45 protein-coding genes are annotated in these 41,034 nt (G+C 68.2%); 20 read left to right on the plus strand and 25 right to left on the minus strand.

Going from position 1 to position 41,034, the window contains the following annotated elements:
* Positions 1 to 866, minus strand: an 866-nt coding sequence (locus tag ACXJKJ_RS23680; protein ID WP_457392985.1) for a sensor histidine kinase, incomplete at its 3' end; no start/stop codon positions are given.
* Between the two features lie 87 nt (positions 867 to 953).
* Here ACXJKJ_RS23680 and argH point away from each other — a divergent pair.
* Together argH and ACXJKJ_RS23690 are read left to right on the plus strand one after the other, a co-directional pair.
* Positions 954 to 2,351, plus strand: a complete 1,398-nt coding sequence (gene argH, locus ACXJKJ_RS23685; protein ID WP_457392987.1) for an argininosuccinate lyase — start codon at positions 954 to 956, stop codon at positions 2,349 to 2,351.
* Positions 2,348 to 2,833, plus strand: coding sequence for a hemerythrin domain-containing protein (locus tag ACXJKJ_RS23690; protein WP_457392989.1), 486 nt, complete (start codon positions 2,348 to 2,350; stop codon positions 2,831 to 2,833). The genes argH and ACXJKJ_RS23690 overlap by 4 nt, the downstream gene beginning before the upstream one ends.
* Here the strand turns inward: ACXJKJ_RS23690 and ACXJKJ_RS23695 are convergent, their stop codons facing one another.
* Together ACXJKJ_RS23695 and ACXJKJ_RS23700 are read right to left on the minus strand one after the other, a co-directional pair.
* A complete protein-coding gene (locus tag ACXJKJ_RS23695; protein WP_457392991.1) occupies positions 2,834 to 4,804 on the minus strand; it encodes a M3 family metallopeptidase in 1,971 nt (656 codons plus the stop codon).
* A gap of 65 nt (positions 4,805 to 4,869) precedes the next feature.
* Positions 4,870 to 6,762 carry a propionate--CoA ligase gene (locus tag ACXJKJ_RS23700; RefSeq protein ID WP_457392994.1) on the minus strand — a complete coding sequence of 631 codons (1,893 nt, stop codon included), beginning with the start codon at positions 6,760 to 6,762 and terminating at the stop codon, positions 4,870 to 4,872.
* 243 nt (positions 6,763 to 7,005) lie between these two features.
* On the opposite strand from ACXJKJ_RS23700, the gene ACXJKJ_RS23705 reads away from it, so the two are divergent.
* Positions 7,006 to 7,719 (plus strand): C40 family peptidase, encoded by a 714-nt coding sequence (locus tag ACXJKJ_RS23705; RefSeq protein WP_457355891.1) that lies wholly within the window; start codon positions 7,006 to 7,008, stop codon positions 7,717 to 7,719.
* Here the strand turns inward: ACXJKJ_RS23705 and ACXJKJ_RS23710 are convergent.
* The 13 genes from ACXJKJ_RS23710 to ACXJKJ_RS23770 all read right to left on the minus strand — a co-directional run bounded on the left by ACXJKJ_RS23710 (position 7,709) and on the right by ACXJKJ_RS23770 (position 19,189).
* Entirely contained in the window at positions 7,709 to 8,005 is a 297-nt protein-coding gene (locus tag ACXJKJ_RS23710) for an MmcQ/YjbR family DNA-binding protein (protein ID WP_457355892.1), read from the minus strand. The genes ACXJKJ_RS23705 and ACXJKJ_RS23710 overlap by 11 nt on opposite strands.
* A gap of 26 nt (positions 8,006 to 8,031) precedes the next feature.
* Complete coding sequence (gene paaZ / locus ACXJKJ_RS23715; protein WP_457392997.1) at positions 8,032 to 10,074, minus strand: phenylacetic acid degradation bifunctional protein PaaZ; 2,043 nt, start codon at positions 10,072 to 10,074, stop codon at positions 8,032 to 8,034.
* On the minus strand, positions 10,071 to 11,216 hold the full coding sequence (locus tag ACXJKJ_RS23720) for an ABC transporter substrate-binding protein (RefSeq protein ID WP_056195248.1): 1,146 nt from the start codon (positions 11,214 to 11,216) through the stop codon (positions 10,071 to 10,073). The genes paaZ and ACXJKJ_RS23720 overlap by 4 nt, the downstream gene beginning before the upstream one ends.
* A gap of 29 nt (positions 11,217 to 11,245) precedes the next feature.
* A complete protein-coding gene (locus ACXJKJ_RS23725; protein WP_056195246.1) occupies positions 11,246 to 11,863 on the minus strand; it encodes a TetR/AcrR family transcriptional regulator in 618 nt (205 codons plus the stop codon).
* Positions 11,863 to 12,924 (minus strand): 1,2-phenylacetyl-CoA epoxidase subunit PaaE, encoded by a 1,062-nt coding sequence (paaE, locus tag ACXJKJ_RS23730; protein WP_457393001.1) that lies wholly within the window; start codon positions 12,922 to 12,924, stop codon positions 11,863 to 11,865. The genes ACXJKJ_RS23725 and paaE overlap by 1 nt, the downstream gene beginning before the upstream one ends.
* A 1-nt stretch (position 12,925) precedes the next feature.
* Positions 12,926 to 13,576, minus strand: a complete 651-nt coding sequence (gene paaD, locus ACXJKJ_RS23735; RefSeq protein WP_457355897.1) for a 1,2-phenylacetyl-CoA epoxidase subunit PaaD — start codon at positions 13,574 to 13,576, stop codon at positions 12,926 to 12,928.
* On the minus strand, positions 13,573 to 14,337 hold the full coding sequence (gene paaC / locus ACXJKJ_RS23740) for a 1,2-phenylacetyl-CoA epoxidase subunit PaaC (RefSeq protein ID WP_457393004.1): 765 nt from the start codon (positions 14,335 to 14,337) through the stop codon (positions 13,573 to 13,575). Before paaC ends, paaD begins: the two co-directional genes overlap by 4 nt.
* The gene (gene paaB, locus ACXJKJ_RS23745; protein ID WP_457393006.1) at positions 14,337 to 14,630 is read right to left on the minus strand and encodes a 1,2-phenylacetyl-CoA epoxidase subunit PaaB; all 294 of its coding nucleotides are present in this window, start codon (positions 14,628 to 14,630) and stop codon (positions 14,337 to 14,339) included. Before paaB ends, paaC begins: the two co-directional genes overlap by 1 nt.
* The gene (paaA, locus tag ACXJKJ_RS23750) at positions 14,630 to 15,634 is read right to left on the minus strand and encodes a 1,2-phenylacetyl-CoA epoxidase subunit PaaA (RefSeq protein WP_457393008.1); all 1,005 of its coding nucleotides are present in this window, start codon (positions 15,632 to 15,634) and stop codon (positions 14,630 to 14,632) included. Before paaA ends, paaB begins: the two co-directional genes overlap by 1 nt.
* 12 nt (positions 15,635 to 15,646) lie before the next feature.
* Positions 15,647 to 16,945, minus strand: a complete 1,299-nt coding sequence (paaK, locus tag ACXJKJ_RS23755; RefSeq protein WP_457393010.1) for a phenylacetate--CoA ligase PaaK — start codon at positions 16,943 to 16,945, stop codon at positions 15,647 to 15,649.
* Entirely contained in the window at positions 16,942 to 17,370 is a 429-nt protein-coding gene (gene paaI / locus ACXJKJ_RS23760; RefSeq protein WP_457393012.1) for a hydroxyphenylacetyl-CoA thioesterase PaaI, read from the minus strand. The genes paaK and paaI overlap by 4 nt, the downstream gene beginning before the upstream one ends.
* A complete protein-coding gene (locus tag ACXJKJ_RS23765) occupies positions 17,370 to 18,173 on the minus strand; it encodes an enoyl-CoA hydratase-related protein (protein WP_457393014.1) in 804 nt (267 codons plus the stop codon). Before ACXJKJ_RS23765 ends, paaI begins: the two co-directional genes overlap by 1 nt.
* Before the next feature lie 74 nt (positions 18,174 to 18,247).
* Positions 18,248 to 19,189, minus strand: coding sequence for a carbohydrate kinase family protein (locus tag ACXJKJ_RS23770; protein WP_457355903.1), 942 nt, complete (start codon positions 19,187 to 19,189; stop codon positions 18,248 to 18,250).
* Between the two features lie 72 nt (positions 19,190 to 19,261).
* Between ACXJKJ_RS23770 and moaA the strand changes: the two genes are divergently transcribed.
* From moaA to ACXJKJ_RS23785, 3 genes are read left to right on the plus strand one after another with little or no spacing between them, the layout of a single operon-like run.
* Positions 19,262 to 20,371: a GTP 3',8-cyclase MoaA gene (moaA, locus tag ACXJKJ_RS23775; protein ID WP_457355904.1), complete on the plus strand. Its 1,110-nt coding sequence runs from the start codon at positions 19,262 to 19,264 to the stop codon at positions 20,369 to 20,371.
* Positions 20,364 to 20,924: a molybdenum cofactor guanylyltransferase MobA gene (gene mobA, locus ACXJKJ_RS23780; protein ID WP_235531910.1), complete on the plus strand. Its 561-nt coding sequence runs from the start codon at positions 20,364 to 20,366 to the stop codon at positions 20,922 to 20,924. Before moaA ends, mobA begins: the two co-directional genes overlap by 8 nt.
* Before the next feature lie 16 nt (positions 20,925 to 20,940).
* Positions 20,941 to 21,441 (plus strand): GNAT family N-acetyltransferase, encoded by a 501-nt coding sequence (locus ACXJKJ_RS23785; RefSeq protein WP_056195214.1) that lies wholly within the window; start codon positions 20,941 to 20,943, stop codon positions 21,439 to 21,441.
* On the opposite strand, the gene ACXJKJ_RS23790 is transcribed toward ACXJKJ_RS23785, so the two are convergent.
* On the minus strand, positions 21,427 to 21,999 hold the full coding sequence (locus ACXJKJ_RS23790; protein WP_457393016.1) for a YceI family protein: 573 nt from the start codon (positions 21,997 to 21,999) through the stop codon (positions 21,427 to 21,429). The genes ACXJKJ_RS23785 and ACXJKJ_RS23790 overlap by 15 nt on opposite strands.
* Positions 22,000 to 22,135: 136 nt before the next feature.
* Between ACXJKJ_RS23790 and ACXJKJ_RS23795 the strand changes: the two genes are divergently transcribed.
* From ACXJKJ_RS23795 to ACXJKJ_RS23815, 5 genes are all read left to right on the plus strand, one after another.
* A complete protein-coding gene (locus tag ACXJKJ_RS23795) occupies positions 22,136 to 22,675 on the plus strand; it encodes an Mpo1 family 2-hydroxy fatty acid dioxygenase (RefSeq protein WP_056195208.1) in 540 nt (179 codons plus the stop codon).
* A gap of 12 nt (positions 22,676 to 22,687) precedes the next feature.
* Positions 22,688 to 23,701: a 2-dehydropantoate 2-reductase gene (locus ACXJKJ_RS23800; protein ID WP_457393019.1), complete on the plus strand. Its 1,014-nt coding sequence runs from the start codon at positions 22,688 to 22,690 to the stop codon at positions 23,699 to 23,701.
* Between the two features lie 85 nt (positions 23,702 to 23,786).
* On the plus strand, positions 23,787 to 24,365 hold the full coding sequence (locus ACXJKJ_RS23805) for a cysteine hydrolase family protein (protein ID WP_457393022.1): 579 nt from the start codon (positions 23,787 to 23,789) through the stop codon (positions 24,363 to 24,365).
* On the plus strand, positions 24,358 to 25,335 hold the full coding sequence (locus ACXJKJ_RS23810; protein WP_457393024.1) for a GlxA family transcriptional regulator: 978 nt from the start codon (positions 24,358 to 24,360) through the stop codon (positions 25,333 to 25,335). Before ACXJKJ_RS23805 ends, ACXJKJ_RS23810 begins: the two co-directional genes overlap by 8 nt.
* A 142-nt stretch (positions 25,336 to 25,477) precedes the next feature.
* Positions 25,478 to 25,723 (plus strand): hypothetical protein, encoded by a 246-nt coding sequence (locus tag ACXJKJ_RS23815; RefSeq protein WP_457355909.1) that lies wholly within the window; start codon positions 25,478 to 25,480, stop codon positions 25,721 to 25,723.
* Between the two features lie 52 nt (positions 25,724 to 25,775).
* Here ACXJKJ_RS23815 and ACXJKJ_RS23820 read toward each other — a convergent pair whose 3' ends face one another.
* The 3 genes from ACXJKJ_RS23820 to ACXJKJ_RS23830 all read right to left on the minus strand — a co-directional run bounded on the left by ACXJKJ_RS23820 (position 25,776) and on the right by ACXJKJ_RS23830 (position 30,199).
* Positions 25,776 to 26,915, minus strand: coding sequence for a serine hydrolase domain-containing protein (locus ACXJKJ_RS23820; RefSeq protein WP_457393026.1), 1,140 nt, complete (start codon positions 26,913 to 26,915; stop codon positions 25,776 to 25,778).
* A gap of 10 nt (positions 26,916 to 26,925) precedes the next feature.
* Positions 26,926 to 29,082: a TonB-dependent receptor gene (locus ACXJKJ_RS23825; RefSeq protein ID WP_457393029.1), complete on the minus strand. Its 2,157-nt coding sequence runs from the start codon at positions 29,080 to 29,082 to the stop codon at positions 26,926 to 26,928.
* 109 nt (positions 29,083 to 29,191) lie between these two features.
* Positions 29,192 to 30,199: an AraC family transcriptional regulator gene (locus tag ACXJKJ_RS23830; RefSeq protein ID WP_457355912.1), complete on the minus strand. Its 1,008-nt coding sequence runs from the start codon at positions 30,197 to 30,199 to the stop codon at positions 29,192 to 29,194.
* A gap of 262 nt (positions 30,200 to 30,461) precedes the next feature.
* Here ACXJKJ_RS23830 and ACXJKJ_RS23835 point away from each other — a divergent pair, with 262 nt between their 5' ends.
* From ACXJKJ_RS23835 to ACXJKJ_RS23850, 4 genes are all read left to right on the plus strand, one after another.
* A complete protein-coding gene (locus ACXJKJ_RS23835) occupies positions 30,462 to 30,905 on the plus strand; it encodes a hypothetical protein (RefSeq protein ID WP_457393031.1) in 444 nt (147 codons plus the stop codon).
* Positions 30,906 to 31,012: 107 nt separating this feature from the next.
* Positions 31,013 to 31,780: a TerC family protein gene (locus tag ACXJKJ_RS23840; RefSeq protein WP_056195180.1), complete on the plus strand. Its 768-nt coding sequence runs from the start codon at positions 31,013 to 31,015 to the stop codon at positions 31,778 to 31,780.
* A 29-nt stretch (positions 31,781 to 31,809) separates the two neighbouring features.
* Entirely contained in the window at positions 31,810 to 32,187 is a 378-nt protein-coding gene (locus ACXJKJ_RS23845) for a DUF1801 domain-containing protein (RefSeq protein ID WP_457393033.1), read from the plus strand.
* Positions 32,187 to 32,585 (plus strand): hypothetical protein, encoded by a 399-nt coding sequence (locus ACXJKJ_RS23850; RefSeq protein ID WP_457393035.1) that lies wholly within the window; start codon positions 32,187 to 32,189, stop codon positions 32,583 to 32,585. Before ACXJKJ_RS23845 ends, ACXJKJ_RS23850 begins: the two co-directional genes overlap by 1 nt.
* Here the strand turns inward: ACXJKJ_RS23850 and ACXJKJ_RS23855 are convergent, their stop codons facing one another.
* The 3 genes from ACXJKJ_RS23855 to ACXJKJ_RS23865 form a co-directional block, all read right to left on the minus strand.
* Positions 32,586 to 33,428 carry an urease accessory protein UreD gene (locus ACXJKJ_RS23855; protein ID WP_457355916.1) on the minus strand — a complete coding sequence of 281 codons (843 nt, stop codon included), beginning with the start codon at positions 33,426 to 33,428 and terminating at the stop codon, positions 32,586 to 32,588.
* On the minus strand, positions 33,418 to 34,062 hold the full coding sequence (ureG, locus tag ACXJKJ_RS23860; RefSeq protein WP_056195175.1) for an urease accessory protein UreG: 645 nt from the start codon (positions 34,060 to 34,062) through the stop codon (positions 33,418 to 33,420). The genes ACXJKJ_RS23855 and ureG overlap by 11 nt, the downstream gene beginning before the upstream one ends.
* A 79-nt stretch (positions 34,063 to 34,141) precedes the next feature.
* The gene (locus ACXJKJ_RS23865; RefSeq protein ID WP_457393039.1) at positions 34,142 to 34,828 is read right to left on the minus strand and encodes an urease accessory protein UreF; all 687 of its coding nucleotides are present in this window, start codon (positions 34,826 to 34,828) and stop codon (positions 34,142 to 34,144) included.
* 332 nt (positions 34,829 to 35,160) lie between these two features.
* Between ACXJKJ_RS23865 and ACXJKJ_RS23870 the strand changes: the two genes are divergently transcribed.
* The gene (locus ACXJKJ_RS23870; RefSeq protein ID WP_457393042.1) at positions 35,161 to 35,988 is read left to right on the plus strand and encodes a hypothetical protein; all 828 of its coding nucleotides are present in this window, start codon (positions 35,161 to 35,163) and stop codon (positions 35,986 to 35,988) included.
* Positions 35,989 to 36,000: 12 nt separating this feature from the next.
* On the opposite strand, the gene ureE is transcribed toward ACXJKJ_RS23870, so the two are convergent.
* Complete coding sequence (ureE, locus tag ACXJKJ_RS23875; RefSeq protein WP_457393044.1) at positions 36,001 to 36,654, minus strand: urease accessory protein UreE; 654 nt, start codon at positions 36,652 to 36,654, stop codon at positions 36,001 to 36,003.
* A 60-nt stretch (positions 36,655 to 36,714) separates the two neighbouring features.
* Here ureE and ACXJKJ_RS23880 point away from each other — a divergent pair, with 60 nt between their 5' ends.
* The 4 genes from ACXJKJ_RS23880 to ACXJKJ_RS23895 all read left to right on the plus strand — a co-directional run bounded on the left by ACXJKJ_RS23880 (position 36,715) and on the right by ACXJKJ_RS23895 (position 39,192).
* Entirely contained in the window at positions 36,715 to 36,903 is a 189-nt protein-coding gene (locus ACXJKJ_RS23880; RefSeq protein WP_457393047.1) for an AbrB/MazE/SpoVT family DNA-binding domain-containing protein, read from the plus strand.
* A gap of 7 nt (positions 36,904 to 36,910) precedes the next feature.
* Positions 36,911 to 37,732, plus strand: coding sequence for a crotonase/enoyl-CoA hydratase family protein (locus ACXJKJ_RS23885; protein WP_457393049.1), 822 nt, complete (start codon positions 36,911 to 36,913; stop codon positions 37,730 to 37,732).
* Positions 37,729 to 38,391 (plus strand): class I SAM-dependent methyltransferase, encoded by a 663-nt coding sequence (locus tag ACXJKJ_RS23890; protein WP_457393051.1) that lies wholly within the window; start codon positions 37,729 to 37,731, stop codon positions 38,389 to 38,391. The genes ACXJKJ_RS23885 and ACXJKJ_RS23890 overlap by 4 nt, the downstream gene beginning before the upstream one ends.
* A 144-nt stretch (positions 38,392 to 38,535) precedes the next feature.
* Entirely contained in the window at positions 38,536 to 39,192 is a 657-nt protein-coding gene (locus ACXJKJ_RS23895) for an energy transducer TonB (RefSeq protein WP_457393053.1), read from the plus strand.
* A gap of 88 nt (positions 39,193 to 39,280) precedes the next feature.
* Here the strand turns inward: ACXJKJ_RS23895 and ACXJKJ_RS23900 are convergent.
* Positions 39,281 to 41,034 (minus strand): hypothetical protein (locus ACXJKJ_RS23900; RefSeq protein ID WP_457393055.1); only part of this gene is annotated, 1,754 nt, incomplete at its 5' end.

Genomic DNA, 41,034 nt, shown 5'->3' on the forward strand with positions numbered 1-41,034 from the left:
GCGTTCTCCACCAGCGGCTGCAGCAGCAGCGGCGGTACGCGCACGCTGTTCGCTTCAGGGTCGAGGTGCCAGACGATGCGCAGCCGCTTGCCGAAGCGGATCTGCTCGATGGCGAGATAACGGCGCGCCAGCTCGACCTCCTCGGCCAGCGTGACCGAGGCGCTGGCGTCGGCCAGGGCCACGCGGAAAAGCTCGGCAAGATCCTCCAGCACGCTCTCGGCGCGCGCCGGGTCGATYTGCACSAGAGCGATGGCRCTGTTCAGCGTGTTGAACAGGAARTGCGGCCGGATGCGCGACTGCAGCTCGACAAGCTGGGCCAGGGCGTCGGCCGGGCGCTGGGTGTGCTCGCGCATCTTGAGCCAGGCCAGCAGCAGGGCCGCGCCGCTGGCGCCGCAGACGGCGATGCTGGCGATGCGCCAGGCGCCGGCCGGGTCTTCGCTCGTCAGGCTCAGAAGGCCAAAGCCCATCAGGGCACCGACGGCGCCGAGCAGCATCAGTGCGCCCCACTGCACCGGCTCGGGCAGGCGCGGCCACAGCCGCTTGGCCGCGCAGACGACGAGCAGCCAGGACAGCACGGCGAACATCGTCACGACCGTGCCGTTGGCCGTCAGCGTCAACCATTGGCCGGCATCGCGCGCGACGACGGCTACCCCCAGGGCCAGCAACAGCTGCACGCCAAGCACGGCGCGCAGCACCAGGCCAACGTGGCAGACGTCGAAGGCGCGCGTCGGGTCCAGCAGCGGCGCCTTGTTGAGTTCGGGCAGTTCAGGCAGCTCGGTGGCCGCGAAGCCCAGCCATTGGCTGAGCTGCATGGACTCGTGCCAGACGCTGTGGTGCGCTGGCGCGCGACGCTTGAAGAAGGGCATGTGGGGCTCGGATTTGTTGGCGTTCGATAATCCCGGGCTGCGCCTGCATTTTGCGCGCTGAATTCCGCCGCCCGCCTCATCTCAGTCATGTCAGACAACCAACTCGCGAATAAGTCCCAAGCCTGGTCCGCCCTCTTCTCAGAGCCGATGAGCGATCTGGTCAAGCGCTACACGGCCAGCGTCGGCTTCGACCAGCGCCTGTGGCGGGCCGACATCGCCGGCAGCCTCGCTCATGCCGAGATGCTGGCGGCGCAAGGCATCCTCAATGCTGAGGACCATGCGGCCATCCAGCGAGGCCTGGGCGAGATTGCCGCCGAGATCGAGGCCGGCCAGTTCGAGTGGAAGCTGGACCTGGAGGACGTGCACCTCAACATCGAGGCGCGGCTGACCGAGCGCGTCGGCATTGCCGGCAAGCGACTGCACACCGGCCGCAGCCGCAACGACCAGGTCGCGACCGACGTGCGCCTGTGGCTGCGCGGCGAGATCGACGAGATCAGCGGCCTGCTCAAGGCTCTGCAGACCGTGATGGTGGAAAAGGCCAGCGAGCATGCCGATGTGATCCTGCCCGGCTTCACGCACCTGCAGGTGGCGCAGCCGGTCAGCTTCGGCCACCACCTGCTGGCCTATGTGGAGATGTTTGCCCGCGATGCCGAGCGTATGGGAGACACGCGCAAGCGCGTCAACCGCCTGCCGCTGGGCGCGGCCGCGCTGGCCGGCACCAGCTATCCACTGGACCGCGAGCGCGTCGTGAAGACGCTGGGCATGGAGGGCGTGTGCCAGAACAGCCTGGATGCGGTGAGCGACCGTGACTTCGCGATCGAGTTCTCGTCGGCCGCCACGCTGGTGATGCTGCACATCTCGCGGCTGTCCGAGGAGCTGATCCTGTGGATGAGCCAGAACTTCGGCTTCATCGCCCTGCCCGACGCCTTCTGCACCGGCTCGTCGATCATGCCGCAGAAGAAGAACCCCGACGTGCCCGAACTGGCGCGCGGCAAGACGGGCCGCGTTGTCGGCCACCTCGTCGGCCTCGTCACGCTGATGAAGGGCCAGCCCCTGGCCTACAACAAGGACAACCAGGAGGACAAGGAACCCTTGTTCGACACGGTCGACACCCTGAAGGACACGCTGCGCATCTTTGCCGACATGCTGGCAGGCCTGACCGTCAAGCCCGAAGCCATGCGCGCCGCGGCGCTGAAGGGCCATGCGACCGCGACCGACCTGGCCGACTACCTCGTCAAGAAGGGCGTGGCCTTCCGCGATGCGCACGAGGTGGTCGCCCATGCCGTCAAGACGGCGACGGCCAAGGGCGTGGACCTGGCCGCGCTGTCGCTGGACGAGCTGAAGGCCTTCGACGCGCGCATCGAAGCCGATGTGTTCGAGGTGCTGTCGCTGGAAGGTTCGCTGAACGCGCGCAATGTGCTCGGTGGCACCGCACCGGCCCAGGTGCGCGCCCAGGTGGCCCGCCATCGCGCCCGTCTCGCATGAGCACGCTGGCCTGGAATGAAAAGCTGGTCCTGAACCAGTCGACGCTGGACACCACCCACGAAGAGTTCGTCGGCCTGCTGAACGCCTTCGGCGCTGCGCTGGACGCCGGCATCGACGCCCTGCCCGCCTACCACGCGCTGTTGGCTCACACCGAGGCTCACTTCGCGATGGAGGAGGACTGGATGGCGCGCTGCGGCTTCGAGGCGCAGAACTGCCATGCCAGCCAGCACGCCATGGTGCTGAACGTGATGCGCGAGGCGCTGCGCTATGCCAATGAGCTGAACGACCGCGAACCGCTGAACATCCTGCGCACGGAGCTGGCCGGCTGGTTTCCGCAGCACGCCGAGATGATGGACGCGGCCCTGGTGTTCACGATGGAGCAGCGCGGCTTCGACCCGGTGACGGGCCAGATCGCCAACGACGGCCGCGAAGCCGCAGCCGTGGGCGAAAGCCACAGCTGCGGCTCTAGCAGCTGCGCCTGACTACTTCTTCAGGTACTCGAAAAACGCCTGCGAATTGGACTCGCGACCCAGGAAGTCCTTGACCAGCTCCGGCGCCGGCTTCTGTGCGCCCTGGCCCAGCACCAGGTCGCGGTAGCGCTTGCCGACTTCGGGGCTCAGCTTGTCGGCCGCAAACGCCGTGCGCAGGTCCATGGCGACGACCAGGCTCCACAAATAGCCGTAGTACCCGGCGCCATAGCTGCCGGCGATATGGGCAAAGCCGGCCGGGAACATCGTGCCCTGCACGTGGCCCAACGGCGTGGCGCCTTCCATCTTGGCCCACAGCGGCATGGGTTCGGGCTTGGCTTGCTGGTGCAGCGTGATGTCGTAGCTGGCATACAGATGCTGGCGGCCGAACTGGCCACCCTTGCCGTAGTGCTTGGCGGCCTCGGCCTGGTCCACCATCGCGTCCGGCACGGGCTTGCAGGTCGGGCAGACCTCCTGCATCAGCTTGAGCACCTTCTTGTCATAGACCCAGTCCTCCAGCATCTGCGACGGCGCCTCGACGAAGTCATGCATGACACTGGTGCCCGCAGTAGCCGCATAGCGCGTGCTGGACAGGTTCACATGCACCGCATGGCCCAGCTCGTGCAGCAGGGTCTCGACCTCGTCCAGCGTCAGGCCGTTGCGGTCGAAGTTGACGACGAGCGCCGCCACCGGCGTGCGGCCAATGCGCGTCGCGCTGCCGCGCAGCGGCCAGACGGCCGCGTGGTTGTACTTGCCGTCGCGCGGGTAGAGGTCGACGTAGAGCTGCGCGATGGGCTTGCCCGAAGCGGCGTCGCTGACGACATAGGTCTGGGCCTCGTCCTGCCAGAGCTTGTTGTCGATGCGCTGGTACTTCACGCCCATCAATTTCTCGATGATGTGCATCGAGAACTCCAGGCTGGCCTGGGGCGGGAAGTAGGGGCGGAAGGCATTCTGATCGACGCTGAACTTCTGCAGCTTGACGCGCTCGCTGTAGAAGGTGGCGTCCCAGCGCTCGACCTTGGTCTGCTCCAGCGGCGTGCCCAGGTGCTTGGCCTTGTCGGCACGCAGCTCCTGCAGCTCTGTGTTCTCACGGGCGTTGACGGCATCGGTCACGGAGTCGAGGAAGCGCGTCGCCGTCGTGCCATCCTTGGCCATCTGGCGGCGCAGGTTGAAGTCGACATAGTTGTCGAAGCCGAACAGCTTGGCGTACTCGCCGCGCAGCGTGACGATCTGCGCCAGCAGGTCAAGGTTGCCCTGGCCGCCCTCGTTGACCTTGGCCAGCCACATGCGCTGGCGCGCCTCGCCGCTCTCGGCGCTGCGCATGACCGGCACGTAGCTCGGGTAGTCCACGCCCAGCAGGATGCGGCCCTGCTCGTCGCGCTTGGCCTTTTCCCAGACGCTGGCCGGCACACCCTTGAGTTCGGCCTCGGTGAAGGCCACGCGCGTGCCGGCGTCGCGAATCTTCTTGTTGAACTGCTGGTCCAGCTCGGTCAGCTTGTCCAGGATCTGCTTGGCGCGCTCGCGCTTGGCATGGGCCAAGGCCACGCCGCTGTCCTCGAACTGGCCCGAGGCCAGGCGCACCAGCTCGGCATCGATGGCGTCCTTCTTGGGCGCCTTCTGCAGCGCGCGGTAGACCTTCTCGTTCTGGCCGAAGCTGGAACCGAAGTCGGCCCAGCGCAGCGAGCAGGCCTGGGCGGCGTCGCGCACGGCCTTGGTCGGATGGACGTTGAGGACGAAGTCATTGGGGCCCTGGTTGTCCTCCAGATAGACGGTCAGGTCGTCATAGGCGGCCAGCCAGCCAGCGTCGACCTTGCGCTTCTCCAGCTGCGCAACGCGCTGCCTGGCGCCTTTGAGGCCGGTGTCGCAGCGGGCCTGCACATCGGCGACGCTGCCGAAGGTCGGGAAATTGGGGGCCGGCAGCTTGGGTTGAGCCTGCGCGGCGGCGATCAGCGCCAGGGTGGCGAGCGTGGTCAGGACGGGTTTCATCGCGTCTCCTTGTGGGAAGGGCGCGATTCTCTCGGCCGGATCGGCGTCAGCCGTTCGGCACTCCCCTATTTCTGCAGCAGGGTTTTTACTTGGATCAATGCGCTCGGATCGTCCAGCGTCGTCAGGTCGCCCGGATCACGCCCCTCGGCCACAGCCTGCAGCGCGCGGCGCAGCAGCTTGCCCGATCGCGTCTTGGGCAGCAGCGTCACGAAGTAGACGCGCGCCGGCCGCGCCACCGCACCCAGCTGGGCGTCGACATGCTTCATGACCTCGCCCTCCAGCGCGAGCGAGGCTTGGCCGGGGTCGCGCAACACCACGAAGGCGATGGCGACCTGGCCCTTGAGTTGATCAGCCACGCCGACGACGGCGACCTCGGCCACCGCCTTGTGGCCCGAAATGCATTCCTCGATCTCACGCGTACCCAGGCGGTGGCCGGCCACATTGATGACGTCGTCCGTGCGGCCGAGGATGAAGGTGTAGCCGTCGGCATCGCGCAGGCCCCAGTCGAAGGTGGAGTACAGCTCGCGGCCCGGCACGCTCTTCCAATAGGTGTTGACGAAGCGCGCGTCGTCGCCCCAGACCGTCTGCAACGTGCCCGGCGGCAGCGGATGCTCGATGACGAGCACGCCCTTCTGGTTGGGCTCGGTGAGCTCGGCGCCGGTGTTCTCGTCGAGCAGCTTCACGTCATAGCCATACATCGCCACGCCGGGCGAGCCCAGGCGCGTCGGCACGGCTTCGACACCCGGGATGTGGTGGGCCACCGTCAGCAGCGGCCAGCCGGTCTCGGTCTGCCAGTAGTTGTCGATGATCGGGACGCCAAGACCGTCGGCGATCCAGCTTGCCGTGGGCTCGTCCAGCGGTTCACCGGCCAGGAAGAGCGCACGCAGCGACGAGAGGTCGTGGCGCTTGAGCAGCGCGGCGTCATGCTTCTTCAGCACGCGCACCGCCGTCGGCGCGCTGAACATGACGGTCACCTTGTATTTCTCGACCAGGCTCCACAGCACGGCTGCGTCAGGGTTGACCGGCGTGCCCTCGTACATCAGCGTCGCCATGCCGGCGATCAGTGGCCCGTAGACGATATAGCTGTGGCCCACGACCCAGCCGATGTCGCTGGTGGAGAAATAGGTCTCGCCCGGCTTGCCACCGAAGATCCAGTCCATGCTGGTGGCCAGCGCCACCGCATGGCCGCCGACGTCCCGCTGCACGCCCTTGGGCCTGCCTGTCGTGCCGCTGGTGTAGAGGGTATAGCTTGGCGTGTTGGACTCGAGCCAGACGCAGGGCACGCAGGCGTCGGCATGCTGGCGGCGCAGCGCGGCGTAGTCCAGGTCGCGGCCAGCCACACGCTCAAAGGGCACCAGGCCGCGGTCCACCATCAGCACCGCGGCCGGCTTGTGCGCGGACAACTGAATGGCCTCGTCGAGCAGCGGCTTGTAGGGCAGCGTCTTGCCGGCGCGGCTGCCCGCGTCGGCGCTGACGATGAGTTTCGGCGTCGCGTCCTCGATGCGGCTGGCCAGGCTGACCGATGCGAAGCCTCCGAACACGACCGAATGGATGGCGCCGATGCGCGCACAGGCCAGCATCGCGAACGCGGCCTCCGGAATCATGGGCATGTAGATCAGCACGCGGTCGCCGGCGCCCACCCCCTGCGCGACCAGCATGGCGGCCATCACCTCGACCTCAGCCTGCAGTTCGGCAAAGCTGTAGACCTTTTCCTGCCCGACTTCGGTCGACACCCAGATCAGCGCACGGTCGTCGGGCCGCGTGGCGGCATGCCGATCCACCGCGTTGTGGCAGAGATTGGTCGTGCCACCGACGAACCAACGTGCGAACGGTGGGTTGCTTACATCACAGATTTGCTGCGGTGGCGTCTGCCAATCAATGCGCCTGGCTTGCTCGGCCCAGAAGGCGTCGCGCTCGCTCAACGATCGTCTGTGGAATTCGGCATAGGACTTGGTCATGCGGGGAGTGTGAATCCGAGGCACTGACGGCAATCTGACCTTTCGCAACACCTTGGCGTGATGAATTGCAGGGTTTTTACGGGGTTCACCGTCGGCCAAGCCGGGGTTTGCCCTGAAAATCGCGCGCTTTACGTCCGCTTCGATTGACGGTGCCAGGGTGCCCCCCTAACCTCCGCGCCGCTGTCCCACTCCGCTATCGCGACCGCCCACGGTCCGCCCCGGTTTCTCTCTTCCTGAATGCCCTTGTCTGCTGCCCTGCTGAACCGCATCGCTGTTGCCGGCCTCCTGGCCGCCAGCTTTGCTGCGCATGCGCAAGGCGTGGCCCAGGCCGCGACAGTCACGCCGCCACCAGGCACGATGACGGGAGCCTACGGCCAGAGCCTGCAGCAGCAGGCCGCCACGGACAAGGCCAACACCCAGCCGGCAGGCGCCACCAAGCCCGCAACGGCCCAGGATGCCGTCAGCCGCTTCCTCAGCGAACGCGGCCTGCTGGCCAGCGCTGAATCGGGCGGGTCATCTCGCCTGCTGGCCAGCGTGCGCGACACCGCGTCCGACCTGGTGCTGTCGGCCATGAACTTCCTCGGCGTGCGCTACACGCGCGGCGGCAATTCGGTCGAGAACGGCTTTGACTGCAGCGGCTTCACCCGCCACATCTTCGAGATGAGCGTGGGCCTGGTGCTGCCGCGCCGCGCCGACGAACAGGCCAAGGACAGCAGCCTGCTGCCCATCCACCAGAACGAACTCAAGCCTGGCGACCTGGTGTTCTTCAACACGATGAAGCGCACCTTCAGCCATGTGGGCATCTATGTCGGCGAAGGCAAGTTCATCCACGCCCCGCGCACCGGCAGCGCCGTGCGGGTGGAAGACATGCGCGATTCCTACTGGGCCAAGCGCTTCACGGGCGCACGCCGCGCAGACCTGAAGGCGGCAGCCGGCGAAGGCCCGGTCACGCGCTGACTCCGCCGTTCTCGCGCCAGGACTGCGAGAGCAACTCCTTGACGCAGCCCAGCTTGGCTTTCGCGAGCAGCAGCTTCACGCCGCAGCGTCTGGCGCCCCAGAACAGCGGCTCAACGACGCCGGCCTCACGATCGATCCACGCATCGCGCGAATCCTCGTCCTTGATGAAGACGCGCAGCTCCGCGCCGTCGGGCGTCATCGTCGCGAAGATCTTGCCTTTCGCGCCTGGCAGCCGGAAGGACGTCAGTTCGTGATGAGGCGTTTCGACCGCACCGGGCAGGCCCAAGGCGATTGCTCGGGCCTGCGCTGCGTTCATCCCGCGATGCGCTTGGCCACCAAGGTCAGGATTTCGTAGCTCGCGCAGAGCTCGTCACGCTGGTTGGTCACGGCCACGTCCCAGCCGATGACGCCTTGCGCGGGCTGGTCGTCGCGCGGCGGGCGGTCGATCTTGCGCTTGGCGGTCAGGCGTGCCTGGATGGTGTCGCCGATCGCCACGGGCGTGACGAAGCGCAGATTCTCCAAGCCGTAGTTCGCGAGCACCGGGCCCGGCGCCGGGCTGACGAACAGGCCTGCCGCGGCCGACAGCACGAAGTAGCCGTGGGCGATGCGCTTGCCGAAGGGCGATTCCTTGGCCGCCACTTCGTCGAAGTGCATGTAGAAGTAGTCGCCCGACAGGCCACCAAAGGCGACGATGTCGGCCTCGCCCACCGTGCGGCGATGCGTCAGCAGGCTCATGCCCACCTCGACGTCCTCGAAGTAGCGACGGAAGGGATGGATGTCRCTCTCGGTGACTGCGCCGCCGCGCTGGTACTCACCGGTGATAGCCGAGATCATCGTCGGCGAGCCCTGCACGGCGCAGCGCTGCAGGTAGTGCTTCACGGCGCGCAGGCCGCCCAGTTCCTCGCCGCCGCCCGCGCGGCCGGGGCCGCCGTGCTTGAGCTTGGGCAGCGGCGAACCATGGCCGGTGTTCTCCAGCGCGGCTTCGCGGTCCAGCACCAGCATGCGGCCATGCCAGGCGGCAAAGGTCGGCACAGCTTGCGCAGCGAGCGCCGGCGTCTTCGTGCAGATGGTGCCGACGAGGCTGCCGCGGCCCAGCGTTGCCAGGTGCAGGGCCTCCTCGAAATCGCCATAGGGCAGCAGCGTCGTCACCGGGCCGAAGGCTTCCAGGTGGTGGGCGTCGCTCGCAGCCGAGTCGCGGGCCAGCAGCAGCGTCGGGGCGAAGAACGCGCCGTCGCTGACACCTTCGCCCTTGGGCGCAAAACCGTCGCGCCCGGACAGCAGCAGCTCGCAGTTCTTGGCCAGTTGGGCCACGCGTTCGGCCACGTCGGCCTGCTGCGCCTTGCTGGCCAGCGCGCCCATGCGCACGCCTTCGACAGCCGGGTCACCCACCACCGTCTTGGACAAGCGCGCCTTCAGTGCAGTGGCCACCGCATCGATGCGGTTGGCGGGCACGATGGTGCGGCGGATGGCCGTGCACTTCTGGCCGGCCTTGGCCGTCATCTCGCGCGCCACCTCCTTGATGAATAGGTCGAACTCCGGGTCATCCGGCGTCACGTCGGGCGCGAGGATGGCGCAGTTCAGGCTATCGGCCTCGGCGTTGAAGGGGATGCTCTTCTTCAGCAGGTTCGGGTGGGCCTTCAGCATCAGCGCGGTGTCGGCGCTGCCGGTGAAGGTGACCACGTCGGCCTCGTCCAGGCGCTCGAACAGATCGCCCGTGCCGCCGATGATGAGCTGCAGCGCGCCGGCGGGCACGAGGCCGGAATCCACGATGACGCGCACGCAGGCCTCGGCGACATAGCTGGTGGCCGTGGCAGGCTTGACCAGGCAAGGCATGCCGGCCAGGAAGCTCGGCGCGAACTTCTCCAGCATCCCCCACATCGGGAAGTTGAAGGCGTTGATGTGCAGGGCCACGCCCCGCTTGGGCACCATCACATGGCTGCCGATGAAGTGGTTGTTGGCACCCAGCCGCATGGCCGGGCCCTCGTGCAGCACATTGCTGCTGGGCAGGTCCTTGCCGCCGATGGAGGCGTAGGCAAACAAGGTGCCGATGCCGCCCTCGATGTCGATCCAGGAGTCGCTGCGCGTCGCACCGGTGTGGGCGCTGATCGCGTACAGCTCTTCCTTGCGCTCCATCAGGTAGGCGGCCAACGCCTTCAGCACGCGGGCGCGGTCCTGGAAGTGCGTGCGCAACAGGCCAGGCAGGGCCGTGCCGCGCGCGAAGGCCATGGCCTCGGCGAAGTCCAGGCCCTCTTCATGCGTATGCGCAACCACGCGGCCGTTGATCGCGCTGGCCAGTGGCTTGGCCGCTCGTTCACCGACCCAGCGGCCGGCGATGTAACTTTGAAGCGTACTCACTTGATGAGTTTCCAAGCGCCGTTTTCGATCTGCACCATCACGCGAGCGCGCTGGTCCAGGCCCAGGTGGTCACCTGACGACATGTTGTAGACGCCATGCGCGCCGGCCAGGTTCTTCACGTTTTCCAGCGCATCGCGCAGCGCGGCGCGGAAGGCCGGCGTGCCGGGCTGGGCCTTCTTCAGCGCCTCGGGCGCGGCGGCGGCGAGCAGCAAGCCGGCGTCCCAGGCATGGCCACCGAAGGTCGAGACCGAGCCCTTGCCGTGGGCGGCCTCGTACTTGGCGATGTAGTCCTGGGCGCTCTTCTTCACCGGGTGGTCGGCCGGCAGCTGGGCCGCGACGAGCACCGGGCCAGCGGGCAGCAGCGTGCCTTCGACATCCTTGCCGCCGACCCGCAGGAAGTCGTTGTTGGCGATGCCATGGGTCTGATAGATCTTGCCGGCATAGCCGCGCTCCCTGAGCGCCTTCTGCGGCAGCGCGGCGGGCGTGCCCGAGCCGGCGATCAGGATGGCGTCGGGCTTGGCGGCTACCAGCTTGAGCACCTGGCCGGTGACCGACGTGTCCGTGCGGTTGTAGCGTTCGCTCGCGACGACGTTGAGCTTCTTCGTCGCAGCGATCTTGTTGAACTCGCCCCACCAGCCTTCACCATAGGCGTCGGCAAAGCCGATGAAGCCGGCCGTCTTGATGCCGTTGTCGACCATGTGGGTCACGATGGCCAGCGCCATCATGATGTCGTTCTGCGGCGTCTTGAAGACCCAGCGCTTTTTCGCGTCGACAGGCTCGACGATGCGTGCCGAAGCGGCCATCGAGATCATCGGCGTCTGCGCTTCTGACACCGCATCGATCATCGCCAGCGAATTGGGCGTGACGGTGGAACCGATGACGATGTCGACCTTGCTGTCGGTGATGAGCTTGCGCGTGTTGGCGACGGCCGTCGTCGTGTCGGAGGCGTCGTCCAGCACGATGTAGTGGACCTTCTGGCCGCCGATGGTGGTCGGCATCAGGGCGACGGTGTTCTTCTCCGGGATCCCGAGCGAGGCCGCCGGGCCGGTGGCCGACAACGTGACGCCGACGGTGATGTCAGCCTGGGCCGCCAGGCTCAGCGTGGCCGCCAGGGCCAGGGCGAGTTGCTTGAATCGCTTCATGGGGTCGTCTCCTCGGGATGTCATCGGGGTTATGGAATGAGGGCGGGCTGGCGCAGTTGCACCGCGCCGAGCCCACCAAAGAACAGGTCACTGACCAGGGTGGCGAGCGCCTCGTGCGAGAGCTCGCCGTCGGGCCGCAGCCAGGTGAAGGTCCAGTTGATCATGCCAAAAAGCAGCATGGTCAGTGGCTTGTGCAGGTTGGCGTCGCGCAGTTCGGGACGCACCTGGCAGACTGCCGCCGCGAACTCGCTGACGACGCGGCGCTCCACGTCGAGCAGGCGCTCGCGCTCGGCATCGGCCAGGAACTTGATCTCGCTGGTCAGCACGCGGTGCTGGGCCTGGGCGTCGGCATAGGAGCGCGTGAAGCGCTCGATGAGGGCGCGCAGCTGCGCGTCGGGCGTCAGCTGCCGGGACTTGACCTCTTCGACCAGGGCCAGCAGCGCATGCACATGGCTATCGCAGATCTGGGCCAGCAGCTCCTGCTTGTCCTGGAAGTAGTGGTACAGCGTCGGCTTGGCCACGCCGCAGGCCTCGGCGACCTGGTTCATCGACGTGGCGCTGAAGCCCTGCTCGGCAAACAGGCGGGCGGCGGCGGCGAGGATGTCCTCGCGTTGGGCTTCGAAGCCGGGGGCGCGTTTGCGTGCCATCAGCGTTCGTCGAAGGAAATCACGACCCGCTCCGTCAACGGATGGGCCTGGCAGCTCAGGATGAAGCCGGCGGCGACCTCGGCCTTGTCCAGCGCGAAGTTCTTGTCCATGCGCACCTCGCCCTCGATGAGCTTGCAACGGCAGGTGGAGCAGACGCCGCTCTTGCACGAGAACGGCACATCCATGCCTTCGCGCGCAGCGGCGTCGAGCAGGCTGGGGTCGCTGGAATGGAACTCGATCTCGCGCGACAGGCCGTCGCGGATGACGGTCACGCGGGCCTGGGGCGCGTCGCCAGGCTTGACCTCGTGGGGCACGGGTTTGCCGGATAGCGTCTCCGGCGTGCCGAAGCGCTCGACGTGGATGCGCTCGGCCGGGATGCCCGAGCCGACCAGCGCAGCCTCGGCCTGGTCATTCATCTCGAAGGGGCCGCAGACGAAGACTTCGTCAATGCTCGCCGCCGGCACCGGGCCGGCGAGGAAGGCGCTGAGCTTGCCGGCATCCAGGCGACCGCCGTACAGCGGCGCATCGACCACCTCGCGGCTGAAGACCAGGTGCAGCGACAGCCGCGTCATGAAGCGGTTCTTCAGGTCTTCGAGTTCTTCCTTGAACATCGTCGACGCGGTGCGACGGTTCGAATAGATCAGCGTCGCGCGGGCATTCGGCTCGCGCTCCAGCAGCGCCGTCAGGATGGCGATGATGGGCGTGATGCCCGAGCCGCCGGCGATGAAGAGCACATGGCGCCCCTCGGCCTGTGCTGCTGRCATCAAGAAGCGCCCTTGCGGCGGGTAGGACTCGATGACGTCGCCGGCCTTGAGCTGCTCATGCACCCAGCTGGAGAAGGCGCCGCCATCGACGCGGCGGATACCGACCTGCAGGCGGCGGTCGGAGCAGATGGAGTAGCTGCGGCGCAGCTCCTGGCCGCCGACGCTGGCGCGCAGCGTCAGGTACTGGCCGGGCTCGAAACCGAAGCCGTCAGCGGGCGCTTCGAAGCCGACGACCATCGCGTCATCGGTGTCGCGCTCGACGGAGGTCACGCGTAAGGGGTGAAAGTGGAGTGCCATCTCAGATCGGCTTGAAGTATTCGAAGGGTTCAAGGCACTCGATGCAGCGCCACGTGGACTTGCATGCGGTGGAGCCGAAGCGGGAGAGTTGTTCCGTGCGGCCGCTGTCGCAACGCGGGCAGCGCAGGCGCGGCACGATGCGGATGGCTTGCTCGCCACTGCACTGCGGCGGCACGATGCCGTATTGCTGCAGCTTCTCGCGGCCCTCGGGCGTGATCCAGTCGGTGCTCCACGCCGGCGCACGCTGCATCGTGACGGTCACGTCACCAAACTCAGCCAGCGCCGCACGCACGTCGTCGGCGATCAGTTCGGTCGCCGGGCAGCCGCTGTAGGTCGGCGTCAGCACCACCTCGACGCCCGACGCCGTCTCGCGCAGCTCGCGCACGATGCCCAGCTCCACCAGACTGACCGCCGGGATCTCGGGGTCGGGCACGGCGTTGAGCTTGGCGCGGGCGGCCAGGAGCCTGGAAGGTGGCGGGCATGGCACGCGGTGGGCCGGCAAGGGGTCGGTGGCAAGGCGCGATGCGCAGCCCGGGCCGTCAGCCCGGGCAAGCGGCGCAACGCCGCCAACGGCCTCTTGCAGGCCCACCCCGGAGGGCTGCGGATACGCAGCGCGGGCCGTGGACGCCGCCTTCCAGGCTCCTTGATTCACCACACGCCTCCGGGATACATGCGCTGCAGGTGCTGCATCGTCGCCAGCATGTGGCCCATGTGTTCGCTGTGGATGCCGTCAATGCCACGCGGCTGCATCGCGCTTTCGCGCGGCAGCGTGAGCGTGGCTTCGGCCATCAGCGTGGCCCAGCGGGCGCGCCATTCAGGCTCCAGCTCGTTCCATGCGGGGCCGACGCCGTCGACACCATCGGCGGCGAACAGTTCGTTGAAGTACGGCCACAGCACGTTCAGCGCCGCCTGCATGCGCGCCTTGGAATCCTCCGTGCCGTCGCCCAGGCGCACGACCCAGTCGCTGGAATGCTGGCGGTGGTAGCGCACTTCCTTCAGCGACTTGGCGGCAATGCCGGCCAGTTCGGCGTCCAGGCTCGTCTGCAGGCGCCCGTACAGCAGCTCCAGCCAGATCGCCATGGCCGTGTTGCGCAGCACGGTCAGCGCGAAGTCCCGCCCGCCCCCGCCATCGCTCGGGCTCGCCGCCGCATTCGGCAGCTCGACGAGGATGACGTTGCGGTAATCGCGCTCCTCGCGCAGGAAGGCCAATTGGTCTTCATCACGGCCGGCGCCTTCGAGCTTGCCGGCATGCGTCAGCAGCGCACGCGCCTGGCCCAGCAGGTCCAGCGCGATATTGGGCAAGGCCAGGTCTTCCTCCAGCACCGGCGCGTGGCCGGCCCATTCGGACAGCCTCTGGCTGTGGATGAGGCAGGTGTCCGCCAGGCGGAGCACGTAAGTGGTCTTGGCGTCCATCACATGTGGTTGAGCTCATCGGGGAGCTCATAGAACGTGGGGTGGCGGTAGACCTTGTCGTCGGCCGGGTCGAACAGGCTGCCCTTCTCGGCCGGGTCGCTGGCGACGATCTGCTCGGAGCGCACGACCCAGATGCTGGTGCCCTCTTGCCGGCGCGTGTAGACGTCGCGCGCCATCTGGATGGCCATGGGCGCATCGGCCGCGTGCAGGCTGCCGCAATGCTTGTGGTCCAGGCCCGCCTTGCTGCGGACAAACACTTCCCACAAAGGCCATTCATTCYTCGGATTGCTCATCACGCTGCCTCTTGTTTAACGGCCTGCTTGCGGGCGTGGGCCAGGGCCGCGTCGCGCACCCAGGCGCCGTCGTCCCAGGCCTTGTTGCGGGCGGCCAGGCGCTCGCGGTTGCAGGGGCCTTCGCCACCCACCACGCGCCAGAACTCGCTCCAGTCGATCTCGCCGAAATCGTACGAATTACGCTCGGCGTTCCACTTCAGCGCGGGGTCGGGCACGGTCACGCCGAGGATGTCGGCCTGTGGGATGGTCGCGTCGACGAACTTCTGGCGCAGCTGGTCGTTGGTGACGCGCTTGATGCCCCAGCGCATGCTCTGCTCGGAGTTGGGCGAATCCTTGTCCGCCGGGCCGAACATCATCAGCGACGGCCACCACCAGCGGTTCACCGCGTCCTGCACCATGGCTTTCTGCGCGGCGCTGCCGTGGGTCATCATCGTCAGCAGGCTCTCGTAGCCCTGGCGCTGATGAAAACTCTCCTCGCGGCAGACGCGGATCATGGCCCGCGCATACGGCGCATAGGAGCAGCGGCACAGCGGCACCTGGTTCATGATGGCCGCGCCATCCACCAGCCAGCCAATGACGCCGATGTCGGCCCAGGTCAGCGTCGGGTAGTTGAAGATGGAGCTGTACTTGGCCTTGCCCGACAGCAGCGCCTCGGTCATCTCGTCGCGGCTGGTGCCCAGGGTCTCGGCGGCGGCGTAGAGGTAGAGGCCATGGCCGCCCTCGTCCTGCACCTTGGCCAGAAGAATCGCCTTGCGCTTGAGCGTCGGCGCGCGCGTGATCCAGTTGCCCTCGGGCAGCATGCCGACGATCTCGCTGTGCGCGTGCTGGCTGATCTGGCGCACCAGCGTCTTGCGGTAGTGCTCGGGCATCCAGTCCTTGGCTTCGATAAAGTCACCAGCGGCTATGCGAGCCTCGAAGGCCTCCTCGCGCTGCAGGTCCTCGGCACTCTTCACGACCTTGGGCTTGGCTTCACGAGCCATCAAATCCATTGCTTGCGTGTACATCTCGCTCGCTCCTTACTTCTTGCGTTGGTCCACCACGCGCCGGGCCTTGCCGACCAGCGTGCGCTCGATGGAGTTGTTCGGTTCGACCTGCACCGTGGCGGTCACGCCGATCAGGTTCTTGATGCGCTCGGACAGGCGCCGTCCGATGCCGTCGTCCATGGCGCCGAGGGCCAGCTCACAACGGATGACGAGCTCGTCCAGATGCCCGTCACGGCTGACGACCAACTGGTACTGCCCGCCGAGGCCTATTTCCTGCAGCACCAGCTCCTCGACCTGGGTCGGGAACAGGTTGACGCCGCGGATGATCAGCATGTCGTCGCTGCGGCCGACGATCTTGCCCATGCGGCGCATGCTGCGCGAGGTGGGCGGCAGCAGGCGCGTCAGGTCGCGGGTGCGATAGCGGATGACGGGCATCGCTTCCTTGCTCAGCGACGTGAACACCAGTTCGCCTTCGGCCCCATCGGGCAGCAACTCGCCCGTCTCGGGGTCGATGATCTCCGGGTAGAAATGGTCTTCCCAGATGACCGGGCCATCCTTGCTCTCGATGCACTCGCTGGCCACACCCGGGCCCATCACTTCGGACAGGCCGTAGATGTCCACCGCATCGATACCGGCGCTGGCCTCGATGTCGCGGCGCATCGCCTCGGTCCAGGGTTCGGCGCCGAAGATGCCGACCTTCAGCGACGACTCGCGCGCATCGAGCCCCTGGCGGGTGAACTCCTCCACCAGCACCTGCATATAGCTGGGCGTCACCATGATGATGTCGGGCTTGAAGTCGGTGATCAGCTGCACCTGCTTCTCGGTCTGGCCGCCGCTCATCGGGATGACGGTGCAGCCCAGGCGCTCGGCGCCGTAGTGCGCGCCCAAGCCGCCGGTGAACAGGCCGTAGCCATAGGCCACGTGCACCAGGTCGCCCGCGCGGCCACCGGCGGCGCGGATGGAGCGCGCCACGAGGTTGGCCCAGTGGTCGATGTCCTTCAGCGTGTAGCCGACCACCGTGGGCTTGCCCGTCGTGCCGGACGACGCATGGATGCGCGCCAGTTGCTGGCGCGGCATCGCGAACATGCCGAACGGGTAGTTGGCACGCAGGTCGTGCTTGGTCGTGAACGGGAACTTCGCCAGGTCGGCCAGCGTCTTCAGGTCGGACGGATGCACGCCTGCCTCGTCGAACTTGGCCTTGTAGTGCGGCACATGGTCGTAGGCGTGCTGCAGGCTCCAGCGCAGGCGCTCAAGCTGCAGCGCCTGCAGCTCGTCGCGGCTGGCGGTTTCGATGGCTTCGAGCTCTCCGGGGCGCGGACCTTTAACCGTCATGCTTCGAACACCTTTCTGTCGCCCAACCGGTATGAGCGGCCACGGAACACGGCGATGAGATCACCGTCCTGGTTCTTCACGGTGATGTCGTAAAGCCCCGTGCGGCCGGCCAGCGATGTTTCCTCGGCGGTGGCGGTCAACACATCGCCGAGCCTGGCCGACTTCAGGATATCGATGCCAAAGCCGGAGGCCACCGTCAGCGCATTGCGGCTGTTGCAGGCAAAGGCAAAGGCGGAGTCTGCGAGCGTCGCGATCAGGCCGCCGTGGCAGATGGCAAAGCCGTTCAGCATGTCGGCCCGCACCGTCATCGCCGCAACCGCGCGGCCGGGGCCGACCTCGGCGATCTGCATGCCCAACATCTTGCTCGCCGCATCGTCGGTGAGCATGACGTCACGGACCTTTTCGGCAACGGCTTGCGCATCCATCAGCGGTCCTTGAACTCGGGCTTGCGCTTGTCCATGAACGCCGCCACGCCTTCGAGATAGTCATGCGAAAAGCCGAGCTGGCTTTGCAGCGCCGCCTCGAGCTTGAGGGCGGGCTCGAAGTCGAGCTTCATTGCTTCGTCCAGCGCGCGGCGCGTCTCGACCAGCGCACGCGTGGGCATGCCGGCCAGCTTCTGCGCGATGGCCATGGCGGTGTCCTGCAATTCGGCGTCGGGCACCACGCGCGAGATCAAACCCAGCCGCTCAGCCTCCACCGCCTTGAGCTTGTCGCCCAGCAACGCCAGCTCCAGCGCCTTGGCACGGCCGACGAGGCGCGGCAGCAGCCAGGTACCGCCGCAGTCCGGCAGCAGGCCGATCTTGGAGAAGGCCTGCAGGAAGCTGGCACTCTCGCCCGCCAGCACGAGGTCGCAGCCGAAGGCCATGTTGGCGCCAGCGCCGGCCGCAACGCCGTTGACGGCGGCCACCACCGGCACCGGCATGCTGCGCAGCCGCAGCGCCAGCGGGATGTAGTAATGGTCCAGCATGTGGCCGATGTCCTTCGGAGCCGCACCGGGCTCGCGGCTGGGCGCCACATGCGGATCGGCCAGATCCTGGCCGGCGCTGAAGGCGCGGCCGGCGCCGGTGATCAGCACGCAGCGCGTGGCGCTGTCCTCGGCCGCCGCTTCCAGTGCCTGGCGGAGCTGGCCCAGCATGGCCGCAGTGAAGGCATTGAGCGCCTCGGGGCGGTTCAGGCGCAGCAGGCGCACACCGCCATGCTGTTCGATCTGGATCAGGTGTTCGGACATGGAATTTCTCTACCGACCGGTCGGTTAATCGTAGGAGCCTACGGGATTGGGATCAAGTAGCGCCAGGGAAAACCCTAGTCTTTGGCGATCTCAACGCGGTCCGCGAGCGCAGTAACCAGGGCTGGCCGCGGCGGCGCAAAACCGGGCACCGTGCAGGCGGCAGCCCCGGCTGCCAGAGCCCACCGCAGGTGATGCCCGGCTGGCGCACCGGCGTTGCGCATCAGGCTGTCCAGCAGGCCGGCCAGGGCCGAATCGCCGGCGCCAACGGTGTCCACCACGTCCACTCGCGGCGGCCGGCCCGTGGCCTCCTCGACACCGTGATACAGCGTCGCCCCCACCTCGCCGCGCGTCAGCAGCAGCCAGGCACCAGGGTTCCAAGCGGCGATCTGGGCCAGGCCTGAGCGGTAGTCAGGCACGCGGAACAACCCGCGCAGGTCCTCGTCGGACACCTTGATGACATCGGCCAGCCGGCACATCTGCTCCAGCGTGTCGTCGTAGCTCGCGTCCATCGGCGGCGCGCGGAAGTTGGGGTCGTAGCTGATGAGACGACCCTCGCTCTTCAGCGCCTCAGCCAGTGACAGCAGCCGCCCCGCCAGCGGCTGGCGCACCAGGCCCAGGCTGCCGAAATGGGCCCAGCGCAGCCCACGCGTCCAGCCCATGGGCAGGCCTTCGGGGCGGAAATGCAGGTCGGCGCTGTCGTGGCCGATGAAGAAATAGCGCGGCGGGTCGACCTCGTGCACTACAGCCAGCAGCGGCGGCCGTGCCAACTGCTGAATGAAGCGCATGTCCAGGTTGGCCTCCTGGCTGCATTGCCAGATCTCGGCACCGAAAGGGTCCTGGCTGATGGCACCGGCGAAGGCACTCAGCTGGCCCAGCGTCGACATCGCAACCGCCACATTCCAGGGCGAACCGCCGCAGGCGCTGCGCCAGCGGTCCGGCCCGATGCGGATCAGATCGGTCAGCGCTTCGCCAAACGCAATGAACTGCGGCAGGTCGGGGTGAAGGATCTCGGCCATTCGTGCCGATTCAAACGCGCCCGGGCAACCGCCGCAAGTGCCAGGAGATTCGCCCGCTGACACAATCCCGGCATGACCGCCCGCGTGATTCCCCTGCACGACGCCCGCTCGCTGCGCGTCGAGCCGCCGGCCTTGGCCAGCCAGACCGGTCTCCCACTGGCCGACGTGCTAGGCCGGCCGCTGCGTGACCTGCGCATCTCGGTCACGGACCGCTGCAATTTCCGCTGCGGCTACTGCATGCCGAAGCAGGTTTTTGACAAACACCATGAATTCCTGCCCCATGCCGATCTCCTCAGTTTTGAGGAGATCGAGCGGCTGGCCCGGGTCTTCGTCGGCCTGGGCGTCGAAAAACTGCGCATCACCGGCGGCGAACCGACGCTGCGCCGCCACCTCGAAACCCTGATCGGGATGCTGGCCCAGCTGCGCACGCCCGATGGCCGCGAGCTGGACCTGACGCTGACCACCAACGGCTCGACGCTGGTGAAAAAGGCGGCCAGTTTGCGGGCCGCCGGGCTGAAGCGCCTGACCGTCAGCCTGGACGGGCTGGACGACGCCGTCTTCCAGCGCATGAACGACGTCGGCTTTCCCGTGGCGGACGTGCTGGCCGGCATCCACGCGGCGCAGGCCGTGGGCCTGGGGCCGATCAAGGTCAACATGGTCGTGCAGCACGGCGTCAACGACGACCAGATCCTGGCGATGGCGCGCCACTTCAGGCATAGCGGCATCGTGCTGCGCTTCATCGAATACATGGACGTCGGCGCCACCAACGGCTGGCGCATGGACCAGGTGCTGCCGAGTAGCGAGGTGCAGCGGCGCATCGCGGCGGAGTTCCCCATCACGCCGCTGTCGCACAGCGCTCCAGGCGAGACGGCCGAGCGCTGGGCCTATGCCGACGGCGCCGGTGAGATTGGCTTCATCTCCAGCGTGACCCAGGCCTTCTGCGGCGACTGCAACCGCGCCCGGCTGTCGACCGAAGGCCGGCTCTACACCTGCCTGTTCGCCCATCGCGGGCATGACCTGCGCGGTTTGCTGCGGGGCGAGCCGGTGGACGATGGGCAGCTGATGAGCGCCATCGCCGGCGTCTGGAGCGGCCGTGTGGACCGCTACTCCCAACTGCGCGGCCAGGGCGATCCGACGCCTGATGGCGAACGCCGCGTCGAGATGCATTACATCGGTGGATGAGCTTCACGCCCTCGTTCTGGCCGGCGGGCGCGGCTCGCGCATGGGCGGTGCGGACAAGGGCTTGCAGCTGTTGCACGGCCGCCCGCTCGTCAGCCACGTCATCGAGCGCCTGGCACCGCAGGCGCGCCATGTGCTGATCAGCGCCAACCGCAACCTGGACAGCTACCGCGCCTTGGGCCACGAGGTGCTGCCTGACCCGCCTGGGCTTGAGTTCGCCGGCCCGCTGGCCGGCATGTTGGCCGGCCTCGACGCCCTCCCCGACGACGCCTGGCTGCTGACCGCGCCTTGCGACTGCCCTCACCTGCCGCTGGATCTGGCCCGGCGCCTGCTGGCCGTCGCGAAGCCCCATGGCCTCGCCTTCGCCCAGGCCGGGCGCGAACACCCGACCCATGCGCTGCTGCATGCCCGACTGCGCGAACCGTTGAGAGCCCATCTCGACGCCGCTGGTCGGGCCGTGCTCGGCTGGATGAGCGGCCGGCCCCATGGCATCGCACACTTCGACGACGAAACCGCCTTCGCCAACTTGAACCACCTCACCGATCTGCATGACTGAGGCCCATATCCGTCCCATGCTCGAGCCCGACCTGCTTGCCTACAAGGCGCTGCGCGACGCCATGCTGGCCGGCCACCCCGAGGCCTTCACGTCAGACGCCGAGACCGAAGGCCAGCGCGACCTGTCCAGCTACCGCAACCGCCTGGCCGGCGGCAGCAAGGGCGGCACGTTGTTCACGCTGGTGGCGCTGGACGACGCCCGCCTCGTCGGCGCGCTGACCTGCGAACGCGAACCGCGTGTGAAGGTGCAGCACATCGCCCACCTGATCGGCATGATGGTGTCCGACACCCATCGCGGTCGCGGCATCGGTCGGACCCTGCTCATCGCGGCCATCGCCAAGCTCAAGGCCACGCCCGGCCTGGCCCAGGTCACGCTGAGCGTGACGTCCACCAACCGCGGTGCCATCGGTCTCTACGAGAGCCAGGGCTTCGTGCGCTATGGATGTTTGCCGGACGCGATACGCCTGCCCGACGGGCGCAGGCTGGCCAAGGACTTGATGGTTTTACGGCTCGACTAGCTCGAACTGCACCACCAGCGCGTCCTGCACCGCCAGCAGCCCGCCCAGCACGGTGAACGGCTGGATGCCGAAGTCGCTCTGCCGGATGACCACCTCGCCGCGCGCACGCTTGGCTGCGATCTCGACGACGAACCACTGCCTGCGCGTCGCGCCATGCAGGGTGATCTCCGCCTCGACGACGCGCTGGCCGCCCTCGCCGAGCAGCTGCAGCGTGCGCACGACGACCTCCGGGTGGGCCGCCGCATCCAGCGCCTTCAGCAGATTGGCGCGCGTGCCGGCGCGCGCCTCGTTGTCAACGGTGCTGGCAAAGGCCGGCCCCAGGCGTTCACGCAAGGCCTGCGGGTCAATCTCCAGCGCGTCCAGCCGGAAGCTCAGCATCGGTCCGGCCGCCGGCCAGTCCACGCGCAAGTCACCGGCACGCAGCACGTGGTTGTGGCCCAGGCGTGCCGCCGTGCCGCCGCGAAAGGCGAGGATGCGCAGCTCGTTGATTGCCACCGCACCGGGAGCGGCCGCGGGCGGCGGGCTGGCGCAACCAGCCAGCGCGGCCAGCGTCGCCATCAGTAACAGACGGCGCTTCGGTGTCGTTTGCACACTCAACTCAGGGGTTCTCCGAGGGATTTTGTAAGCCGGCGCACAACGATGCTGCGCCGTGCTGGACTAGCATAGCCACCATCCTCCTCAACGGAGCCTGCCCATGGCCAGCCTGTTCCGCCCCGCCCTCGACCTGATGGCGCAATACGCCGCCTATCACCGCGACCGCCGCAACATCGCGACCCATTTCGTCGGCATTCCCCTCATCGTCTTCGCCATCAGCGTGCTGCTGGCGCGCGCCGAGTTCTCAGTGGGCGACGCGCCGATGAATGCGGCCATCGTGCTGTGGGCCCTCAGCGCACTCTGGTACCTGACCCGCGGCAACCTGGCACTCGGCGTGGCCACCACGGTCGTCAACGGCATGCTGACGGCACTGGCGATGATCGCGGCCCAGGGTTCGATGACGAGCTGGCTGGTCATCGGTGTCGGCAGCTTCGTCGTCGGCTGGGTGTTCCAGTTCATTGGTCACTATTACGAAGGCAAGAAGCCCGCCTTTGTCGACGACCTCGTCGGCCTGCTCGTCGGCCCGATGTTCGTCGTCGGCGAGGGCATGTTCATGCTGGGCTGGGGCCGTGCGCTGTTGGCCGAGATCGAACGCCGCGTGGGCCCGACGCATCTGCGCGACCTGGCTCACCCCGTCTGATCCGCTGAACCCATGACCGGCGTTCTTGTCATGGGCGCCGGCTCCGTCGGCTGCTTTGTCGGCGGCCTGACCCAGCTGGCCGGCGTGCCGGTCCACTTCGTCGGCCGCCCGCGCGTGCTGGCCAACCTGCGCAAGCACGGCCTGCGCCTGACCGACCAGGACGGCCTGGACCGCCACATCCCAGCACTCGACCTGCGCCTGCACGAGGAACCACCCGCCGGCCTCAAGCCCGACCTGGTGCTGCTGTGCGTGAAGTCTGGCGCCACCGCCGAAGCCGCCACGGCCCTGGGCCTGACGCTGCCGCTGGGCACGCCCGTCGTCAGCCTGCAGAACGGCATCGCCAATGCCGACACCGCCCGCGGGGCCGCGCCGCAACTGCACTGGCATGCGGGCATGGTGCCCTACAACATCGCCGAGATCGGACCCGGCCGCTACCACCGTGGCACCGGTGGGTCGCTCGCGGCCGAGGGCTCGGCCGAAGATCTGGCTCTTGCCGCCTGGCAGACGGCCCTAGCCCGCATGGGCATGGGGTTGGAGCTGTATGCGGACTTGGCGCCGGTGCAATGGGGCAAGCTGCTGCTGAATCTGAACAACCCCGTCAATGCTTTGTCCGGCCGGCCGCTGCGCGACGAGTTGCTGGAGCGCGGCTACCGCCGCGTGTTGGCGGCGCTGCAGGAGGAAGCCCTCAACCTGCTGAACGCCGCGCAGCGCCCGGTCGCCCAGCTCACGCCACTGCCGCCACGCCGGCTGATCACGCTGCTGCGCATGCCGACCTTCATCTTCCGCCTGGCCGCCGCGCGCATGCTGCGCATCGATGCCAAGGCCCGCTCCAGCATGGCCGACGACCTGACCCAGGGCCGCACGACGGAGATCGACGCGCTGTGCGGCGAGATCGTCCGCCTGGCGCGCAGCCAGGGACGCAGCGCACCGCTGAATGCACGCATGCTGAACCTCGTCGAGTCCTGGCCCAAGCGCCGCCGGCCGTACACACCGGCCGAGCTGCTGAGCGCTCTAGGTTTGTCCTGAATTGATCCATCTCCGTCTGCCAGCGCGTGGCGGCGGATGCATGATGGCGGAACACTGAAGGCCTCAACCAACAACGAGGCCCACCATGACCACCGCCCTCATCGTCATCGACGTCCAGCACTCCTTCACCCAGCGCCCCAGCTTCGAAACCGACGGCCTTGCCGCCTACCTGGCCGCGCAAAACCGCCTCATCGAGGGCTTCGAGGCCGCCGGCCTGCCCATCGTGCGCGTCTTCCACGTGCAGCCCGATGCGACCGGCGCCGACCCCTTCAGCCTGGAAAGCGGCCATGTGCGCCCGCTCGAAGGCCTGCGCGACTTCAAGGCCGACCTGACCGTGCACAAGACCCGCCACAGCGCCCTGGTCGGCAGCGGCCTGGACGTGTGGCTGACGCAGCAGGGCATCCGCCAGCTCGTCATCAGCGGCATCCGCACCGAGCAATGCTGCGAGACCACGACCCGCCATGCGTCGGACCTCGGCTGGGAGGTCATCTACGTGCCCGAGGCGACACTCACGTTCACGATGCAACACCCCGACGGCTCGCCCCTGACGCCCGCCCAGCTCCGCGCCCGCACCGCCGCCGTGCTGGACGGCCGCTTCGCCCGCATCATGGATGCAGAAGGTGCGTTGCAGGCCGTCGCCGGGAAGGAAACCGCCATTGCCTGAGCCCATACAGGTTGTCTTCGTCCTGCAGGACGACAGCCTCGTCCTCGACTGGGCCGGCCCGGCCGAGGCGTTGCGCCTGGCTAGCCTGGAAATCGCCGCATTGAAGCTGACCGTCGCACCCTTTGCCCTGCGCTTCGCCGGCACGCGCAGCGAATCCACGGGTTCGGTCGGCATCCAGCTGCAGGCCCTCGAACCGCTGCCGGACAGCCTGCCCGAAGGCAGCTGGATCGTGCTGGTGGGCCGCACCTCGGCCGCAGAGGCAAAGTCGCAGGCCACCCGGCGCGAACTCATCGCCTGGCTGTCTCGCCTGGCACCTGGCCGCCCTGGGCTGCGCCTGGTCACCGTCTGCTCCGGCGCCCTGCTCGCGGCCCAGGCCGGCCTGCTCGACGGCCGCCGGGCGACCACGCACCACCAGCATCTTGGCGACCTTGYCCGCCTCGCGCCCCGCTGCACGGTGCTGCAGGACCGCGTCTTCGTGCAGGACGGCGAGGTGTTCACCAGCGCCGGCGTGACGGCCGGCATCGACCTGGCCCTGCATCTGATCGCCGCGCATGCCGGCGAGCTGGTCGCCGCGCGCGTCGCCGAGCAGATGGCCGTGGCGCTGCGCCGTGGCCCGGGCGACCCCGAGCTGTCGCCTCTGCTGGCCCACCGCCAGCACCTGAATGCGCGCCTGCACCGCGTGCAGGACGCGCTGAGCGTGGCACCGGCCGAGGACTGGCCGCTGGAGCGCATGGCCGACCTCGCCGCGACCACGCCGCGCACGCTGAGCCGCCTGTTCGCCCAATACGCCGGCACCAGCCCCCAGGCCTATCTGCGCGGCGTGCGCCTGGCCGTCGCCAAGCGTTCGCTGGAGGCCGGCGCCAGCGTCAGCGCGGCCAGCGAGGCGGCCGGTTTCAACTCCGAGCTGCAACTGCGCCGCGCCTGGGCCGCGGTCGGCTGGCCGGGCACGCCATCCAGCGCCAGGCGCTAACGCAGGGCCTGGGTGGCGCCGGTTCGTCCCGCGCAATTGCAGTTCATCCGCCCGCGCCGGCGATCCGTCGCCCGGCACTCGCGGCGCACGGGGTCAGTGACGAAACTGCAATCACTGACACAGCAACCCACCGGAGCCCACCATGAACACCGCCGCCAAGACCTTCATCGTCGCCATCGCTTCCGTCGCCGCCGCAGCCGCTGCCGGTGTGAGCCTGGCCAACCGCACGGCGGCTCCGGCCACCGAGATCGTGAAGCTGGAACGCGTGGTCATCGTTGGCAAGCGTGCCGAAGCGCCGGTGGTGGCCCAGCTGCCGCGCGTCGTCATCGAAGGCCGTCGTGACGTGACCACGGTAGCCGCCGCCCAGATGCCGGTCTGGATCGTCTGAGCCCACGCTGCCGTCAGTCACCCCACCCGCCGCTGGCGGGTTTTTTCTTTTTCTAGGCGCAGCAGGCGTAAAGCGCCTGCACCAGCATCGCCGCGTTAGGCCCGCCAACAACACCCGGCGCCATGCGGTTCATCATGTAGGCGAGGCAGAGCCGCCTCTGCACGTCCACCAGCACCAGCGACCCACCCCAGCCGCCCCAGAAGCAGATGCGCTGCTCGGGGATGAAGGGCAGCGTGGCCGGTTCGGGCAGGCCGTAGCCGATGCCCATGCACAGCGGCACGCCGAGCACGAGGTCGATGCCGCGGGCCTGCACGTCGAAGATGCGATCTACGGTCTGCGGCTTGAGCCAGCGCCGGCCGGCCAACGTGCCCTCGCAGGCAACGATGGACTGCAGCCGCGCCACCGAGCGCGCATTGCCATGGCCGTTGGCGGCGCCGATGTCGGCGCGGCACCAGTCCTCGCGATGGCTGTAGGCCGCGTCGGGCGCTGGGTTGCCCAGGGTGCGCAGCATGGGGCTGTCGGGCGGGATGGCCGAGAAGTCGACCGGCATGGGCGGTGGCGGCACAACGCGGGCCACGCGCGCATCGTGCTCGGGCGGCAGGCCGATATGGAAGTCGGCGCCCAGCGGCCCGGCCAGCTCGCTCGCCAGAAAGGCGCCGGTCTTCTGCCCGGTGATGCGGCGGATCAGCTCGCCGACCAGATGGCCGTAGTTCAGCGCGTGATAGCCCGAAGCGCTGCCCGGCGTCCACCAGGGCGACTGCGCCGCCAGCAGCGCCGTGCTGCGCTCCCAATCGCACAGGTCGCCCATGCCCATGGGCTGCTCCCAGCCGCTGACGCCCGAGGTGTGGCCCAGCACGTCGCGCACCAGGATGCCGCTCTTGCCGTTGGCGGCGAACTCGGGCCAGTAGGCGGCCACCGGTGCGTCCAGGTCCAGCTCGCCGCGGTCGGCCAGCAGCAGGGCGCACAGCGAGGTCATGGTCTTGGTGGTGGACCAGACATGGGTCAGCGTGTTGCGGTCCCATGGCTGCTGCTGCGCCTCGTCGCGCCAGCCGCCCCAATGGTCGAGCACCAGCTCGCCCTCGATGGTCAGCGCGAGTGATGCGCCCAGGTCGTCGCCGCGCTCGAACAGCGCGTCGAACGCGTCGGCGAGCGGTTCCCAGCGGGGCTGGTGGTGGCCCAGCAGATGCTTCATAGCGGTCTCCTCAGAAGTCGTAGCTCGCGCCGATGGCGAACTGGCGCGGCGGCGTGTAGGTGACCTGGCGGGCCGCCCCCAGCACCGGCGAGGCGATGCTCATGCTGGTGAAGGCCGTCGTGTCGGCCACGTTGCGCACATTGGCCCAGAGCTTCCAGTGGCCGGCAGCCGGCCGCAATGTGGCGGTCAGGTTCAGGAGGCCGTAGGCGCTCTGCATCGCATCCGGCGTGTTGAACTCGGTGAAGTAGAAGCGGCCGCGCCAGCTGTAGTCGGCACGCAGCGTGGTGCGCAGCTCGCCCAGGCTGCCAGCCCATTCGGCGCCAAGGGTGACTTGCTGCTTGGACGCCTGGGCCAGCTGGCGGCCGCGCACATTGACCGGCGTTGTGGGGGCGTTGCGCAGGTCGACGTTGGTGAAGTCCGTGTACTTGGGATCCATCAGGCCGAGGCCGACAGACAGCGTCAGCGGCGCAATGGGCTTGACCGCCGCCTCGATCTCGACGCCATCGATGCGCGCCGCCGAGGCGTTGGCCAGCAGCGTCGTCGCCTGGCCGACCTGCGACACCTGCATGTCCTTGTAGCGGCTGCTGAAGACGGCGGCGCTGAGCACGCCGCGGCGCTCCAGGAACTCGGTCTTGAAGCCGAGTTCGATGCTGCTGACCTTCTCCGGCTTGACGAGATTCGGCTGCAGCGCGCCGAGGTTGACGGCGCCCGACTTGAAGCCATGTGCCCAGCGCGCATAGGCCAGCGTGCCGGCGGCGGGCTTGTATTCGATGCCGACGCTGCCCGGCGTGCTGGTCCAGCCGTCGCTCGGGTGGCCGGTGCCGGCCAGACCGAAGGCGGCGATGTTCTGGTATTCGTCGGCGCGCTTGCTGTCGTGGTTGACGCGCAGGCCGGCCAGCAGCGACCACTGCGGATTCAGCATGTAGCGCAGGTCGGCATAGGCGGCGCTAGAGCGCGTATGCACGCTGCCACCGAGCAGGAAGCCGACGCCGCCCGGGAAGGGCACGGTCAGCGGCGCGCCCGGCACGAGAAAGCCCAGCGGCACCTGGGTGAGGATGGTGATGTCCTGGCTCTGGTCGAACTGCAGGGCCGTCACGCCGACCAGCCATTGCAGGGGGCTGCCCTCGTCGGAGGCGAGATGGATGTCCAGGCTCTTGTCGGTGCTGCCGGTCAGGAAGCCCGAGCTCGTGACCGCGGCCTCGGTGGTGTCGCTGTCCCAGAGCCGGTCGACCTTGCTGCGCCGCCAGCTCAGGGACGCGCTCAGAGTGTTCGTGCCAATAGGCAAATCCAGCAGCGCCTGCGCCGTGTTGACCTCGACGCGGTTGCTCGAGCCCTGGCTCTTGACGACGCGCGGGTCGCTGCTCTGCGTGACGCCGTACAGCAGCACCGGGATGGACACCGGGTCGGCCAGTACCGGCACGCTCATGCCGGCGTCGCGCTCGCGGTAGTGGCCGGCCACAAAGCGCAGCGTGCCATGGCCGCCGAGGCTGGATTGCAGCTGGGCGCGCAGTGCGCGGCTGGACTGGTCGTCCAGGCGCCGCGGCCCCTCGGCCAGCGGGTTGCGGGTGTAGCCGTCGGCCTCCTTGATCTGATACGACAGCCGCCCTTCCAGCCCATCGCTCAAAGGCCCGGAGACAAAGCCTTCGCTCTCGCGCCGGCCGTCATTGCCGAGCAGCAGCCCGACACGCGCCTGCAAGGTGGAGGTCGGCAGCGCCGAGATGATGTTGACCGCGCCGCCGGTGGCATTGCGGCCGTAGAGGGCGCCCTGGGGCCCGCGCAGGATCTCGACGCGCTGGGTGTCGAACAGGGCGGTGTTGGCGCTGGTCTGGTCCGACACATAGGCGCCGTCGGCATACAGGGCCACGCCGGGGTCCCCGCCGGCCAGGATGAAGACATTGCCGATGCCGCGCACGAACAGCTGGGTGGCGCCCTGTCCGTTGGTGAACGAGGTGTTGGGGCTGAGCATGACGAGGTCGGCCAGGCCGGTGTCGCCACGCTCGGCCAGGCGGGCGCCGTTCAGCGCGGTGATGGCGGCGGGCGTGGTGTCCAGCACCGTCACGCGGCGTTCGGCCGTGATGACGACGCGCTCGATCTGGTTGGTTTCAGGAGCGGTCTGGGCCGCCGCCAGCGTGGACGCCGCGGCAAGCGCAATAGGGCTGAGTCTCATGCTCTGTCTCCGGTCGCCGCGTCTGTGTGGCGGCGTAAGAGCATGGTCGCGAGCCCGCTGGGAGCCGGCTATGGCGAATCGGCAGCGCGATGTGCCGAATCGGAACTTCTCAGCCCTTCAGCGTCTCACTCGGTGATTCGCCAAAGCGCTCGCGGTAGCGCGCCGCGAAGCTGCCAAGCTGCCAGAAGCCCCATTGCGCGGCGACAGAGGTCACCGTGACGCCCGGTGCGGCGGAACGCAGCTCCTCGCGCGCCCGGTCCAGCCGGTACTGCTGCAGATAGCGCTGTGGCGACACGCCGAAATGGCGCTCGAAGCCGCTTGCCAGCGCGCGCACGCCGACGCCGGCAGCGCGGGCGATCTCAGCCACCGACGGCGCTTCGGCCGCGTGGGCGTGGATGTAGTCGCGGGCCCGCCGCGTGGAGGCCGGCAGTGCGGCCGGAGCATCCAACCCGCGGGTGTAGTTGTTGGGCCAGGCCAGCAGCAGCTCGAACAGGGCCGCGTCGCGCAGGCCGTCCTCCAGCCGCGCGGCGGCCGCATGCGGGTAGGCCGGCGTGGCGGCCAGGTGGCCGAGCACACGCAGCAGGGCCGCCACCGGCGCGCCGCCGGCCTGGGCGCGGCCCTCGAAGCGCAGCGCATGGGCCATGTCCGAGCCCAGCAGCGCGCGGCAGGCGCTGCCCATGTCGGCGTCCGCCACGCGCAGGTTCAGCAGTTCCATGTCACCCGACATCTCCAGCCCCTGCACCTCGTCGGGCGCGATGACACCGGCATCACCAGCGCCGTACAGGTCGCGCCGGCCGCCACGCCAGACTTCGCCCTGGCGAAGATAGGAAAACACCCAATGCCCATGGGCGCGCGGCATGGCCATGCGGGTGGACGTGCCGTAGCGCACCTCGCCCAGGTGCAGGCGGGCGAACTCGGCGCCGCGCAGCTTCAGCGCCAGGCCGTTCTCGTCGCCGATGCGCAGGGCATGCGGGCCATAGACGCCACTGAGCACGGCCTGGGCCTCGTCGGGGTTGCTGGTCTCACAGACGGCGACGAGGCGCGAGTTGCTCAGCGCGGCATCGACCTCGGCCCCTTGCAGGGGCTGGTCGGCGCTGACGGCGGCGGTGGGCAGCATGGCCGGGTTGTAGGCCAATTCCCGGCCCACCGCCATTGGTGCAATGCGTGGACGCGACAGTCACCCCCGAGACAGGCGTGACGAAGCGCATCCCCTAGTTCGAGCCGTCCCCAAGCTGTCCGTGCAACCCGTCGCAATCGCGCCGAACTCGGTGGCCGATTTGCCGCCCCGGTCGCATCGCTGTCCTCGCGGCCGCCCCGTTTCACACACTGCCGCCGCCCGCAGCCTCACGCTGACGTGCATCAACCCCAAGGAGCAAGCCATGAACTTCAAAGCCACCCTGTGCGCCGCCGCCGCGGCCTTTTCCCTGTGTCTGTCGCTGCCGGCCCTGGCCGAGGATTCCAGCTACACGCCGGGCTCGGTCTGGTTCTTCTCCAACATCCAGATCGAGCCGGGTCATTTCGAGAAATACATGGACTACCTCGGCACCAACTGGAAGAAGGTGCAGGAGCTGGGCAAGAAGGAAGGCATCATCGTCTCGTACCACGTGCTGGCCGTGAACGCCCAGCGCCATGGTGAGCCCGACCTGGTGCTGGCCGTCGAGATCAAGGACTACCAGAACAACGCCCAGCAACTGGCCTTCCAGAAGAAGATCGAAGCCATGCTGGCGACCGACACGCGCAAGCAGGACGTCGCCGCCGGCGAGCGCGGCGCCATGCGCAAGCTGGTCGGCAATATGCAGCTGCAGGAACTGATCCTGAAATAGGCCGCAGGCCCACACCCAAAGCAAAACCGAAGCTTCGTTCAGCTTGAGGCTGTCCGCGGCCGGCAGGGCGCTGGCGACAATGCCCGGCTCACCACGGACCGTCCGCCATGCTTGAACTGCTCTCCGACCCGCAGACCTGGATCGCCCTCGCCACGCTGACCGCGCTGGAGCTGGTACTGGGCATCGACAACATCATCTTCATCAGCATCCTGGTGGACAAGCTGCCCAAGGCCCAGCAGGAAACCGCGCGGCGTGCGGGCCTGTTCGCAGCGATGTTCATGCGCATCGGCCTGCTGATGGTGCTGGCGTGGATCGTCGGCATGGTCGAGCCTCTGTTCAACGTGCCCGGCGTCGAACGGGGCATCTCGGGGCGCGACCTCATCCTCATCGGCGGCGGCCTCTTCCTGATCTGGAAGAGCACCGGTGAAATCCACGGCTCGCTCGAAGGCGAGGACGAAGACACCAGCGCCGGCGGCAAGGCCAAGGCGGCCTTTGGCGCCGTCATCCTGCAGATCATGGTCATCGACCTGGTGTTCTCGCTGGACTCCATCATCACCGCCGTCGGCATGGTGGACGACGTGCGCATCATGATTGGCGCCGTCATCGCCTCGGTCGGTCTGATGATGCTGTTCGCCGGCCCCATCGGCCGTTTCGTGTCCAACCACCCGACCATCAAGATGCTGGCCCTGAGCTTCCTGGTCGTCGTCGGCGTGGTGCTGGTCGCCGAGGGCTTCGGCCACCACGTGCCCAAGGGCTATATCTACTTCGCGATGGCCTTCTCGCTGGGTGTGGAGATGATGAACATCAAGATGCGCCGCAAGTCGGCCAGCAAGGTCAAGCTGCGCCAGCAGATCCCTGGCAGCTCGGGCGATTGAAGCGATGATCCGCGGTCATGGAAAAGCTGATGCGTTTCCCGACCGCGGTCCCGCACGATCCGGACATTGAGGCCTGGATGCAGGCCCATACGGGCGCGCTGGGCGACATTGCCCGGCACTGGTTCGACGCCATGCGCCGCTGCGGCGCCGACGTGCGCGAACTGCTGCATGACGGCCACCCGACCGCCTGCGTCGGCGACGCGGCCTTCGGTTACGTCAATGCCTTCACGGCCCATGTCAATGTCGGCTTTTTCAAGGGCGCCGAGCTGGCCGACCCGGCCGGCCTGTTGCGGGGCACGGGCAAGGCCATGCGCCACGTCAAGCTCCGGCCCGCCGAGCCCGTCGACGAGCCCGCCCTGCGGGCACTGATCGAGACAGCCTGCGCCGACATGCGCAGGCGCCGGTGATGGCGCTGCGCCTGCAGCCGTTCGAGGCCTTCGACGACCTGCCCTTCAGCCTGAGCGTCGAGGAGCTGGTCGCAAGGCTGGGGCCGCCCAACCAACATTCCCGCAACGCGGCCGCGCTGGACGAGTACGACTACGGCCACTGCGTGCTGCGCTTCCAGGACAGCGGACGCCTTGAGGAGATCACCCGGCGCGCGCCGGTGCTGCAACTGGGCACGGTCGTCATTCCCTTTGCCGCGCTGGGCGGCTTCGTGCTCGCGCAGGATGCCGACGCCTTCGAGCGGGCCGGCTTTCTCGTCAGCCCGACCCTGGGCATCGCCTTCGTGCCAGAGGAGCCCGACTGGGTCACCGCGCTGGCGCGGCATTGCATTCCGACATGGCGGGCGCTGGAGCAGCGCTGATCAGGTGGCCCAGATGCGCGGGTCTGTGCTCGACAACGCCCACAGCCGCTGGCGCCAAAGCGCCCTCACCCGCCGCAGCGCCAGCGTCACCGTCTCGACTTCGTCGCCGACGACGCGGGCAAGCAGCATTGCGCCGCGCGGGCTGGCCAGATGCGTGACGCCGCTGCGTGCCACGTCGTCCAGCAAGGCGCGGCTGTGGGTCAGCAGCGCGTCCACATCAGCCAGTGTGCCGGTCTGCGCATAGACCAGCGTGCCGAGCACCCGATGGCCGGCCAGGCCACAGGGGCCGTCCATCAGCGCCGCGTCCGTCGCATCCAGCCAGCCACGGTCCAGCCATTGACCGGTGATCTCCAGATGCTGCAGCATCCGGCCGGTCACGAAGGGTTGCGCCGCGGCGGGCAAGCCCAGGCCCAGCACCTCGGTCGCGAACAGGCTGGCGCCCGGCGCGAGGCTGAGCTTCACTTCGTTGCGGGCGATGCAATCCGGATAGGCCAGCGTCTCCTGCGGCAGCCATTCCAGGCGAGCGCCCTCGCCCACCGTGGCCTGCACGACTTGGGCCGCCTCGCCGGCGTTGGAACGATAGAAGCGCGTCGCCGCCGGCGTCGTCACCAGCAGATGGGCACCGGCCTGCACGTCGACGTGGATGTCGAGCCGGTCACCGCCAACCAGGCCGCCGGGCGGATGCACGAGCACCGCATGCGCGATGCCGGCGCCCTCGGGGTAGAGGGTCTTCAGCAGGCGCAGCGGGCCGTCGTGGCGGGCATGCACGCGGGTGGCGTTGCCGCCATCGCGCGCCGCGCTCAGCGTCAGGCGCGCCGGCCAACGGATGGGATCAGCCGACAAGCAGGCCCTTGGTCTCGATGAAGCGCACCACCTCGTCCAGGCCGTCGCGCGTCTTCAGGTTGGTCATGACCCAGGGCTTGACGGGCCGCATGCGGGCGGTGTCACTGCGCATGACGTTCAGGTCGGCGCCGACATGAGGCGCCAGGTCGGTCTTGTTGATGACGAAGAGGTCGCTCTTGGTGATGCCGGGGCCGCCCTTGCGCGGGATCTTCTCGCCGGCGGCCACGTCGATGACGTAGATGGTCAGGTCAGACAGCTCGGGGCTGAAGGTGGCCGCGAGGTTGTCACCGCCGCTCTCGACAAAAACGATGTCGGCGTCGGGGAACTTCTCCAGCATGCGGTCCACGGCCTCGAGGTTGATGGAGCAGTCCTCGCGGATGGCGGTGTGCGGGCAGCCGCCGGTCTCCACGCCCATGATGCGTTCGGGCTCCAGCGCACCGGCCACTGTCAACAGGCGCTGGTCTTCCTTGGTGTAGATGTCGTTGGTGACGACAACCAGGTCCCAGCGCTCGCGCATGGCCTTGCACAGCATCTCGACGAGGGTGGTCTTGCCAGAGCCCACGGGGCCACCAACACCGACACGCAAAGGCGGTAGCTTCTTGGTGCGGTTGGGAATTGCGTGCAAGGGAGTCATGTGAGCCCCCCAACCTGCCGCTGAGCGTCAGGCCCCCCGAGGGGGATAAAAAAACTTGGAGCGGTCCGGCGTTTTTTTGTCATGAGCGGAACAGTCGTGAATATTGGTTTTCGTGGCGGGCGCCATGGATGCCGAGCAGCGGCGCGAAGGCCATGGGCTCGGACGCTGCCAACGCGGTCGCCACGGCTTGTGGGATGACTTGCACGAGGCGTGCCAGCAGCCGCTGCCCCGAGGTCTGGCCCAGGGGCACGCAACGCACCGCGGCCTGCATCAGGTTCTCCGCCCAACCGAAGGCGATGGCCTGCAGCGCCGGCTCCAACGCAGCACCGCGGGACGCCGCGACTGCACCCATGACGACGGGCCAGGTCGGCGCCGGTTTGAGCTTTTGCAGCAGGGGCAGCACCGCGGCATCGGGCATCAGGCCCTGCATCCAAACCACGAGGCTGCGGCCCATCTGCTGGGCCTGCTGCAGGCTCTCGCTGGTTTCGCGTGTCTGCAGCACCCAGGCATTGAGTTCTGCCAGCCGCGCGCCATCAAGCGCCAGCGTCGCCGCGTGCGCCGCCGCCGCGATCGGCAGCTCGGCGCGCGCCTGCACGAGTTCGAGCTGGTTCAGCAGCCAGTCGCCGGCACTGGTCTCGTCATGCACGACGCCGGCGTCAACCGCGGCCTCCAGGCCCTCGGAATAGCTGAAGCCGCCGACCGGCAAGGCCGGCGAGGCCAGCCAGAGCAGGTGCAGCAGCGAGGTGGGGGCAGCGGGGGTCGGCATGGGGCGATTCTGGCCCCGCCAGACGCACCCAACCTTCGCCATCAGAAGTGGAATGCGACGCCCGCGCCGTAGAAGCGCGCCGAGAGAGTCTGCTTGGGGGTCGTTGCTGCCCCAGCCTTGCAGGTCAGGCCGCGTCCAGTCGGTGGCCACTGGGGGCGACGGCCTGCGGCCTGCGGCGGGCGGCGGGCGGCGGGCGGCATGCTAGTCGCGAGTTGTGCCGTGCTGCAGCCATCGGCGGCACCTAGGCCGCAACGGGAAAATTGCCGACCTACCTGCTACCGCTCACACCGGCGCCGTGCCTACACTGCGCCGCACTTCAAGGAGGCTCAAGCATGCGAGACAAGACAGCGGCCGTCAGACGTCCCGCCCTGGCCGGGCTGTTCGCCGCGGTGCTGGTCAGCGCCACGCCTTGCGCCCAGGCCTGGGAGCCACCAGCCGGGGCCAGCGCCCACGAGATCCTGATCGGCGCTCGCAAGGATGCCGACGAGGGCCGCTTCGCCGTGGCCGCCGAGAAGCATCAGTGGTTCCACGAGCATGTGCTGGAACGCGATCCGGCGATGTCGGGGGTGCGCATGTCCTTTGCGCTGTCCGCCTGGGCCTCGTTGGCGCACCGCTACGCACCCGCCATGACCCAGCTGCTGGCCGTGCGCGACCAGGCCCTGGCACGGATCGATGCCGGCGGCCGCCCGGGCCAACAGGCGCTGGCTGAGGCCATCCACATCAACAACTACCTCGGCGGCCAGAGCGAGTCCACCCGCGACGCCTTCAAGCGCCTCGCCGACCGCGACCCCGTGCTGGCCGAGCGCGACGTGCTCGACGCGCTGCCCGCGCTGATCCAGCTGAACGAGTTCGAGCTCGCGAGCCAGCATCTGCGCGTCGACGCCGTCGTGGGCCGTGTGGAAAGCCTCTACAAGCTCATCCAGGAACATCCGCCGAGCAAGCTCTCGGCCAGCGAGCGGGCCGAGATGCTGCGCTCTCAGCAGCGCGTCATCGACGTGCAGCTGGCCCGCGTGGTGCTGGTGCTCGGCAAGGAACGGCGCGACGCCGAGGCCGAGCAGGTGCTGGCACGCGGGCGAGCCTTGCTGGGCCCTGAAGCCAGCGTCCACCACATGACCCAAGCATTGCGCGGCATTGCGCCGCCGGACGACCGCGACGGCTGACGCGCGCGGGCGTCAGTGCCCGTGGTCGTGCCCGTGCCCGTGCCCGTGCCCGTGGTCGTGGTCGTGGTCGTGGTCGTGCTTGCAGTCGGGGCCGTGCACGTGGACCGGAATAGGCAGGGGCTTGCGCGTCGGTGCCGATGCTGTTGCGGGGGCGTGCGCGTGGCCATGGGCATCGTGGTCATGCCCATGGTGATGGTGGCCATGCCCAGCCCCTTCGCCATAGGCCCCAGCCTCGGGCTCGAAGGCGGCCTGCGCTTCGGTCACGATGAGGTGCTGGCGGCGCAGCATGTCGGCCAGCACGGGGTCGGGCTCGAACTGCAGCAGCTCGGCTTGCAGCTCTAGTGGCACATGGCGGTTGCCGAGGTGGTAGGCGGCGCGCAGCAAATCAAATGCGGAGCCGTGCTCTGCGCAGAAACGCACCTGCAGCACGGGCTGGGGGGCGGCGATGACGCGCAGCAGGGAACCGTCTTCACCCACAAGCACGTCGCCGCCGCGCAGCGCCGTGCCGCGGGGCAGCACCACGGCAACTTCGCGACCGGAACTGTCAGTCGCGCCGAATCGGCTCTTGCTGCGGGTGTCCCAATCGAGTTCGAGAGCGGGCGAGCGCTTGAGCAGCACGGCGGCGAGGCCACCGCCTTGAGGGAGGCGTTTGGAGAAGGTGTGCATGATGGGTTCGGAGGGCAACTGGTTAGTATTGTCGACGCGGTCACCTCAGGAGCGGCAAGCATGGACATCGTTCAACTGGTAGAGGCGCAAGACTCTCTCGGCTTTGTGCTTCCCGACGCCGTGCTGGCACGCCTGAATCTCGCAGCGGGTGACACCCTGCAGCTGACCAAGACGCCCACTGGCATCCTGCTTACGCGGGCCAATGCTGCAACGACCGAGCCGCAACCCGACTCCGTTCCACCACCTTGACTCCCCAATGACCGCGCCCACACTCGAAACCCTCACCGTCTCCGTCCAGGACCACATCGCCACCGTCCGTCTGAACCGGCCGGACAAGGCCAACGCGATGAACGCGGCGATGTGGCAGGACATCCGCCGCGCCTTCGACTGGGTGGACACGCAGCCAGAAGCGCGCGTCGCCGTGCTGGAAGGCGAAGGCAAGCACTTCACCGCCGGAATCGACCTGCAGATGATGATGGGCATCGCCCCGCAGATCGAAGACCCCTGCGACGGCCGCACCCGCGAGGGCCTGCGCCGCGTCATCCTGGACATGCAGGACACGCTCACCAGCCTGGAGCGCTGCCGCAAGCCCGTGCTCGCGGCCATCCACGGTGCCTGCGTGGGCGGCGGCATCGACCTGATCTGCGCCGCCGACATGCGCTACTGCAGCGCTGACGCCTACTTCTCCATCAAGGAGATCGACATCGGCATGGTGGCCGATGTCGGCACACTGCAACGCCTGCCCAAGCTGATCGGCTCGCAGGGCCTGGTGCGCGAGCTGGCCTACTCGGGCCGGCGCGTGGAGGCGGCCGAGGCACGCGAGATCGGCCTCGTCAACCGCGTGTTCGACAGCCGCGAGGCGCTTTCGGTCGGCGTGCGCGAGATCGCCGCGACGATTGCGTCCAAGTCGCCGCTGTCCATCCGCGGCACCAAGGAGCAGCTGAACTACGCCCGCGACCACTCGGTGGCCGACGGCCTCAACTACATCGCGACTTGGAACGCCGCGATGTTGATGAGCGAGGACCTGACCAAGGCCATGATGGCCGGCAAGGGCACGGCACCCTCTTTCCGCAATTGAGCGCGAACGCAGCGGACGCCGGCACAGCCACGTTCTACGACGGCTACGCCACCCAGTTGGCCGCCACCGAGGCCAGTCGCAGCGCGATGCTGCCCCTTCTCGAAGCTGCTTTGCCGCCGGGCGCCTGGGTGCTGGACGTCGGCTCGGGCTCGGGCCGGGACGTGGCGGCGCTGCAGCAGGCCGGGTTCGAGGCCTTCGGCGTGGAGCCCAACGCCACCATGCGCGAAACCGCGCTGCGGCTGCGGCCCGGCCTTGCCGGACGGCTGCGCGACGCCAGCCTTCCCCAACTGGGCACGCCCTTCTCGGACTGCTGCCCCCAGGGCTTCGACGCCGTGGCGTGCAGTGCCGTGCTGATGCACATCGCCCCCGCCGACCTGCCCGGCGCACTGGCTTCGCTTGCTCGGCAGCTCCGCCCTCTCGCCGCAGGCGACGTGGCCCGCTGCCGGCCCGCACTGCTGATTGCCCTGCCGGAAATGAACCCCGGCCAGTTGAGTGGTGACCGCGACGCCGATGGCCGTCGGTTCCACAACCACGCCCCGGCCACGGTGCAGCGGCAGCTCACCGAGTTGGGACTGATGCTGGAGAGCAGCAGCGTCAACGACGCGGTACTGGCCAGCACCGACACGCGCTGGCACATGCTCGTGTTCAGGCGGATCTGAGCGCGTCGCGAAGAGCTTCGCCATTGCGACGCGGCTCGTCATCGCAGATGTTCATTCCAGCACCCGATCAGGCAACAATTCGTGCGTCGATAAAAGCGCGCCGTGACGGGCCGCCGACCGGATTCGTTCAGCCAGGGAGACCGCGTGGATTTTGCTCAACGGCAGCACACCCCGGGCAGGCGCTTCACCGGCATCGGCGTCGTGGTGCTGCTGCATCTCATGCTGGGTTGGGTCTTGGTCAGCGGCCTGGCACACCACATCGTCCAGGTGGCCCGGCAGGCCCCCGTGGAGATCAAGCTCATCCAACCAGAAACACCGCCGCCGCCATCGCCGAAGATGGCCTTGCTGCCACTGCCCACCCTGTCTCCCCCACCGCCGCGCTTCATACCGCCGCCCGAAGTGCAGGTGACGCAGCCGCCGGAGACGACCGTTGCCGCCGCAGCCATCCCCCAGCCTTCGCCTGGCGCGGGCACTGAAGCGGCACCACAACCAGGCCGGGGCCAGCCGGGAGGCGCGCTGGTGCGCACACCGCTGCAACTGGACTTCAGCAAGTGCGGCTCACCGGCCTATCCCGACATCGACGTGCAAGGCACGACGATGGTCGTCTTCACGATGGACATCTCCGGCGCCATCTCTGAAGCGCGCGTGGTCGAGTCCAGCGGCCCGTCACGCAGGCACAAGGTGCTCGACAGACTGGCCGTCACCTTCGTGCTGTCCTGCAAGGGCACGCCCGGCACGGTGAATGGCAAGCCCGTGACGCTGCGCGGCATCACGCCCATCACCTGGAACCTGAAGGACTGAGAAGCCGGCTTTGGCCAGGACGGGCGGGCCTGCCCGCGTGCGTTGGCCATCCAGCATTCCTCGTGCCGCGCCGCGCTGAATCCCGTGGCTAATTCCTTTTCGTGCTGTCCGGCGCGAGCTTGCGCCGCCTCATGGCTTCCATGCGCAGCCCCTGCGCGGCAGCAATCAGTTGGCTCTGCTGCGCGGGCTTCCCAGCGCTAAGCGCCATGGTCTCGAGGAAGGCTGCCGAGGCTTCCGCGTTGGAGATGAACTCCACGCTTTGCAGCGTGTCCTTCTTGTCGACGGTCCACTCCTTGAACGGCGCGTCGGGCGCTGGGTTGCGACGCATCTCCGCAAGGATGTCGCCGCGGGTCACGCCCGCTTCGAGGCGGCCCTGCCACTGCTTGGCCCATTGGGCCGAAGGCTCGTCGCGCACGTTTTGCGCCAGCGAAACGAGCGTATGGTGGGCCTCATCCGCATTGCCGGCATAGGCGTAGGCCAGCGCAGCGGAGCGCGCGAGCGCGTCGACTTCGCGTGCGGTCTGCCAGGCCGAGATGACACCCTCCAGCGCTGCGCTGTCCGGGGCATCCGTGGCGGCCACCTCGGTCTTGAAGGCGGCCAAGGCAGCTTCCGGCGATTGCGGGTTCAAGCCGCGGGCGCGCTGCAGGTGGCCCTGAGCAGCCTGGAGATAGGCGCGCTTGGCATCGCCCTCGTTGCGCTCGGCCAGGCGCAGGTTCGCCATGCCCAGCAGATAGCGGGCCTCGAAATTGGCGTCCTCCCCTTGCAGCACGGCATTCAGCGCAGGCAGGGCCTCTTGCGGGTTCCCCCAGTCGATCTGCGCCCGGCTCAAGGTGAGGCGGGCCAGGTCGTCGTTCGGGAACTGCGCCGCCAGCCCTGCGACCTTCTTCAACAGCGCCTCCCCGGCTGGCCGGCTCGGGCACGCCTTCAAGGCGGCATCCGCCAGCACGAATTCGCCCGCCGCACGGGGCAGCGCATGAAACCTCACCCGGCTGGCGGGCAGCGATGGGAGTGCCACACGCAGGGCATCCGTGCCCCGAAGGCTGTACCGCCACATCACCTGCCCGATCTCGGATGCCTTCAGGCCGTAGGCCCGCTCGAAGGCCGTCGTCGGGGAGGCGCCGCGGTCGACGAGCCCGAGATAGCGGTTCAGGCGCTGGCGCCTGTCTTCCGAGGACAGCATGTAGTGCGTCAACAGCCAGGACTTCGCCTCGAACTCCAGGCGCGCCCCGCCCGGTCCGGCATAGTTGTGGGCGTTGGCGAGCTTCTCCTCCAGGACGTCGCCATATTCCAGGCTGGATACCCGGTTGTCTCTGACAAGTCGCAGGTAGCCACCGATCTCCTTCGGCACCCGGCCCACCACCATCTGCTTTTCCGAGAATCGCGCGGCGGAGAAGTACTGCGCAAAGCCGTCGACGAACGACGTCGGGACGCGGATGTCCGTGTGGCGATAAAGGAAGTGCCGCGCATACGCCTCGAAGACATAGGACAGGGTGTCGTCCAGCGGTGAACGGTCGAGTTGCTCGTCGGCGAGGCTGGGGACGCGTTCCAGATGCACGCCGAATCCCTGGACGCCGGAAGCGCAACTGCTGTACAGGCCCACGGCATCGGCCGGCACGCTGGCGTCGACCTCACGCAGGGCCGAGACCCGGCTGTGGTAGTACAGCGTCAGCTTCGGTTCCTGCTGGTCGGCCTTGCCATTGGTTTGATGATTAGGCCGGGTGTAGAGGCGCAGCAGATGGTCGAGCTTTTCCAGGTTGTCCAGCAGCTGGGTGACGTCTTCCTGGTTGGCGTCGGAGTACACGACGAAGCGCTGGCTTTCGGCCCGGACCCACGCGGAGAGGT

Source organism: Roseateles sp. P5_E1 (genome assembly GCF_054049335.1).

Bases quoted from the DNA above. Each gene is read 5' to 3' on its own strand.
- ACXJKJ_RS23815 (WP_457355909.1), top strand. From the start codon at position 25,478: ATGAACACCGCCGCCAAGACCTTCATCGTCGCCATCGCTTCCGTCGCC.
- ACXJKJ_RS23690 (WP_457392989.1), top strand. From the start codon at position 2,348: ATGAGCACGCTGGCCTGGAATGAAAAGCTGGTCCTGAACCAGTCGACG.
- paaA (WP_457393008.1), bottom strand. From the start codon at position 15,634: ATGTACACGCAAGCAATGGATTTGATGGCTCGTGAAGCCAAGCCCAAG.
- ureG (WP_056195175.1), bottom strand. From the start codon at position 34,062: ATGACTCCCTTGCACGCAATTCCCAACCGCACCAAGAAGCTACCGCCT.
- ACXJKJ_RS23865 (WP_457393039.1), bottom strand. From the start codon at position 34,828: ATGCCGACCCCCGCTGCCCCCACCTCGCTGCTGCACCTGCTCTGGCTG.
- ACXJKJ_RS23790 (WP_457393016.1), bottom strand. From the start codon at position 21,999: ATGGCGACGCTGGCCGCGCTGGCTGGTTGCGCCAGCCCGCCGCCCGCG.
- ACXJKJ_RS23885 (WP_457393049.1), top strand. From the start codon at position 36,911: ATGACCGCGCCCACACTCGAAACCCTCACCGTCTCCGTCCAGGACCAC.
- ACXJKJ_RS23845 (WP_457393033.1), top strand. From the start codon at position 31,810: ATGCGTTTCCCGACCGCGGTCCCGCACGATCCGGACATTGAGGCCTGG.
- ACXJKJ_RS23770 (WP_457355903.1), bottom strand. From the start codon at position 19,189: ATGGCCGAGATCCTTCACCCCGACCTGCCGCAGTTCATTGCGTTTGGC.
- ACXJKJ_RS23840 (WP_056195180.1), top strand. From the start codon at position 31,013: ATGCTTGAACTGCTCTCCGACCCGCAGACCTGGATCGCCCTCGCCACG.
- ACXJKJ_RS23795 (WP_056195208.1), top strand. From the start codon at position 22,136: ATGGCCAGCCTGTTCCGCCCCGCCCTCGACCTGATGGCGCAATACGCC.
- ACXJKJ_RS23805 (WP_457393022.1), top strand. From the start codon at position 23,787: ATGACCACCGCCCTCATCGTCATCGACGTCCAGCACTCCTTCACCCAG.
- ACXJKJ_RS23785 (WP_056195214.1), top strand. From the start codon at position 20,941: ATGCTCGAGCCCGACCTGCTTGCCTACAAGGCGCTGCGCGACGCCATG.
- ureE (WP_457393044.1), bottom strand. From the start codon at position 36,654: ATGCACACCTTCTCCAAACGCCTCCCTCAAGGCGGTGGCCTCGCCGCC.
- ACXJKJ_RS23835 (WP_457393031.1), top strand. From the start codon at position 30,462: ATGAACTTCAAAGCCACCCTGTGCGCCGCCGCCGCGGCCTTTTCCCTG.
- ACXJKJ_RS23765 (WP_457393014.1), bottom strand. From the start codon at position 18,173: ATGTCCGAACACCTGATCCAGATCGAACAGCATGGCGGTGTGCGCCTG.
- paaI (WP_457393012.1), bottom strand. From the start codon at position 17,370: ATGGATGCGCAAGCCGTTGCCGAAAAGGTCCGTGACGTCATGCTCACC.
- ACXJKJ_RS23850 (WP_457393035.1), top strand. From the start codon at position 32,187: ATGGCGCTGCGCCTGCAGCCGTTCGAGGCCTTCGACGACCTGCCCTTC.
- paaK (WP_457393010.1), bottom strand. From the start codon at position 16,945: ATGACGGTTAAAGGTCCGCGCCCCGGAGAGCTCGAAGCCATCGAAACC.
- ACXJKJ_RS23880 (WP_457393047.1), top strand. From the start codon at position 36,715: ATGGACATCGTTCAACTGGTAGAGGCGCAAGACTCTCTCGGCTTTGTG.
- ACXJKJ_RS23725 (WP_056195246.1), bottom strand. From the start codon at position 11,863: ATGGCACGCAAACGCGCCCCCGGCTTCGAAGCCCAACGCGAGGACATC.
- moaA (WP_457355904.1), top strand. From the start codon at position 19,262: ATGACCGCCCGCGTGATTCCCCTGCACGACGCCCGCTCGCTGCGCGTC.
- argH (WP_457392987.1), top strand. From the start codon at position 954: ATGTCAGACAACCAACTCGCGAATAAGTCCCAAGCCTGGTCCGCCCTC.
- ACXJKJ_RS23825 (WP_457393029.1), bottom strand. From the start codon at position 29,082: ATGAGACTCAGCCCTATTGCGCTTGCCGCGGCGTCCACGCTGGCGGCG.
- ACXJKJ_RS23700 (WP_457392994.1), bottom strand. From the start codon at position 6,762: ATGACCAAGTCCTATGCCGAATTCCACAGACGATCGTTGAGCGAGCGC.
- ACXJKJ_RS23695 (WP_457392991.1), bottom strand. From the start codon at position 4,804: ATGAAACCCGTCCTGACCACGCTCGCCACCCTGGCGCTGATCGCCGCC.
- ACXJKJ_RS23820 (WP_457393026.1), bottom strand. From the start codon at position 26,915: ATGAAGCATCTGCTGGGCCACCACCAGCCCCGCTGGGAACCGCTCGCC.
- ACXJKJ_RS23720 (WP_056195248.1), bottom strand. From the start codon at position 11,216: ATGAAGCGATTCAAGCAACTCGCCCTGGCCCTGGCGGCCACGCTGAGC.
- ACXJKJ_RS23800 (WP_457393019.1), top strand. From the start codon at position 22,688: ATGACCGGCGTTCTTGTCATGGGCGCCGGCTCCGTCGGCTGCTTTGTC.
- ACXJKJ_RS23830 (WP_457355912.1), bottom strand. From the start codon at position 30,199: ATGCTGCCCACCGCCGCCGTCAGCGCCGACCAGCCCCTGCAAGGGGCC.
- paaC (WP_457393004.1), bottom strand. From the start codon at position 14,337: ATGGACGCCAAGACCACTTACGTGCTCCGCCTGGCGGACACCTGCCTC.
- ACXJKJ_RS23870 (WP_457393042.1), top strand. From the start codon at position 35,161: ATGCGAGACAAGACAGCGGCCGTCAGACGTCCCGCCCTGGCCGGGCTG.